At 71.9% G+C, this 57671-nt stretch carries 46 protein-coding genes and 1 riboswitch (1 of these 47 running past the window's edge); of the genes, 18 read left to right on the top strand and 28 right to left on the bottom strand.

Annotated features, from left to right (window positions below; all coding sequences use genetic code 11):
• From AERO9AM_RS14085 to AERO9AM_RS14060, 6 genes are all read left to right on the top strand, one after another.
• Nucleotides 1–751 carry the final stretch of a dipeptide ABC transporter ATP-binding protein gene (locus AERO9AM_RS14085; protein ID WP_201298650.1) on the top strand. Its footprint begins 1304 nt before the window's first position, so the window shows 751 of its 2055 coding nt (coding positions 1305–2055); the start codon falls outside the window, past its left edge; its stop codon occupies nt 749–751.
• On the top strand, nt 748–1698 hold the full coding sequence (locus tag AERO9AM_RS14080) for an ABC transporter permease (protein WP_159576707.1): 951 nt from the start codon (nt 748–750) through the stop codon (nt 1696–1698). The genes AERO9AM_RS14085 and AERO9AM_RS14080 overlap by 4 nt, the downstream gene beginning before the upstream one ends.
• Nucleotides 1695–2600, top strand: coding sequence for an ABC transporter permease (locus AERO9AM_RS14075; protein ID WP_159576706.1), 906 nt, complete (start codon nt 1695–1697; stop codon nt 2598–2600). The genes AERO9AM_RS14080 and AERO9AM_RS14075 overlap by 4 nt, the downstream gene beginning before the upstream one ends.
• A gap of 190 nt (nt 2601–2790) precedes the next feature.
• Nucleotides 2791–4647 carry an ABC transporter substrate-binding protein gene (locus AERO9AM_RS14070; RefSeq protein WP_159576705.1) on the top strand — a complete coding sequence of 619 codons (1857 nt, stop codon included), beginning with the start codon at nt 2791–2793 and terminating at the stop codon, nt 4645–4647.
• Nucleotides 4648–4711: 64 nt separating this feature from the next.
• Entirely contained in the window at nt 4712–5980 is a 1269-nt protein-coding gene (locus AERO9AM_RS14065; RefSeq protein WP_159576704.1) for an erythromycin esterase family protein, read from the top strand.
• Nucleotides 5977–8031, top strand: coding sequence for a prolyl oligopeptidase family serine peptidase (locus AERO9AM_RS14060; RefSeq protein WP_159576703.1), 2055 nt, complete (start codon nt 5977–5979; stop codon nt 8029–8031). Before AERO9AM_RS14065 ends, AERO9AM_RS14060 begins: the two co-directional genes overlap by 4 nt.
• Before the next feature lie 34 nt (nt 8032–8065).
• Here the strand turns inward: AERO9AM_RS14060 and AERO9AM_RS14055 are convergent, their stop codons facing one another.
• From AERO9AM_RS14055 to AERO9AM_RS14040, 4 genes are all read right to left on the bottom strand, one after another.
• Nucleotides 8066–9676: a PucR family transcriptional regulator gene (locus AERO9AM_RS14055; RefSeq protein ID WP_159576702.1), complete on the bottom strand. Its 1611-nt coding sequence runs from the start codon at nt 9674–9676 to the stop codon at nt 8066–8068.
• Nucleotides 9677–9761: 85 nt separating this feature from the next.
• Nucleotides 9762–10871, bottom strand: a complete 1110-nt coding sequence (gene menC, locus AERO9AM_RS14050; protein WP_159576701.1) for an o-succinylbenzoate synthase — start codon at nt 10869–10871, stop codon at nt 9762–9764.
• Complete coding sequence (locus AERO9AM_RS14045) at nt 10868–11764, bottom strand: GNAT family N-acetyltransferase (protein ID WP_159576700.1); 897 nt, start codon at nt 11762–11764, stop codon at nt 10868–10870. The genes menC and AERO9AM_RS14045 overlap by 4 nt, the downstream gene beginning before the upstream one ends.
• Nucleotides 11761–12921, bottom strand: a complete 1161-nt coding sequence (locus AERO9AM_RS14040) for a M20 family metallopeptidase (RefSeq protein WP_201298649.1) — start codon at nt 12919–12921, stop codon at nt 11761–11763. The genes AERO9AM_RS14045 and AERO9AM_RS14040 overlap by 4 nt, the downstream gene beginning before the upstream one ends.
• Before the next feature lie 458 nt (nt 12922–13379).
• On the opposite strand from AERO9AM_RS14040, the gene AERO9AM_RS14035 reads away from it, so the two are divergent.
• The 3 genes from AERO9AM_RS14035 (at nt 13380) to AERO9AM_RS14025 (ending at nt 18022) form a co-directional block, all read left to right on the top strand.
• Complete coding sequence (locus AERO9AM_RS14035) at nt 13380–15287, top strand: ABC transporter ATP-binding protein (RefSeq protein WP_159576699.1); 1908 nt, start codon at nt 13380–13382, stop codon at nt 15285–15287.
• Entirely contained in the window at nt 15284–17092 is a 1809-nt protein-coding gene (locus tag AERO9AM_RS14030) for an ABC transporter ATP-binding protein (RefSeq protein WP_159576698.1), read from the top strand. The genes AERO9AM_RS14035 and AERO9AM_RS14030 overlap by 4 nt, the downstream gene beginning before the upstream one ends.
• 87 nt (nt 17093–17179) lie before the next feature.
• Nucleotides 17180–18022 carry a hypothetical protein gene (locus AERO9AM_RS14025; protein ID WP_159576697.1) on the top strand — a complete coding sequence of 281 codons (843 nt, stop codon included), beginning with the start codon at nt 17180–17182 and terminating at the stop codon, nt 18020–18022.
• Between the two features lie 168 nt (nt 18023–18190).
• Here the strand turns inward: AERO9AM_RS14025 and AERO9AM_RS14020 are convergent, their stop codons facing one another.
• Nucleotides 18191–18643, bottom strand: coding sequence for a GNAT family N-acetyltransferase (locus AERO9AM_RS14020; protein WP_159576696.1), 453 nt, complete (start codon nt 18641–18643; stop codon nt 18191–18193).
• Nucleotides 18644–18853: 210 nt separating this feature from the next.
• On the opposite strand from AERO9AM_RS14020, the gene AERO9AM_RS14015 reads away from it, so the two are divergent.
• Nucleotides 18854–21073: an NADP-dependent isocitrate dehydrogenase gene (locus AERO9AM_RS14015; RefSeq protein ID WP_159576695.1), complete on the top strand. Its 2220-nt coding sequence runs from the start codon at nt 18854–18856 to the stop codon at nt 21071–21073.
• A gap of 67 nt (nt 21074–21140) precedes the next feature.
• Here AERO9AM_RS14015 and AERO9AM_RS14010 read toward each other — a convergent pair whose 3' ends face one another.
• A complete protein-coding gene (locus tag AERO9AM_RS14010) occupies nt 21141–22625 on the bottom strand; it encodes a L,D-transpeptidase (protein WP_159576694.1) in 1485 nt (494 codons plus the stop codon).
• A 290-nt stretch (nt 22626–22915) separates the two neighbouring features.
• Between AERO9AM_RS14010 and AERO9AM_RS14005 the strand changes: the two genes are divergently transcribed.
• The 3 genes from AERO9AM_RS14005 to AERO9AM_RS13995 are packed head-to-tail and all read left to right on the top strand — an operon-like array spanning nt 22916 to nt 25948.
• A complete protein-coding gene (locus tag AERO9AM_RS14005; RefSeq protein ID WP_236602627.1) occupies nt 22916–24067 on the top strand; it encodes an ROK family transcriptional regulator in 1152 nt (383 codons plus the stop codon).
• Nucleotides 24064–25176, top strand: a complete 1113-nt coding sequence (locus tag AERO9AM_RS14000) for an ROK family protein (protein WP_328821160.1) — start codon at nt 24064–24066, stop codon at nt 25174–25176. Before AERO9AM_RS14005 ends, AERO9AM_RS14000 begins: the two co-directional genes overlap by 4 nt.
• Entirely contained in the window at nt 25169–25948 is a 780-nt protein-coding gene (locus AERO9AM_RS13995) for a glucosamine-6-phosphate deaminase (RefSeq protein ID WP_159576693.1), read from the top strand. Before AERO9AM_RS14000 ends, AERO9AM_RS13995 begins: the two co-directional genes overlap by 8 nt.
• Before the next feature lie 39 nt (nt 25949–25987).
• Here the strand turns inward: AERO9AM_RS13995 and AERO9AM_RS13990 are convergent, their stop codons facing one another.
• The 5 genes from AERO9AM_RS13990 to nagA all read right to left on the bottom strand — a co-directional run bounded on the left by AERO9AM_RS13990 (nt 25988) and on the right by nagA (nt 32029).
• On the bottom strand, nt 25988–26392 hold the full coding sequence (locus AERO9AM_RS13990; RefSeq protein ID WP_159576692.1) for an NUDIX hydrolase: 405 nt from the start codon (nt 26390–26392) through the stop codon (nt 25988–25990).
• The gene (locus tag AERO9AM_RS13985) at nt 26385–27812 is read right to left on the bottom strand and encodes an FAD-binding oxidoreductase (protein ID WP_159576691.1); all 1428 of its coding nucleotides are present in this window, start codon (nt 27810–27812) and stop codon (nt 26385–26387) included. The genes AERO9AM_RS13990 and AERO9AM_RS13985 overlap by 8 nt, the downstream gene beginning before the upstream one ends.
• A 6-nt stretch (nt 27813–27818) precedes the next feature.
• A complete protein-coding gene (locus tag AERO9AM_RS13980) occupies nt 27819–28253 on the bottom strand; it encodes a YrdB family protein (RefSeq protein ID WP_236602626.1) in 435 nt (144 codons plus the stop codon).
• 58 nt (nt 28254–28311) lie between these two features.
• The gene (locus AERO9AM_RS17595; protein ID WP_159576690.1) at nt 28312–30357 is read right to left on the bottom strand and encodes a sigma-70 family RNA polymerase sigma factor; all 2046 of its coding nucleotides are present in this window, start codon (nt 30355–30357) and stop codon (nt 28312–28314) included.
• Between the two features lie 496 nt (nt 30358–30853).
• Nucleotides 30854–32029, bottom strand: coding sequence for an N-acetylglucosamine-6-phosphate deacetylase (nagA, locus tag AERO9AM_RS13970; protein ID WP_159576689.1), 1176 nt, complete (start codon nt 32027–32029; stop codon nt 30854–30856).
• A 241-nt stretch (nt 32030–32270) separates the two neighbouring features.
• Nucleotides 32271–32353: riboswitch (ZMP/ZTP riboswitch) on the top strand.
• Between the two features lie 34 nt (nt 32354–32387).
• On the opposite strand from nagA, the gene glyA reads away from it, so the two are divergent.
• Nucleotides 32388–33662, top strand: a complete 1275-nt coding sequence (gene glyA, locus AERO9AM_RS13965; protein WP_159576688.1) for a serine hydroxymethyltransferase — start codon at nt 32388–32390, stop codon at nt 33660–33662.
• Entirely contained in the window at nt 33659–34549 is an 891-nt protein-coding gene (locus AERO9AM_RS13960; protein WP_159576687.1) for a bifunctional methylenetetrahydrofolate dehydrogenase/methenyltetrahydrofolate cyclohydrolase, read from the top strand. The genes glyA and AERO9AM_RS13960 overlap by 4 nt, the downstream gene beginning before the upstream one ends.
• An 84-nt stretch (nt 34550–34633) precedes the next feature.
• On the opposite strand, the gene AERO9AM_RS13955 is transcribed toward AERO9AM_RS13960, so the two are convergent.
• The 11 genes from AERO9AM_RS13955 to AERO9AM_RS13905 all read right to left on the bottom strand — a co-directional run bounded on the left by AERO9AM_RS13955 (nt 34634) and on the right by AERO9AM_RS13905 (nt 46463).
• A complete protein-coding gene (locus tag AERO9AM_RS13955; protein WP_159576686.1) occupies nt 34634–35173 on the bottom strand; it encodes a hypothetical protein in 540 nt (179 codons plus the stop codon).
• 47 nt (nt 35174–35220) lie between these two features.
• Entirely contained in the window at nt 35221–36423 is a 1203-nt protein-coding gene (locus AERO9AM_RS13950) for a HupE/UreJ family protein (RefSeq protein ID WP_159576685.1), read from the bottom strand.
• 18 nt (nt 36424–36441) lie between these two features.
• Complete coding sequence (locus tag AERO9AM_RS13945; protein WP_159576684.1) at nt 36442–37173, bottom strand: DUF6882 domain-containing protein; 732 nt, start codon at nt 37171–37173, stop codon at nt 36442–36444.
• Nucleotides 37174–37269: 96 nt separating this feature from the next.
• A complete protein-coding gene (locus tag AERO9AM_RS13940; RefSeq protein WP_442923259.1) occupies nt 37270–38511 on the bottom strand; it encodes an MFS transporter in 1242 nt (413 codons plus the stop codon).
• Between the two features lie 105 nt (nt 38512–38616).
• A complete protein-coding gene (locus tag AERO9AM_RS13935) occupies nt 38617–39591 on the bottom strand; it encodes a hypothetical protein (RefSeq protein ID WP_159576682.1) in 975 nt (324 codons plus the stop codon).
• Nucleotides 39592–39731: 140 nt separating this feature from the next.
• Entirely contained in the window at nt 39732–40535 is an 804-nt protein-coding gene (locus tag AERO9AM_RS13930; RefSeq protein ID WP_159576681.1) for an HpcH/HpaI aldolase family protein, read from the bottom strand.
• Nucleotides 40520–41308, bottom strand: coding sequence for a 2-keto-4-pentenoate hydratase (locus AERO9AM_RS13925; RefSeq protein ID WP_159576680.1), 789 nt, complete (start codon nt 41306–41308; stop codon nt 40520–40522). Before AERO9AM_RS13925 ends, AERO9AM_RS13930 begins: the two co-directional genes overlap by 16 nt.
• Complete coding sequence (hpaD, locus tag AERO9AM_RS13920; protein WP_159576679.1) at nt 41305–42471, bottom strand: 3,4-dihydroxyphenylacetate 2,3-dioxygenase; 1167 nt, start codon at nt 42469–42471, stop codon at nt 41305–41307. Before hpaD ends, AERO9AM_RS13925 begins: the two co-directional genes overlap by 4 nt.
• A 106-nt stretch (nt 42472–42577) precedes the next feature.
• A complete protein-coding gene (hpaE, locus tag AERO9AM_RS13915) occupies nt 42578–44128 on the bottom strand; it encodes a 5-carboxymethyl-2-hydroxymuconate semialdehyde dehydrogenase (RefSeq protein ID WP_159576678.1) in 1551 nt (516 codons plus the stop codon).
• A 77-nt stretch (nt 44129–44205) separates the two neighbouring features.
• Complete coding sequence (locus AERO9AM_RS13910; RefSeq protein WP_159576677.1) at nt 44206–44943, bottom strand: GntR family transcriptional regulator; 738 nt, start codon at nt 44941–44943, stop codon at nt 44206–44208.
• Entirely contained in the window at nt 44940–46463 is a 1524-nt protein-coding gene (locus AERO9AM_RS13905) for a fumarylacetoacetate hydrolase family protein (RefSeq protein ID WP_159576676.1), read from the bottom strand. The genes AERO9AM_RS13910 and AERO9AM_RS13905 overlap by 4 nt, the downstream gene beginning before the upstream one ends.
• A gap of 167 nt (nt 46464–46630) precedes the next feature.
• Here AERO9AM_RS13905 and AERO9AM_RS13900 point away from each other — a divergent pair, with 167 nt between their 5' ends.
• Nucleotides 46631–48028, top strand: coding sequence for an MFS transporter (locus AERO9AM_RS13900; RefSeq protein WP_159576675.1), 1398 nt, complete (start codon nt 46631–46633; stop codon nt 48026–48028).
• 25 nt (nt 48029–48053) lie between these two features.
• Here the strand turns inward: AERO9AM_RS13900 and AERO9AM_RS13895 are convergent, their stop codons facing one another.
• Entirely contained in the window at nt 48054–48764 is a 711-nt protein-coding gene (locus AERO9AM_RS13895) for a TetR/AcrR family transcriptional regulator C-terminal domain-containing protein (protein WP_159576674.1), read from the bottom strand.
• A gap of 92 nt (nt 48765–48856) precedes the next feature.
• Between AERO9AM_RS13895 and AERO9AM_RS13890 the strand changes: the two genes are divergently transcribed.
• Entirely contained in the window at nt 48857–50038 is a 1182-nt protein-coding gene (locus AERO9AM_RS13890) for an FAD-dependent monooxygenase (RefSeq protein WP_159576673.1), read from the top strand.
• Between the two features lie 15 nt (nt 50039–50053).
• Here AERO9AM_RS13890 and AERO9AM_RS13885 read toward each other — a convergent pair whose 3' ends face one another.
• Entirely contained in the window at nt 50054–50779 is a 726-nt protein-coding gene (locus tag AERO9AM_RS13885; RefSeq protein WP_159576672.1) for an IclR family transcriptional regulator, read from the bottom strand.
• Between the two features lie 154 nt (nt 50780–50933).
• Here AERO9AM_RS13885 and AERO9AM_RS13880 point away from each other — a divergent pair, with 154 nt between their 5' ends.
• Nucleotides 50934–52802, top strand: coding sequence for an FAD-dependent monooxygenase (locus tag AERO9AM_RS13880; protein ID WP_159576671.1), 1869 nt, complete (start codon nt 50934–50936; stop codon nt 52800–52802).
• 204 nt (nt 52803–53006) lie between these two features.
• On the opposite strand, the gene AERO9AM_RS13875 is transcribed toward AERO9AM_RS13880, so the two are convergent.
• From AERO9AM_RS13875 to AERO9AM_RS13860, 4 genes are all read right to left on the bottom strand, one after another.
• Nucleotides 53007–54653, bottom strand: a complete 1647-nt coding sequence (locus AERO9AM_RS13875; RefSeq protein WP_159576670.1) for a thiamine pyrophosphate-binding protein — start codon at nt 54651–54653, stop codon at nt 53007–53009.
• A 215-nt stretch (nt 54654–54868) separates the two neighbouring features.
• Nucleotides 54869–56392 carry an ATP-dependent DNA ligase gene (locus tag AERO9AM_RS13870; protein ID WP_159576669.1) on the bottom strand — a complete coding sequence of 508 codons (1524 nt, stop codon included), beginning with the start codon at nt 56390–56392 and terminating at the stop codon, nt 54869–54871.
• Between the two features lie 60 nt (nt 56393–56452).
• Nucleotides 56453–56872: a pilus assembly protein CpaE gene (locus tag AERO9AM_RS13865; RefSeq protein ID WP_159576668.1), complete on the bottom strand. Its 420-nt coding sequence runs from the start codon at nt 56870–56872 to the stop codon at nt 56453–56455.
• Between the two features lie 52 nt (nt 56873–56924).
• A partial coding sequence (locus tag AERO9AM_RS13860; RefSeq protein ID WP_201298648.1) for a dihydrolipoamide acetyltransferase family protein occupies nt 56925–57671 on the bottom strand: 747 nt, incomplete at its 5' end.

Here is a 57671-nt window from a genome sequence, read left to right as displayed (position 1 = left end):
GTTCCAGGACTCGGGCGCCGCGCTCGACCCGAAGATGACGATCGGCACGATCCTGCGCGAGCCGCTCGCGATCCAGGGGATCGGCACGGCCGCCGAGCGCACCGAGCGGGCGATCGCGCTGCTGGATGCGGTCGGGCTCGGCCCGTCGATCCTGGAGCGGTACCCGCACGAGCTCTCCGGCGGCCAGCGGCAGCGCATCGGTCTCGCCCGCGCGCTCGCGCTGGACCCCGACGTCCTCGTCGCCGACGAGCCGGTCAGCGCGCTGGACGTCTCGATCCGCTCCCAGGTACTCAACCTCATGCGCACTCAGCAGCGCGAGCGCGGGCTCAGCAGCGTCGTGATCTCGCACGACCTCGCCGTCGTCCGCTACCTCTCCGACCGCGTCGGCGTGATGTACCTCGGCAAGATCGTCGAGATCGGCGCGACCGACGAGGTCTACGAGCGGCCCGCGCACCCGTACACCGCAGGGCTCCTCGCGGCGGTGCCCGTCGCGGATCCGGACGCACCGGCGCCGGATCAGGCCGAGCGCGTGCGCGGCGAGCTGCCCAGCCCCCTGGATCCCCCGAGCGGCTGCCGGTTTCGCACGCGGTGCCCGCTCGCGACCGAGCTGTGCGCCGCGGTCGAGCCGGTGCTGGAGGCGGTCGGCGCGGCCCACGAGGTCGCCTGCCACTTCCCCCTGCAGCCGAAGACGGGCGATGCGACGGGCGCCTCGGAGCCCACGCCGCGGCCCGCGACGGAGGAGGCGGCATGATCTCGTACCTGCTGCGGCGGATCCTGATCTCGCTGCTCGTGCTGATCGGCATCTCGATCGTGATCTTCGTGATGCTGCACCTCATCTCCGACAGCCCGGGGCGGGTGGTGCTGGGCCCGCAGGCGTCGGCGGCCGCGGTCGAGGCGTTCAACCGCGAGAACGGCTTCGACCGGCCCCTGTTCGTCCAGTACGTCGACTACGTCGTGCAGCTGCTGCACGGCGACCTCGGACGCTCGTACAAGCTGAACGAGGAGGTCTCGGTGCTGTTCGCGCAGAACGCCGGACGCAGCGCCGTGCTCTCCCTCGCCGGCCTGGTGCTCGCCCTGGCCATCGCGATCCCGCTCGGCATCCTCCAAGCGGTCCGGCGCAACACGGTCGTCGACCGCGCCGCCACCGGCATCGCCTATCTGCTCTACGCGACGCCGTCGTTCCTGGTCGCGCTCCTGCTGATCGCGCTGCTCAGCCAGCTCGTGCCGCTCTTCCCGGCCGAGGCCTCGCAGTCCCCCTCGCCGTGGGTCGTGTTCACGGATCCCCGCGCGATGGCGCTGCCGCTGATCACTCTCGCCCTCACCAACGTCGTGGTGTTCTCGCAGTACCAGCGCTCGGCCGCGCTCGAGCAGCTCGGCATGGACTACATCACCGTCGCGCGCGCTAAGGGCGCCCCGGAGCGGATCGTGCTGATGCGCCATTTGCTGCGGAACGCCTGCATCCCGCTCATCACCCTCGTCGGCGTCATGATCCCGACGCTGCTGGCGGGCAACCTCATCGTCGAGTCGGTGTTCAACTACCCCGGTCTCGGCCTCCTGTTCCTGAACAGCCTGCACCGCGAGGACTATCCGGTGCTGTTGGCCTACACCCTCATCGGTGGCGCCCTCACCGTGTTGGGAAACCTCCTCGCCGACCTCGTGGTCGCAAGCGCGGACCGAAGGATCGAGCTGAGCAGATGACGACCGCACACCCCGAGCTGTCCGAGAAGACCGACGTGATCGTCGCGACCGCGACGGCGGCGCGCCCCTTGCCGGTCCGCGCCGTGCTGCGCGCGCTGCGGCGGAACCCGATGGCGGTGACGGGCGCCTCGCTGCTCCTGCTCCTCGCGCTGTTCAGCTTCGCAGGACCGCTGCTGTACCCCACGAACCAGACGGACGTGAACCTGCTCGACGCGCTGCTGCCGCCCGGCGAGGGGTACCCGCTCGGAACGGATCCGAACGGCTTCGACGTGCTCGGACGGCTCATGCTGGGCGGTCAGGTCTCGCTCGAGATCGGCCTGCTCGCGGCGGTCTTCGCGACGACCCTGGGCACGGTCTACGGCGCCGTCGCGGGCCTCGCCGGCGGTGTGGTGGACGCGATCATGATGCGGTTCGTGGACGTGCTCCTGGCGATCCCGTTCCTGTTCTTCGTGCTCATCATCGCTGCACGGTTCACTGCGACGCCGCTCACGCTCAGCCTCGTGATCGGCGGCTTCTCCTGGCTCGTCTCGGCGCGGCTCATCCGCGGCGAGGTGCTCTCGCTGCGAGTGCGGGAGTTCGTGCAGGCCGCGCGGCTCATGGGCGCGGGAGACCAGCGGATCATCTTCACGCACCTCATCCCGAACACCTTCGGTGTAATCATCGTGAACCTCACCTTCCAGGTCGCCGACGCGATCCTCGTGATCGCCGCGCTCGGATTCCTCGGTTTCGGGCTGAGCTATCCCGTCACCGACTGGGGCAGCCAGCTCTCCAGCGGCGTCGCTTACATCACCGCGGGGAACTGGTGGCTCATCTACCCGGCGGGCCTGTGCATCGTGCTCGTGGTGCTCGGCCTGAACCTGCTCGGAGACGCGCTGCGCGACGTGCTGGACCGCCGCCGATGAGCGAGCGGCGGGGTGTGTCCGCCCCGACAGCCGCGGCGCGCGGAATCTGTCCGGATCTCTGAACGGGCGGGTTCCGGGCTCCTGCACTCTCGAAGCACCGGGATCCGAGACGCAGCGGGCCCCCTCGGATCCCGGACACCCGATCCGCCCGCTCGACGAAGCCCCGACGAACCCGAAGAAGGAGCACAGCATGAACCCGCAGGTTCCCCGGAGGCGACGGCGCCTCCTGATCGCGCTCACGGTCGCCGCCGCCCTGATCACCACCGGCTGCACCGCCGGGGCCTCGAAGGTCGACCCGTCCCAGTACCACACGATCCCGGCCGCGAGCGGCAAGGCCGTGGACGGCGGCGTGGTCACGATCGCGATGACGCCCGGCCTCGCGCCGAACTACATCTTCCCCTACCCGCCGGCCGCGGCGAACGGCGCGGTGATCGGCAACGACCTCATGTGGCGCACCCTGTACCGCGCCGACGCGGACGGCAAGAGCAACGCGGACACGAGCCTCGCCTCGGCGCCCGCGTACAGCGACGAGGGTCGCACCGTGACGATCGCGATGAAGAAGAACAGCTGGTCCAACGGCAAGCCCGTCACCGCCGGCGACGTCGTCTTCTCGCTCGCGATCCTCAAGGCCGCCGTCGCGCAGAGCGCGGCAAACTGGGCGTTCTATACGCCGGGACAGTTCCCCGACGGCGTCACGGCGACAGCGCAGGGAACCGACACCGTGGTGCTCACGCTCGAGAAGGCCTACAACCCCGCCTACCTCGAGTCGCTCCTGCAGCAGCTCGTCGTGATCCCGTCGGCCGACTGGAGCATCGCGGCCAGCGGCGGGCCCGTGCTCGACTACACCGACCCCGCGAACGCGAGCGCGATCTACACGTTCCTCACCGGGCAGTCCTCGGACCAGTCCACGTTCGCGACGAACCCGCTGTGGCAGGTCGTGAACGGGCCGTTCTCCCTGAAGAGCTTCGAGCCGACGACCGGATCCTTCTCGCTCACGCCCAACAAGGCGTACACCGGCCCGGGCAAGCACGCGCTGGAGCGGGTGGACTTCAAGGCCTTCACCTCGGCCGCCGCGATCTACAACCAGTACCAGGCGGGCACCATCACGGTGGGGCGCCTCGACTCCAGCTACTCCTCGAAGATCGAGGAGCTGCGCGCGAAGGGCTACAACGTCTACGCCGCGCCCGCGCCGGCGCGTTCCGACCCGCTCGTGATCAACTTCGCGAACACCGCGGGCGGCTTCGACAAGATCATCGCCCAGCCCTACGTGCGTCAGGCGCTGCAGCACCTCGTCGACCAGCCCGGCTACATCAAGAGCCGCGGCGTCTACAACGGCGCCGCGAGCGAGAACTACGCCACGGTCGGACTGGGCTCCGTCTTCCCGCCCGACTTCGGCGACAAGGCGCTGTACCCGTTCGACCCGAAGGCGGCCGAGAAGCTGCTGACCGCACACGGCTGGAAGGTCGACAAGGCCGGCACGATCTGTGAAAAGCCGGGTGCGGGATCCGACCGCTGCGGCGAGGGGATCGCGCAGGGGCAGAAGATCGCCTTCACACTGGCCTCCGCGAGCTCTCCGAGCTATGTCGGGGCGCGGGACCTCGCGTTCTCCTCGGAGGCGAAGAAGCTCGGTATCGACGTCAAGGTCGTCTCGAAGTCGCTTAACTACATGTACGAGAACTACACGAACCCCGGCGCTCCGGCGAACACGAACGAGTGGGCCATGCAGGACAGCGGCCCGCTGGTCATGGCGTCGTACCCGACCGCGAATGGCGTCTTCAACACCGACGGCAGCTTCAACCTCGGCAGCTACAGCAACCCCGAGGCGGACAAGGCCATCGAAGCGAGCGTGTTCGGATCGGATCCGAAGGCGCTGAGCGCGGAGACCACCCTGCTCTCGAAGGACCTGCCCGTGCTGTTCCTGCCGACCCCCGACAACCTGATCGTGTGGAGGAGCACGCTCTCGGGCCCGCCGGACACGTTCGAAGGACTGCTGAAGTTCATCTATTCCCCGGAGCAGTGGTACTTCACCGAGAAGCAGAAGCAGTGACGGATCCGCGGAGGGGACCGGTCGGCAGCGACCGACCCCGTCCGCGGTGAGAGGATCAACCCCGATGCACGACACCGAGCCGACCTACGCCCGCCCCTTGGCGGCCTCCGGCGAGCCGTGGGACACCGCGACGGTGCGGGCGCTGATCGGCGACGCCCGCGTGGTGCTCCTCGGCGAGGGCGCGCACGGCGTCGACGACTTCGCGCGGCTCGGAGACGGGCTGTTCCGCACCCTCGCGACCGAGCTCGGCTTCACCGCCTTCGTGCGCGAGTCGGGCTTCGCCGAGGGCCTGACCGTCGACGCGTGGATCCAGGGCGGCCCGGGCGAGGCGGAGGACGTCGCCCGCGCCGGGATCACCTACGGCTTCGGCGAGTCCGACGCCGTGCGGCGTCAGCTCGCCTGGATGCGTGCGGAGAACGCCCGGCGCCGGGCGGATCGAGCGGGCTCGCCGGATGCCGGCGCGCGCGTTCCGCTGCGATTCTGGGGCATGGATCTCCCGGGATCCTCCACCTCGCCGGGCGCCGCCGTGCGGGTCTGCCTCGACCGCATCCCCGCGCAGGACGGAGACGACGCGCTGCGACGGATCACCGACCTCGGCGGACGCACCGCGGCCGCGATCGCGTGGGACGGGCTGGACGACGCGGCGCGAGACCGGATCCGCGACCGCATCGCCGGGCTGATCGCGCGCGTCGACCGCGACGGCGACGAGATCGCCCGGCGCAGCGCCGCGACGCTGGACGCGTTCCTCGCCGAGCTCGCCTGGGACGGCGAGCCCGGGCCGTACCCCCGCGAGCGGCTCATGGCCGATACGGTCGCCTGGATCGCCGAGCGCGAGGAGCGGATCCTCGTGCTCGCGCACAACGCGCACGTGCGCCGGGAGCCCCTGCACGGCAGGCCGACGCTCGGCACGCTGCTGCACGCCCGACTCGGCGACGCGCTGCGGGTCATCGCCATGACCCACGGGCACGGCCCCGTCGTCTCGTTCACGGAGCGCTCGCCGCGGCCGTTCGACTGGGAGGTCGCGGTCTCCGAACGGATACCCGCGCCGGGCACCCTCGAACACGCGCTGGACCCCCTCGGCGACGTGCTCGTCGACCTCCGGGCGGCGGGCCCTGGGCTCTGGGCCGGGATCACCGGCACCGGCGCGGGCGCGGGGATCGATCCGATCGCCGACGTCGCGACGGCGTTCGACGCGGTCGCGCACCGGCACCGGGTCTCGCTCGTGCCGGGGCACCTCGACCGGCTGCAGGCGGAGTTCGGACCCGCTGACGCCGGGACGGCTCCGGCGCCGCGGGACGCCGGGACCACGTCGGCGGGCGAGGCCGTCCGATGAGCGCCGCACCGCGCACCCGCACCGAGGACGTCGTCGAGATCGTCGCCGGCATCGCGGTGCCGGATCCCTATCGCTGGCTCGAGGGCGACGCCTCGGTGCCCGGCGAGGTGGCGGACTGGCAGCGCGCCCAGGCCGCCCATGCCGAGGAGACCCTCTGGTCCGGCCACGACCGCGACGCGATCCGGGCCCTGGTGGAGCACAGCCACGAGGGCGCCTGGCCGGAGCTCCCGCGCAGCGGGGGCGGCCTGTGGTTCCGCGCGGAGGGCGGCCGGCTCCTCGTCTCGGACGAGCCCTACGGCGCGGGCCGTGTCCTCCTCGACCTCCGCCGCTTCGACGAGCCCGGCGGCACGGCGGTGCTCAGCTGGTTCGCCCCGTCGCCCGACGGCGCCGTGCTCGCGGTGGGCGTCTGCACCGACGGCAGCGAGCACAACCGCGTCGTACTGGTCGACGTCGTGACCGGCTCGCTGCGCGACGACGCGCCGCCGGAGCCGCTGCACAGCGCGTGGGGCGGCGGGATCTCATGGTTCCCCGACAGCACGGGCTTCGCGTTCCTGGGGCTGCGCAGCCCCGCCCAGGACTTTCGGCAGGTCGTGTACCGGAGAGAGCTCGGCACGCGCGGGCCCTCCGCGATCGAGGACGTGCCGATCCCGGACGGCTCCCGCGAATACACCCGGATCCAGTTCTCGCCGGACGGGCGCTGGGCGGTCGCCGTCCACCGGGTCGGCACGCCGTTCCCGGTCGCGGTGCGCGACCTGTCCCGCCCCGGGAACGGCTGGCGGCCGTTCCTCTCGCCGCGGCCGGAGACCGCCGTGGGGCACATCGTGGGGGATCGCTACGTCGCCGTGACCGACCTCGACGCACCGCGGCGACGGCTCGTCGCGATCCCGCTCGACGCCGAGGATCCGGCGGATCCTGCGTGCTGGACCGAGCTCGTGCCCGAGGGGGAGGCGGTGCTGCGCTCCGTGCTCCCGGTCGGGGATGCGCTGTACCTGAGCGAGTTCCACCGCACCGCGGCGCGCGTGCGGATCCTCGACCGCGACGGCGCGGAACGGGGCGTCGTGCCGCTGCCGGGCGAGGGCGCGCTCGCCGCCCCCTTCTTCCCGCTCACGGGCCTCGCCGCGGAGAGCCGGGACGGATCCTTCGTCTTCGCCTTCTCGACGCTCACCACGTCGTGGGGCGTCTACCGGCATCGTCCCGAGGGTGCGCTCGAGGTGCTGCAGGAGCCCCGGATCGCGATCGACGCGACCGCCGAGCTGCGCGAGGCGATCGCCGCCGACGGCTCCGCGATCCCGTACCATGTCGTGCGCCCGCGGGGCGCTGCGGCCCCGGCACCGGTGCTGATCTCCGCCTACGGCGCCGCCGGCATCCCCACGCTCCCGCAGTACCGGCCGGATCTCGCGGCGGTGCTCTCCGCCGGGGGCACGGTCGTGCAGGCGTATCTGCGCGGGGGCGGCGAGTTCGGCAGCGCCTGGTTCCGCGCTGCCGATCGCGAGCGGCGCGGCACGCGCGACGGCGACCTCCTCGCGGTGGCCGAGGACGTGCTCGCCGCGGGGATCGCCGCGCGGGGCCGCCTCGCGCTCTCCGGGGGATCCGACGGCGGACTCATGTGCGGCAACGCGATCACCGCGCGTCCCGACCTGTGGTGCGCCGTGCTGCCGCGCGCCCCTCTGCTCGACCTCGTCGGCGGCTTCCGCAACCCGTACCTGGAGTTCGTGATCCGCAAGGCCTGGGGCGACCCCGAGGACCCGGTCGACGTCGCCCGCATGATCGCGCTGTCGCCGTACGAGCGGGTGCGTCCGGCGGAGTATCCGCTGCTCTACGTCGAGGCCGGAGCGAACGATCCGCGCTGCCCGCCGTGGCAGGCGCGCAAGTTCGTCGCGCGCATGCAGGCCGCGCAGCGCGGGTCGGCGCCGATCCTGCTGCACGTGTACGAGAACGCCGGGCACGGATCCGGCACCGGTCAAGACGTGATCGTCGCGCAGGACGCGGCGTGGCTGGCGTGCCTGCTGGGCGCGCTGGGCCTGCCGGATCCGGTGGCGCCGCAGCGCTGACGGGGACCCGGGCGCGGGCCTCGGCCGGCCCGGGTCAGCGCTCCGGGGCGATGGCCCGCAGGCGCAGCTGCATCATCGCGCCGAACCGCGCGTTCGGGTCGTCGAGGTCGATGCGGCCGACCTCGGCGACGCGGCGCAGGCGGTAGCGGAACGTGTTGGGGTGCACGAACTTCGCCGCCGCGGCGACGCCGACATCCCCGAACGCGTCGAGCCACGCTTCGAGCGTCTCGGTCAGGCTGCTCCCGTGCGTCTCGTCGTAGGCGATGAGGCGCGCGAGCGGCCCGGACGGGATGTCGCGGGCGGATCCGGTGAGCTCGAGCAGCAGCGCCTCGGCGTGCACCTCGTCAAGCCGCGCGACCTGCCGGTCCACGATCCCAGCGCGCAGCACGCGCAGGGCGCGGTCTGCGCTCGCCCGGGAGCGGGGGAGCAGCCCGGTCTCGGAGACCACGGCCCCGACCCCGATAAGCGGGCGCAGCGCGGAGCGCATCCGGGCGAGGAACTCAGTCGCCACGCGCACCGCGCTGTCGCCCTCGTCGTCGGCGTCGATCGCGGACGCGAGCGGCAGCACCCCGTAGGCGACGTCGCCGACGAGGCCGGAGACCGAGCGCGGGTGCGCGAACGACAGATGCACAGCGAAGGCGTCGGCGACGCGCTTGCGCTCCGCGGCGAGGTGCGCGTGCGAGAGCTGCTCGGCGGCGGGATCGTGCAGGGTGAGGGCGAGCACGACGCAGGACTCTTCGCGCAGGCCGAGCCGATGCACGGCCTCGCCCGCGGAGGGACCGCCCCCGAGCGCCGTGCGCAGCAGCTCGGCGCGCAGCCGGCGCTCGACGTCGGCGTCGGTGCGCTGCCAGACCATGTGCATCGCGACGAGCTTCGCGGCGTCGTGCAGGGAGGCGCTGCGCTCGGCGGTGAGCGTGCCCGCGGTCCAGATCGTGCCGAGCACCTCGTCCCCGGCGCGCACCGCGATCGCCGTGCGCACCTCGTCGCCGGTGGACCCGGTGGCGACCTCGACGGGCCACTCGCTCCGGGTGATCTGCGCGAGGGCGCCGCTCTCCTCGAGCGCCCGCACGTCCTGCGACGGCAGCGGCCGGGCGCGGATGCCGGGGGCGCGCTGCTGCTCGGGACCGTTCGAGAAGGCCAGCAGCTGGGCGTTGCGGTCCTCGATCGTGACGGGGGACTCCAGCAGTGCCGCGATCGCGTCCGCGACGGCGAACAGGTCGCCGGCGAGGATACCGCCGAAGGTGACCGGGCGTGCCTCGTCCGGGTCCCCGGGCGTCATGAGCGAGCGCAGCATGCCGGCCAGGTGCGCCCAGGTCGTGCCGGGGTTCAGCGCGAGCACCACGACCCCCGTCGCCTCGGCCTCGGCGCGCAGCGCCTCGTCGGAGACGAACGGCGCGCGCACCACGAGGGCCGTGACACCGGCCTGGGCGAGCAGCGGGAGCAGGCGCCGTACGAGCTCCGGCTCCTCCACGCCGACGCCCATCACGAGCGAGTTGCGGGGGGCGTCCGGCTCGTCACGGGGATCGTGGATCACGATCGCCTCGATCGTGCGCTCGGGCGCGACCGTTCCGCAGACGACCGTGAGCAGCGTGGTGTCCAGCGCCTCGAGCACGCGCACGAGGGTGACCTGCGGGCGGTGGTTCATCGGGGGCACCTTCGCGACGCTAGCACGGGGCGTCGGCGGCTCTCCGGGCGCTCCTGCAGGGCGCCGTGGCCGCGCGTTCGGACGATCATGGCGCGAGCGGAATCCAGGCGCCGGAGACCGTCACCGCGTCGAGCACATCCGGATCCGGCGTCACGCCGATGCCCGGCCCCGAGGGCACGGCCATGTGGCCGTCCTCGAGCCGGAACGGCTCGGTCAGATCCGTCGCGTAGTAGCGCTCAGACGCGGAGGTGTCTCCGGGCAGCGTGAACCCGGGGAGGGCGGCGAGCGCGAGGTTCGCCGCGCGGCCGATCCCCGTCTCCAGCATCCCGCCGCACCACACAGGCACGCCGTGCGCGGTGCAGAGGTCGTGGATCCGGCGCGACTCCAGGTAGCCGCCCACGCGTCCAGGCTTGATGTTCACGATGCGGCAGGCGCCCAGCTCGATCGCCTGCGCGGCATGGGCGGCGGAGAGGATCGACTCGTCCAGGCAGATCGGCGTGCCGATCCGTCGTGCAAGCATCGCGTGCCCGGCGAGGTCGTCGGCGGCGAGCGGCTGCTCGAGCAGCGACAGGTCGAACGCGTCCAGCTTCGCGAGGTGCTCGATGTCTGCCCGGCCGTAGGCGGCGTTCGCGTCGACCTGCAGCAGGATGTCGCCGAAGCGCTCGCGGACGGCGCGGACGGGATCCAGATCCCAGCCGTGCTCGATCTTGAGCTTGATCCGCACGTACCCGTCGGCGAGGTAGCCCTCGACGACGTCCAGGAGCGCGGGGATCGTCCGGGTAATGCCCACCGAGACGCCGCAGGCGACCCGCTCCTTCACCGCGCCGAGGTGGTACGCGAGCGGCACGCCACGCTGGCGGAGGTCGGCGTCCAGGATCGCTGTCTCGAGCGCGGCCTTGGCCTGGCGGTGGCCCTTGAAGGGCGACAGGATCCCCGCGATCCGGTGCGGATCCAGGTCGCCGCGGGCGTCGAGGGCGGGCACGAGCACGTCGGCCAGCACGGCGGCGGCTCCCGGCGTGTACTCCGAGCTGTACAGCGGCAGCGCGCTCGCGCCGCACTCACCCCATCCCTCGGCGTCGGCGCCGACCGCCCGCACGAGCACCGCCTCGCGCACCGTCTCGGTGCCGAAGGAGGTGCGGAACGGCGACACCAGCGGCATCCGGATCGTCCGGATCTCCACGCCCTCGAGCCTCATGACCTCTCCTGTCTGTCGACGATGTACCACCCGGCGCGGTCGAAGCCGCGCACGGTCGCCCCGTCGGCGAGCAGCGCCCCCAGGACGTCGCGCACGGCGAGGCGCCAGTCGGCGGCCCGCCGGGGGTCAGTCTCGCGCAGGCGCTCGATGTCGGCGGGCACCCCGACGAGCACCGTGTCGGCGTCGAAGTCCGTGACTTGCGGGGCGTCCGAGGCGTCCGGCTGTACGGCGACGACGGCGCCCGCGGCGCGGGCCGCGGCGGCGTCGATCAGTCGCGGACGGCGCTCGGCGGCCTCGAGCACCTGCGGCGCGCGCAGCTCCCAGCGCACCAGGATCCGGTCGGTCTCGTCGTCGCGGTTGATGCTGTCGTCGAGGGCTCCGTAGAGGCACGGGAGGTAGGCGGCGGCCGAGGCGGCGAGCCGGCCGAGGTTGAAGTGCGCGTTGCGCCGAATCAGCGGATCGTAGGTCCAGGTGATCGTGTCGGCACCGTGGCGCAGCGCCCAGGCGCGCTGGTGCAGCTTGAGGGCGAACCCGAGCCGCCGGCCGCGCACGTGCGGGAGCGTGCCCGCGATGTGGCTGTGCAGGTTCCGGGACGCGGGCGGTCCGAAGAAGCCGAAGCAGGCGCCGACGAGCTCCGGCCCGTCGTCGCGGTGGTCGAAGGCGCCCGCGACGTAGTTGCCCGCCTGCACGAGCGCGCGCAGCAGGTCGGCGGTGACGGGAGGGTTCGTCGCACCCGTGTGCCAGATGCCCTCGTACAGGGCGCGCACGGCGGCGAGATCCCGCACGTCATCGAGCAGGCGGATGCCCACCCCGGACGCGGCCGCGGCGGACGCGGCGGTGCGCCCGGCGTCGATGGCCGTGTCGTCGCGTGCGTCCACGGCGAGGCCGCTCATGGTGACGGAACCCTGATCGGGGCGGACGCCGTCGGGGTCTGCGCGGCGGGTGGCGCGGGCGGCGTGGCCTGGAGGTCCTCGATCAGGCCGGCCAGCAGGCGGACCCGCGGCTCGAGCTCGGCAATCAGCACGTGCTCGTGGGCGGCGTGCGCGCCGCCGCCCACGGCACCGAGTCCGTCGAGCGTGGGCGTGCCGACCCCGGCGGTGAAGTTGCCGTCCGAGGCGCCGCCGACACTGATCCCGGCGAGGGGCGGCAGCGCGAGACGGGCGGCGACCACCTGCGCCCGCCGGAACAGTTCGGACGAGGAGTCCGCGGCGAGAGGGGAGCGGTTGATGCCGCCGTCGACGGCGACGCGCGCTCCGGGGATCCGCGGTCGGAGGGCGAGCATCCCGGCGTGGACGCGCTCCTGCTCCGCGGAAGTGAGGGCGCGGACGTCCACGGAGAACGATGCCTGGGCCGGCACGGTGTTCGTCGTCGTGCCGGAGCTCGTCCGCGTCGGGGTGACGGTCGTCCCGGCGTCGCAATCGCCGAGCAGCGCCACGGCCTGCACCTGATGCGCGAGCTCGAGCGTCGCGTTCACGCCCTGCTCCGGGTCGAGCCCGGCGTGTGAGGCGCGGCCGAGCACGGCGACCTCGTAGCGGGACACGCCCTTGCGGGCCACTTTGAGCGCGCCGCCGGGGCCCGCAGCCTCCAGCACGAGGGCGGCGGCCGAGACGCGGGCTTCGTCCTCGATGAGCGTCCGCGAGGTGGGCGATCCAGGCTCCTCGTCCCCGGTGACGAGCACGGTGATCCCGGTGAGATCCGAAAGCAGGCCGAGCGCGTGGAACGCGATCACGAGCCCGGCCTTCATGTCAAAGGATCCGGGCCCCACCACGGTCTCCTCGTCGGCGCGGGCCGGCAGCTCCGCGAGGGACCCCACGGGCCAGACGGTGTCGTGATGGCCGAGCACGAGGATGCGGGGCTCGCCAGAGAAGCGCCAACGCAGGTGCGTGCATCCGTCGATCACGATCCGTTCCGGCGCCGCGCCGAGGCGGGTCGTGCCCAGCTCCGCGACGGCGTCGGCGCTGCGAGCGACGGCGGCGAGGTCGTCGGACGGCGACTCGCAGCGGACGAGGCGCAGGATCTCCGCGACCATCGTCTCGACGGGTTCCGGCATGGCGGCTCCTTCGATTCGGATCGTGCTCCCATCCTGCTGACGGCCCCGGCGGGCGCGGCTGTCCGCTTGACCGAAACCGAACGCTCCGGTTGATCCGATCCGACGACGAGCGCCCGGATCGCCGCCGCCATCCGGGCGCGGTCATGATGGACGTGAGATCGGTTTCGGGAAAACGCTTGCGCACAGACGGCTCACAAACATAGGCTGGACGGCTGTCGCGTCAACCGACCCGGCGGCCGTCGAACCGAGGAGGACACAATGCCCACGATCACCACTGCGTCGTCGATCAGCGCTGTCGCCGGTTCGCCCCTCGCGCCGGCCGAGGACTGAACCGCTCCGGTTCCTCCTCCGGCCCCGGTGCCGTCGAAAGACACCGGCCGCTCATCGCACGGATGCATCGCATCCGCTCCTTCTCGTCCCCTGCCATCCCCTGATGCGATACGTCACTGCTGAGAACCATGTCTGAAGAATCCTCGTCCTCCTCCGCCTCCACCTTGTCCACGCCCCGCGCGCTCGCGCGCCTCGCGCCGTTCGTCAAGCCGGTCGCCTGGCGCCTCGTCGGCGGCGGCGTCTCCGCGCTCGCTGCGGCCGTGATCGCCCTCTGCGTCCCCCTGCTGCTGCAGGTGGTGCTCGAGGGCCCCATCGCCACCGGCGAGATCGGCGCCATCATCTGGGGTGCGGTCGCCGTCACGGTGCTCGCCCTCGGCGAGGCGCTCATGGTGTGGCTGCGCCGGCAGTTCGTGCTCAACCCGGCCACCCAGGTCGAGTACCGCATGCGCACGCAGCTCTACTCGAACCTGCAGCGACTGCCGGTCGCCTTCCACGACCGCTGGCAGTCGGGTCAGCTGCTCAGCCGCATGATGCAGGACATCGGCCTGATCCGCCGCTGGCTGGCCTTCGGCCTCGTGCTGCTGGTGGTCAACCTGCTCACCATGCTCATCGGCGCGGTGCTGCTGTTCCGCTGGCACTGGCTGCTCGGCACGATCTTCCTGCTCACCGCGGTGCCGCTGTGGATCTCCGGCTTCCTGTTCGAGAAGCGCTACGGCGTGCTCACGCGCCGCAGCCAGGATCAGGCCGGCGACCTCGCGACGAGCGTCGAGGAGAGCGTGCACGGCATCCGCGTGCTCAAGGCGTTCGGCCGGGGCAAGCACGCCCTGGTGAAGTTCGCGCGCCAGGCGGAGTCCCTGCGCGAGACCGAGCTCAGCAAGGCCCGGTCGGTCGGGTGGATCTGGTTCTGGCTCGTGCTCATGCCGGAGATCGCGTTCGCGCTGAACCTGGTCGCCGGTATCTGGCTGATCGCGCAGGGCGCGCTGACGGCGCCCGAGCTGTTCGCGTACTTCGCGATGGCGACCGTGCTGCGCTGGCCGATCGAGTCGATCGGCTTCCTGTTCTCCTTCATGCTGGACGCGCGCACGGCCACCGACCGCGTGTTCGAGATCTACGACGAGCAGAACACGATCACGGATCCGGAGAAGCCGGTCACGATCACCGAGCCGCGCGGCGAGCTCGCGTTCGAGGGCGCGCGGTTCCGCTACCAGGACGCCCGCCCGCACGAGCGCGACCTGCTCGACGGCATCGACCTGGTCCTCCGCCCGGGCGAGACCATGGCGCTCGTCGGCGTCACCGGATCCGGCAAGACCACGCTCACGACCCTGCCCACGCGCCTGTACGACGTGACCGGCGGGCGCGTGACGCTCGACGGGGTCGACGTGCGCGATCTCAGCCTGGCCGAGCTGCGCACCCACATCGCCATGGCGTTCGAGGATGCGACCCTGTTCTCGGCCACCGTGCGCGAGAACGTGCTGCTGGGCCGGGCGGATCTCGACATCCACAGCCCCGAGGCCGAGCGGGTGCTCCGCGAGGCCCTCGAGGTCGCGCAGGCCGGATTCGTGGACACGCTCCCCGAGGGCGTCGAGACGATGATCGGCGAGGAGGGCCTGAGCCTGTCCGGCGGGCAGCGCCAGCGGCTGGCTCTGGCGCGCGCCGTCGCGGCGAAGCCGAAGGTGCTGGTGCTCGACGACCCGCTGTCGGCACTCGACGTCGACACCGAGGCCCTCGTCGAAGAGGCGCTGCGGCACGTGCTCGCCGAGACGACCGCGCTCATCGTGGCGCACCGGCCCTCGACCGTGGCGCTCGCGGACCGCGTGGCGCTGCTGCAGAACGGCAAGGTGACGGCGGTCGGCACGCACTCGGAGCTGCTGCGCACGAGCGCGCACTACCGCCACGTGATCTCGAGTCTCGAGGCGGAGGAGGCGGCGCGCACCGGGGCCATCCCGGTCGTCGCCGCGCCGGCCCCTGAGCAGGACGAAGGGACGCCATCCCCCACGGACGAGAACCGCATCGAAGCAGAGGAGGTGCAGGCATGAGTGTCGTCGGAACACAGGACGAGGACCGCTCCGATCTGACGCGCGAGGAGAGCAGGGCGATCCGTCGCCGTTCGCTGCGGCTGTTCGGGTCGCTGATCGCGCCGCTCAAGGTGCAGATCACCTTCACCGCGCTGGTGCTGGTGATCTCGACGGCCGCGCAGGTGGCGGGCCCGGCGCTCGTCGCCTACGGCCTGAACACCGCCCTTCCTGCCGTGCTGAAGCACGCGGACTGGATCCCGACCGTCGCGGTCGGCGTCGTGTACCTCGTCGTCGGCACGCTCGGATCCGCGCTCATCGGCTGGTACGCGGTGCTCACCGCGCGCATCACGCAGGCGGTGCTGCTGGACCTGCGCAAGCGGATGTTCCTGCACACGCAGCGGCTCAGCCTCGAGTTCCACGAGAGCTACACGTCGGGGCGGATCATCTCCCGGCAGACGAGCGACCTCGACTCGATCCGCGAGCTCCTCGACGGCGGGCTCAACCAGCTCGTCTCGGGTCTGCTCTACGGGGTGTTCACGTTCATCGCGCTGGTGCTCGTGGACTGGCAGTCGGGTGTGGTGCTCGTGCTCGCCGGGATCCCACTGGTGTACCTGATGCGCTGGTTCTACCAGCGCTCGCAGCTCGTGTACCGCGAGTCGCGGGTGATCAGCGCGAAGGTGATCGTGCAGTTCGTCGAGACCATGACCGGGATCCGCGCCGTCAAGGCGTTCCGCAAGGAGCCCCGCAACGACGTCTCCTTCCAGGAGGTCGCCGGCGACTACCGCGACGTGAACCGGCGCTCGATGCTGCTGTTCGGCACGTTCGAACCCGGCCTCATGGCGGTCGCCGCGCTCACCCTGGGCGTGGTCGTGGTCTGGGGCGGCGTCCGCATGGCGGAGGGCCAGATCCAGGTCGGCATCCTGCTCGCCGCCGTCCTGTACGTGCGCAACTTCTTCGCACCCATGCAGGAGATCGCGATGTTCCTGAACTCGTTCCAGTCCGCCACGGCGGCGCTGGAGAAGGTCTCCGGCGTGCTGGAGGAGGTGCCCACGGTTCCGGATCCGGCCGCACCGGTCGATCTGTGGGAGGCCAAGGGACACGTGCGCTTCGACGGGGTCCGGTTCGGCTACGCGGCTGATCGGGTGATCCTGCCCGACTTCACGCTGGACATCCCGGCGGGGCAGACGATCGCGCTCGTGGGGACCACGGGGGCCGGGAAGTCCACCCTGGCCAAGCTGGTGTCGCGCTTCTACGACCCCACCGCCGGTTCCGTGACGCTGGACGGCGTGGATCTGCGCGATCTGCACCCGAAGGATCTGCGTCGCGCGATCGTCATGGTCACGCAGGAGGCGTACCTGTTCAGCGGCACGGTGGCCGACAACATCGCGCTCGGCAAGCCCGACGCGACGATGGACGAGGTCCGCGCGGCGGCGCGTGCGGTGGGCGCGGACGCGTTCATCGAGTCGCTCCCCGACGGATACGAGACCGATGTGAACAAGCGCGGCGGCCGCGTCTCGGCGGGGCAGCGGCAGCTGATCTCGTTCGCGCGCGCCTTCCTGGCGGACCCCGCCGTGCTGATCCTCGACGAGGCGACCGCCTCGCTGGACATCCCGTCGGAGCGGCTGATCCAGGACGCGCTGCAGACGCTGCTCGCCGACCGCACCGCGATCATCATCGCGCATCGCCTCTCCACGGTGGCGATCGCCGACCGGGTGCTGGTGATGGAGCACGGCCGCATCATCGAGGACGACGCCCCCGCCGCGCTCATCGCCGGCACCGGCAAGTTCGCGCAGCTGCATGCCGCCTGGCAGCAGACCCTCGTCTGACGAGGAGGGCCGGACTCGTTCCCCCGGACCGGGGGTGCGGCGTGATGGGGGAGCGAGGGGCATGAGGTCGATCGGTAGGCTCGAGGAGTGGATCCGTTCTGGGCCGCGGCCGCGGAGTTCTGGTGGGTCGCGCCGGTCGTCGCCGGCGGGGCGGTCGTGAGCGTGTCCGGCGTGCGGCGCAGGCTCTCATCGGGCGGGCGACGTCTCGGATACGACGCGGCGCGGCTCGATCTGCAGAACGCCCTGCGCCAGGCGAACGAGGCGCGGGTCGCCGTCCGCGTCGCCCGGGCCGACCTCGCCGGGCTGCTGGCGGGCAGGGCGGCGGGAGCGACCGGCGCCGCGGCGGTCGCCGAAGCCCGCCGCAGGGCCCGCGAGGCCGAGCAGGCGTCGAGGGCGGCCGCGGCCGCGGTGCGCGCCCGCCGCGCCCGCCTCGAGGCCGCGCGTGCCGAGCTGGCACTCGGGGCGGACCCGCAGCGTCGACCGCTGCCGCGCACGATGGCCGCCCACGACGCCGTGCTCACCCGATGGATGGCGTACGAGACCGACCCCGGTCTGCTGCTCGCGTACCCGGCGATGGGCGACGCGCGGGATCCCTCGACCAGCGCGTTCCTGACGGCGATGGCGGAGGCCCGCGACGCCCGGCCGGCCTCGACCTCGCGGATCAGCCCTGCGGAGTTCGGCGTCTACCGTGACGCGGTGGAGCGGCTGCAGCGAGCGTTCGAGGTCGCCGAGGCGGACGCGCGGGCGCGAGCCGAGGGGCGGGACCCGGTGCGTGAGCGCGAGCGGGCGGCACGGGCCGGCGGATGGCAGGACGCCGCTCAGCAGGCGATCGCCCTGTCGGCCGACGCCCTGGACCGGGCGACGGACGCGGCGGTGTCGTGGGTGGCGGCCTGGAACTCCCGCGACCGGGGCCCGAAGCGCCGAGGGTGAGGGCGGGCGGCGGAGGACCGTCGACAGTCGGCTGCCGGGGCGGTGCCGATGTGCGGGCGACACCGGGTGATGCGCGACGATACTGAAGACGACGGGGCTTCGATGGGGGAGGGGATTCGAAACCCCGCCGCCGATCTCAGCGTACTGTGCAACCCGCCTCAGCAGGTGTCAGAAACGGATCTCCGCGATCACTTCGCCGTATTCGGTCTCGCCGACCGGAGTGAAGCCCACGCGCTGGAAGAAGGCCTCGGGACCTTCATCTCCGGCCTCGTAGATCACGTTCACATGCTCGAAGCCGCGCTTGCGCGCCTCCTCGACCAGGCTCTCGACGGCGAAGCGGCCGATGCCGCGTCCCTGATCGTCCGCGTCGACGTTGATGCGCCACAGCACGGAGCGGAAATGCTCCTCGAGGGCATCGTGGTCGAAGTTGGCGCTGACGAAGCCGACGACCTCGTCGCCGTCCAGCACGACGCGCTGCCAGCTTGTCTGCGGGTTCATGACGGTCGCGGCGATCCCGTAGGACACCGGCGCGAGGTACTGCTCCTGCCCGGGCTTGAGGGAGAGGTTGTTGACGGCGACGATCGTCGCCGCGGACAGTTCGACCAGTCGCAGTTCCGTCATGGACCAAGGCTAAACCACGGACGGCCCGCGCGCGGGGTGTCGTCGAAACGTGGGCAGAAGTTCACCTGCGGTGATCGAGGGTCCGCAGGATCCACGCGCGAGAGCCGCGGCAGGTATCTTGGTCTCGAGACAAATCCTGTGCGTTTCCCCGCGTGATCATCGGCGCGGGGCCGCTGTCTGAAACCCTTCCTGCGTGAAACGGAGACCCCGGTGACCGACGACGCCATCATCTACACCTACACGGACGAGGCGCCGGCGCTGGCCACGGCGTCGCTGCTGCCGATCGTCCAGGCCTTCGCCCACCAGGCGGGCGTCGACATCGAGACCCGCGACATCTCGCTCGCCGGTCGCATCCTGGCCGCGTTCCCCGAGCGCCTGAGCGCCGGTCAGGCCGTGGGCGATGCGCTCGCCGAGCTCGGCGGTCTCGCGACCACGCCCGAGGCGAACATCATCAAGCTGCCGAACATCTCTGCGTCCATCCCGCAGCTGAAGGCGGCCATCGCCGAGCTGCAGCAGAAGGGCTTCGACGTCCCCGACTACCCGGACGACGCGACCACGGTCGAGGAGAAGGACATCCGCGCCCGGTACGACCGCATCAAAGGCTCTGCCGTGAACCCCGTGCTGCGCGAGGGCAACAGCGACCGCCGCGCCCCGCTCGCCGTGAAGAACTACGCGAAGAAGCACCCGCACCGCAACAAGGCGTTCGGCGAGGGATCCAAGACGCACGTCGCGACCCTCGGCCACGACGACTTCAAGGCGAACGAGAAGAGCTGGGTCTCGCCCGCAGACGACGTGCTGACGATCCAGCACGTGTCTGCGGACGGACAGGTCGCCGTGCTCAAGGAGAACCTCAAGGTGCTCCCCGGCGAGATCGTCGACGCGACGTTCCTGAACGCCGCGGCGCTCGACGCGTTCCTCGCCGAGACGCTCGCCGAGGCGAAGGCGGAGGACGTGCTGTACTCCGTGCACCTCAAGGCGACGATGATGAAGGTCTCCGACCCGATCATCTTCGGTCACGTCGTGCGCGCCTACTTCAAGGACGTCTTCGACCAGTACGGCGAGCAGCTCGCCGCCGCGGGCCTCACCGCGAACGACGGGCTCGGATCCATCCTGGCGGGCCTTTCCGGTCTCGAAGGCGGCGAGGAGATCGCCGAGGCCTTCACCCGCGCGATCGAGAACGGACCGCGCCTGAGCTACGTGAACTCCGACAAGGGGATCACCAATCTGCACGTGCCCAGCGACGTCATCGTCGACGCGTCGATGCCCGCGCTGATCCGCAACGGCGGCAAGCTCTGGGGCAAGGACGGCGGCGAGGACGACACCCTCGCGGTCATCCCGGACTCGTCGTACGCCGGCGTGTACCAGGCGACCATCGAAGACGTGATCGCGAACGGTCCGCTCGACCCGGCCACGATCGGCACCGTCCCCAACGTCGGGCTCATGGCGCAGGCCGCCGAGGAGTACGGCAGCCACGACAAGACGTTCGAGATCACCGCGGACGGCACCGTCCAGGTCGTGACGTCGTCCGGCGAGGTCGTGCTCGAGCACCAGGTGCACAAGGGCGACATCTGGCGTGCCACGCAGACGAAGGACGTCCCGGTGCGCGACTGGGTCAAGCTCGCCGTGAGCCGTGCGCGCGCCACGGGCGCTCCCGCCGTGTTCTGGCTGAACCCCGCCCGCTCGCACGACGCCGCGCTCATCGCGAAGGTGACCGAGTATCTCAAGGACTACGACACGACGGGTCTCACGATCGAGATCCTCACCCCCGAGGAGGCGACGCGCTACTCGCTCGCCCGGATGCGCAAGGGCGAGGACACCATCTCGGTCACGGGCAACGTGCTGCGCGACTACCTCACCGACCTCTTCCCGATCCTCGAGGTCGGCACCAGCGCGAAGATGCTGAGCATCGTCCCGCTGCTCGCCGGCGGCGGACTGTTCGAGACCGGCGCGGGCGGATCCGCGCCCAAGCACGTGCAGCAGCTCGTCGAGGAGAACTACCTGCGCTGGGACTCGTTGGGCGAGTTCTTCGCCCTCGCCGCGTCGCTCGAGCACTACGCCGACCGCACCGGCAACGCCAAGGCGGCGGTCCTCGCGAAGACGCTCGATACCGCGACCGGCACGTTCCTCGAGAACGACCGCTCGCCGGGCCGTGCCCTGGGCACGATCGACAACCGCGGCAGCCACTTCTACCTGGCGCTGTACTGGGCGCAGGAGCTGGCGAAGCAGACGGAGGACGCCGAGCTCGCCGCCGCCTTCGCGCCGGTGGCGGCGGCGCTCGCGGCGGACGAGGAGCGCATCGTCTCGGAGCTGCTCGCGGTGCAGGGCAAGCCCGCGGAGATCGGTGGCTACTACCGTCCGGACGGGGCGCTCGTGGCCAAGGTCATGCGGCCTTCCGCCACGCTCAACGCGGTCATCGACGGCCTGGTCTGACCGGGACGACGAAGGGGGCGGGTGCCGCGGCACCCGCCCCCTTCGTCATGACCGGATCGGATCCGGATCAGTAGTGCACGTTCACCTCGGTGCCCTGCGGGCTCCAGTCGAACAGCCACTCCGCGCGCCACTCCGGCATGCCGACGCAGCCGTGGCTCATCGGGCTGCCCCAGTTGTCGTGCCAGTAGACGCCGTGCAGGGCCTCGTCGCCGTTGAAGTACATGATCCACTTCACGTCCGGCTGGTAGTAGTACGGCGCCTTCGTGAGGTCGGTGTTGCCCATGTTCTGGGTCTCGAGCTTCCAATTCACGGTGAACGACCCCGTGTGCGTCGCGAAGTCGCCACGGCCCGAGGAGATCAGCCAGGAGTCGACGACGTTGCCGTTCTCCGTGACGGTCAGCGTCTCTGTGCTGAGGTTGACGTCGATCTTGCGCAGCAGGGTGGTGGAGCTGAACGGGGTGTCCTTGACCGGGAGCGCGAAGCTGCCGTTCCCTTCGGCGAGCTGCGACGCGAACGCGGCGGCGGCACCCGAGACGTCGCCCAGCTGGCGTCCGGTGACGCCGGGGGTGAGGTCGTCGAGCACCTCGCCCGAGGAGTCGACGATGCTGGTCGCGTTGACGGGAGCGCGGTTGACGAGCCCGGGAAGTGCGTCGACGGACTTCTGGATCGCCGCCTGGTCGGCGTGGATCGTGAGCTTGCCGTCCTCGGGGACGACCTTGAGCCACTTCGAGGCGGTCGCCGCGTCGATCGGGACGGTGCGCTCGTTGCCGACATAGAAGCCGATGGTGGACAGCAGCGTGTTGAGCTTGCCGGCCGTCGCGGCGGCGTCTTCGTCGCTGATCGCCGGGGCGGTGGTCGCCGGCTCCGCGGCGAACGAGACCGAGTTCCTGCCCTTCTCGGCCGCGCCGGTGATCGCGGCGGCGAGCGCCTTCAGATCGATCCCCGAGCCGTTCTTGGCGGGAGTGGTGACATAGCCGGTGCCGTTGAACGTCACGCCGGCGTCGGCGGCGTCCTGATAGACCGTCGGCACCTGCGCGCGCAGCGCGTGATCGGCGGCGCGGTCGTCGAGGGTGACCGGCGCGGTGATCGGTGCGCCCATCCAGCTGGTGAGGTTCCACATCGGACGCTCGGCGAACGCCTTGTCGGCGAGTTTGGTCGCGTCGATGCGCGCGCCGAGGTCGGATCCGGTGACGTGCTTGCCGTCGCCTTCGCCGGTGAGCGTGACGTGCATGCTGTTGAGGTGATTGCTCACGGCCTCGGCCGCGGCTCCCGGGGTCATCCCGCCGACCTGCACGCCGGCGATGGCGGTGCCCGGGGCGATCAGGATCGTGGAGGCGGCGCCGAGCGCCAGCGCGAGCGCGCCGAGGCCGATGCCGACCCAGCGCCCGATGTGGCGCTTCTTCCTCGGCGGCTCGTCGGTCGGAGCCCACTCGACAGGGCGGTCGCCCGTGCCGTCATCGCCCACGGTCTCCGCGACCGTGTTCGCGTCCGTGCCGTCGACGATGGCGTTCTCCTCGGTCGGAGCCCCCGCTGCCGTTGCCAGATCCGTCACGTGCACACCCCCCTTGCTTCAGCCCTGCTTCAGAACGTTGTCAGTCTTTCAAGGATAGGGGATGCCATATCACAAAACGGCAACGGAAGCACCTCGGGCGCTCGGGGTGGCGGATCGGCGGCCTCGGATCCGCGTTGGCGCGGCGCGGCGCGGGCGGAAGGCGGCGAAGCGCCCGGATCGGGTAACGTTTGCAGAGCCCCGACTCGCGGACCGCGTGAAAGGGCTTGATTTTCACCCCGTTCGTAAGGTCTACTAACAAACATGGTGTCAGGGATGAGCAGGGTCGTCCGGTGAGCACGGAGAACGGCGGCGCAAGCCCGCACCGGTTCGGCGCCGCGCGCAAGCTGCGCACGAGCACCAAGGTGCTCCCCGAGCACGCGCGCGGGCACAACCGCGCGCTCGTGCTGCAGACGCTCTACCACGCCGGTGCGATGAGCCGCGCCGACCTGTCCCGCGAGACCGGCCTCACCCGCGTCACGATCTCCGACCTCGTGGGAGAGTTCATCCACGACGGCATCGTCGTGGAGCGGGGGATCCGCGAGACGACCGGGCCGGGAAAGCCGCCCATCCTCATCGACATCGATCGCGAGGGGCACCGCATCGTCGGCCTCGACCTGTCCGGCACCGGCGTCTTCGAGGGGGCGCTGATGAGCCTCGACGGCGTCGTGCTCGAGCGCCGGGAGGTTCCACGGCCGGAGGGCGGGACCGCCGCCTATGAGGCGGTCCGCGCCCTCGCCGAGGAGCTGATCGGGCTGTCCACTGTTCCCGTGCTCGGCGTCGGCGTCGGCGCGCCGGGCATCGTCCGCCCCGACGGCATGGTGCTCAACTCGCCGAATCTGGGGTGGAGCGACTTCCCCCTCGAGCGCCTGCTGAGCGCCGCGCTCGACCTGCCGGTGCTCGTGCGCAACGACGCGAATGCCGCGGTGCTGGCCGAGTACACGTTCGGCCAGGGCCGCCCCGACATGCTGCTGATCAAGATCGGTCGGGGCGTCGGGGCGGGCCTCATCTCGGACAGCCAGCCGCTCGTCGGAAGCCGTTTCGCGGCGGGCGAGATCGGTCACGTCGTCGTCGGAACCGACGGCGGTCCGCGGTGCGCGTGCGGCAAGGACGGCTGCCTGGAGGCGTGGCTGAACGCGGCCGGCCTGCGCGCCCGCATCGCCGAGGACCCCGCGTCCGAGGAGGACCTGCTGCGCGAGTCAGGCGTCCGGCTGGGCGTGGCCATCGCCCCGATCGTCGCCGCCCTCGACCTCTCCGAGATCGTGCTCTCCGGCCCGGCCGACCTGCTCGCGGGCACCCTCATCGACGCCGCCCGCCGCACGCTGACCGCCCGCACGCTGGAGGGCGTCTTCGACGATCTCGTGATCCGTCTCACTGCGCAGGACGACATCGTGCTGCGCGGAACCGCCGTCATGGTCCTTTCGGGGCAGTTGGGAGTCTCATGAGCGCGATCAGGGTCGGCCTCGACGTCGGCGGGACGAAGATCGAGGCGCTGGCGCTCAGCGAGGACGACACAATCCTGGGCCGCACGCGGATCCCCACGGGATGGGGCGATGACGCCGTCATCGCGGCGGCGCTCGCCGCGATCGATGCGCTCGCCGAGGAGGCGGGCTTCGCCGTCGCGGACGTGATCTCCATCGGGATCGGCATCCCCGGTCTCGTCGACGCCGCGAACGGCCGGGTGCTCCATGCGGTGAACCTCGGGGTGGAGGAGCTCGACCTCGCCGCCGCGATCCGCGCGCGCATCCCGGTGCCGGTCGCCGTCGAGAACGACGTGAAGGCCGCGGCCGTGGGAGCGGGCTCCCTCCGCGGCGACGCGCACTCCATGGCCTATCTGAACCTCGGCACCGGGGTCGCCGCGGGCATCCTGATCGAGGGCTCGCTCTGGCGCGGGGCGCGCGGCACCGCCGGCGAGGTCGGGCACCTGTCGGTGGATCCTGCCGGACGGGTGTGCGGCTGCGGGCAGCGCGGCTGCATCGAGACCTTCTGCGGCGGCGGCGCCGTGATGAAGGCCTGGGGGCGCGGCGGGGAGCTGCCCATCCGCGACATCTTCGACCTGGCCGAGACCGGGGATCCGCTCGCGGCGGAGCTGCGCGAGGGCATCGCGTTCGGTGCGGCCTCGGCCGTCCGCGCTCTCGTGCTCAGCGCCGACGTGGAGACCGTCGTGATCGGCGGCGGCGTCACAGCACTCGGCGACCGCCTGCTCGGCGACCTCGTCGGGCGCCTGCGCCGCGAGAACGCGGCGTCGCCGTTCATCGCGTCGCTGCGCCTGGACGAGCGGATCGAGCTCCTGCCTGCGGGGTCGCCGGCCGCCTCGCTGGGCGCCGCGCTGGTGGGCGCCGCGCTGCTGCACGGCGAGGAACCGCACACGGGGCGGGTCGTCGTGGCGTCCGACGGGGCGCAGGGCAATTCCGCGGAGCCCTCCACCGTCGAACCCGCAACCGCCGAACCCGCCACCGCCGCGCCCGCGACCGCCGTGCCCGCGACCGCCGAACCCGCGACCGCCAAACCCGCAACGCCCCTGATCGAATCAGAAGGAGCCCTTCATGGCTGAAGTCGTCATCGTCGAGGATCCGGCCGCCGCCGGCGCCCTGGTCGCCGCGGAGATCGGGCGGCTCATCGCCCGTCGCTCCGACGCCGTGCTGGGCCTTGCGACCGGATCCACGCCGCTGCCGGTCTACTCCGCCCTGCGCACGCAGCTCGAGGGCGTCGACGTGTCGCGGGTGCGCGGCTTCGCGCTGGACGAGTACGTCGGCATCGACCCGGGGCACCCGGAGAGCTACCGCTCCGTGATCACTCGCGAGGTCGTCGAGCCTCTGGGCCTGACCCCGTCACTGGTGCACGTGCCGGACGGGTCGCTGGACGGCATCGAGCACGCGGGCGCCGAGTACGACGCGAAGATCCGCGCCGCGGGCGGGGTCGACCTGCAGCTGCTCGGCATCGGCACCGACGGCCACATCGGCTTCAACGAGCCGGGCAGCTCGTTCTCCTCGCGCACGCGCGTGAAGACCCTCACCGAGCAGACCCGCAAGGACAACGCCCGGTTCTTCGACTCCCTCGACCAGGTGCCGATGCACTGCATCACGCAGGGCCTCGGCACGATCCTGGAGGCGCGGCATCTGGTGCTGCTCGCCTACGGCGAGGGCAAGGCGCAGGCGGTCGCCGACGCCGTCGAGGGCCCGCTCTCTGCCTTCGTCCCCGGCTCCGCGATCCAGCTGCACCCGCACACCACAGTGGTCGTCGACGAAGCCGCCGCATCGCGGCTCAAGCTCGCCGACTACTACCGTTACACGTTCGCCAACAAGCCGGCCTGGCAGGGGATCTGACCGGATCCGACTCCCCAGCGCTCAGGCCCGGCGCAGCGCTCAGCGCGGGGTCGGCCAGGCCAGCGGGAGCAGGTGCTCCACGCTGAGCGGCGCCAGCGGCAGCGTGTCCGCATCGGCGGGCGTGATCCAGCGCAGTTCGGCGAGTTCGGCCTGCACCTGCACGTCCGCGGCCTCGGCCGTCGTGGCGAACGCGGTCGCGACGACCCGGTGTCCCGGCTCGTTGGCGGCGGCGGAGACGAACACGCCGAGAGGGCGCAGGTCGTGCTCCGCGATGCGCAGGCCGAGCTCCTCGTGCAGCTCCCGTGCGAGCGTCTGAGCGGCGGTCTCTCCGGGCTCGGGCTTCCCGCCCGGCTGCATGAAGCGCTCGGTGCCGTGCTTGCGCACGACGAGCACGCGCCCCGCACTGTCGGTGATGATCGCGGCGGAGACGTGGATGTCAGGCATGGGGCTCCTCGGCGGGGTGCGGGTCGGCGTCGTGCGGATCGGACGGGGCGGACGGACGCTGTGCGAAGACCCGACCCGGTGCGAGGATGCCGCGGGGATCGAAGACCCGGACGATCTCGCGCTGCAGCGTCCACTGATCCTCGCCGAGCTCGTCGGCGAGCCAGCGGCTCTTGAGGGTGCCGATGCCGTGCTCACCGGTGAGCGTGCCGCCCAGGCACAGGGCGGCACGGAACAGCTCATCCGCCGCCTGCCAGATCCGCTCCGGGATCTCCGCGGTCTGCACGATGAAGTTCGGGTGCAGATTGCCGTCGCCGGCGTGCGCGACGGTCGGGATCTCGATGCCGTACGCCCGCTCGATGCGGGCGATCTCGTCGAACATCGCAGGCAGGGCGCTGCGCGGCACGGACACGTCCTCGATGAGCGTGGTGCCCAGGCGCGCCATCGCCGCGTGCATCGACCGGCGGATCCGCAGCAGCTCCTCGCCCTCGGCGGGGTCGTCGGTCACCGCGACGGCGCCACCCGCCTGCCGCAGCACGGCGGCGATCTGCTCGGCCTCGACGGCGGCGGACAGGCCGTCCGTCTGGATCGTCAGCTGGGCGATGCCCTCGGCCGGGGGATCCAGCTCGAGCAGGGCGTGAACGGCGGCGAGGCAGCGCGCATCCATGAGCTCCATGATCGCCGGCTGCGCGCCGGAGGCGGTGACGGCCGCGGAACCACGGGCGGCGTCGCGGACGGTGGGGAACGTCGCCACGATCGTGCACGGTGTGCCGGGTTCGATCCGGCGCAGCTTGAGGGTGGCGCCGACGATCACGCCGAGCCGCCCCTCGGATCCGATCACGAGGGAGGTGAGGTCGAGGCCCGTCACCCCCTTGACACTGCGGTGCCCGAGATGCAGCAGCCTCCCGTCGGCGAGCACGAGGTCGACCGCAAGCACGGCGTCCCGGACCACGCCGTACTTCGCGCAGAGCAGGCCGCCCGCGCCGGTCGCGATGTTGCCGCCGACCGTGGAGATGTCGCGGCTCGCGGGGTCCGGCGGCCACCACAGCCCGTACGGGGCGAGCACCTCGTCGAGCTCGGCATTGAGGATCCCGGGCTCCACGACCGCGAGCAGGTCGTCGGGACGAACCTCGAGCACCCGCCGCATGCGCAGGGTGGAGAGCACGATCTCCCCGGCGCCTGCGATCGAGGCGCCCGCGAGCCCCGTTCCGGCTCCCCGCACGACGACCGGCGTCGCGGTCTCGTGTGCGATGCGCAGGGCGGCCTGCACATCGGCGACCGACTCCGCGTGCACCACGGCGAGCGGGGGCTCCGCAGCGCCGTGGCCGGAGCGATCGGCCCGGGCGGCGTCCAGCGTCGCGGCGGCGGTGTCGACGCGGTCGCCCAGCGCGGCGCGCAGCTGGTCCAGCACGGGGGTGCCCACGGGGCCTCAGGACAGAGCGCGCCGGCCGGCCATGAGCCCCGTCGCGACGGCGACGACGGCGAAACCGAGGCCGATCCAGGCCTGCCCCATCGTCCACCAGGCGACGGTCACGCCGGCGTACACCACGAGCTCGACGGCGGCGCGCAGGAACGGGTGCACCACGAGCACGGGGCGCGGGGAGAGGAAGAGCGCCCAGAGCAGCAGCGTGATCACGGGTGCGCCGATCGCGGCGACGAGATTCCACGGCAGGGTCCACACGACGAGGCCCCACAGCGCGAGCGACGCCAGCGCGGCGATCAGCACCACCACGCGCACGATGTCCAGCGCGGTGGCACGGGGCAGCAGGCCCTGCGGCTCGGCGGGTCGTGCGGGCGTCTCCCGAGGGTCGGAGAGGGACGCGGTCGCCCGGGGAGTCTCGGCAGCAGGCATGTCGGCGGGCATGAAGACGATTCTACGCGCCGCGCATCGGCCCCCTCCCGGGAGAGGGGGCGTTCGCGGCTCAGTGCGTCGGGAGGGGCGGCGTGACGGCGGCGGGCGCCACCGGATCGACCGAGAGGGGCGCGGACGGCGCGGCCGCGGGATCCGCCGGTGCCGGAGCCGGATCGGCCGGCGTCGGCTCGGTCGTCGCCGGTGCCGACCCCGCAGGCTCGGTGGATGCCGGCGCCTCCGTAGGTGCGGGCACGTCGGCCGGTGCCGGCGCGTCCGTCGGCGCCGGGGTCTGCAGCGCGGGGTCCGGGTCCGTCACGGGCGCGTCGGCCGGCGGCGTCGTGGCGGGCTGGTCGGCGATCAGGCAGGTGTGCCAGTGCACGGGGCCGAGCGTTCCGAGATCGAAGACCGTCGAGCCTCCCACCAGGTCGCCGAGGACGTAGGCGATGGTCACCGTCGTGCCGCCGTTCACCTGTCCGAGCGTGGGCGCGAGCTCGAGCGTGCCGGTGCCTGCGTCGTTGAGAACCGCGGTCGCGTTGAGATTCGCGCCCGTGTCCGACGTGGCACGAACGGTGGCCCCGGGAACGCCGCTGACGGGGATGGTGACGCGGACGCCGTTGAAGAGGGAGAGCACACCGCACTCGAGGGTGGCCGTGCCGAGAACCGGTGCCGTGGCCGGCGGGGTGGACGGATCCGTGCCGGGGTCGGTGCCCGGGTCCGTGCCGGGATCGGTCCCCGGGTCCGTGCCGGGATCGGTGCCCGGGTCCGTGCCGGGGTCGGTGCCCGGATCGGTCGTGGGTGGCGGCTGCTCCGCGGGCGGCGGAGGAGCAACGGCCGGCGCGGTGTCGGCGGCCGGCGCCGGCGGCGCCGGGTTCACGATCGGCGCAGGCACGGCGGGCTTCGGTGCGTCGACGTGCGGCGCGGGGTCCGCCGGCGGGTCCGCCGGTGCCGGTGGCGCGGCGGGTGTCGTCTTCGGAGGCGACACCTGCGCGACGATGCCGGATTCGCCCTGGTCCGAGGCGGACGGCGCCGAGGTCGATGCGGGGTTCGCCGAGAGCCCGGGCACGACGGCCGCAGCCACGATCGCACCGGCGATCACCAGGGCCGCAGAGCCGGCGCCCACCAGCGCACCGAATCCGCCCACGGAGCCGCCGGACGAGCCGCCTGCGCCGCCGGAGGCCGATCCGGCAGCCGCTGCACCGTGTGCGACGCCCGCGCCCGCCGTGGCGCCACCGGCGGTGCCCGCGACGACCGCGCCCTCCACGACGCTCGAAGGCATCGCGGCGAGGGCGACGGCCGGGAGCGTGCCGCTCTGCAGCATGGCGAGATAGGCGCCCGAGCCGCTGACGCCGATGACGAGGGGCAGGAGCACGAAGGCGAGGCGGTGCGAGACCTCCTTGGCCTCCGCGGCGACGATCAGGCAGCGCGCGCACTCGGAGAGGTGAGCCTCCAGCTTCGCGCGATCACGGGATCCCAGGTTGCCGCGCGCGTACGCACCGAGACGGGCGATCGTCCATTCGCAGACCGAGCCGGGCTCGGCCGTGCTCAAGTGCGCCTGGATCCAGGCCTCGCGCAGACCCTCCCGGGCCCGGAAGGCGAGCTGCGCCGTCGCCCCGGGGGTCATGCCGAGCAGCGGCGCGATCTCGGCCGGCTTCATCTGCTCGATCTCGGAGTACCAGAGCACCTCCTGCCAGCGGGAGGGCAGGCTGCGGAACGCCTGTGCGGAGAGGCTGCGGTCGAGGGCGTCGTTCGTGGCCTGCTCGGTCGAGGACGGGTCGGCGACGGTGTCGAGCTCGTCGATCGGCGCTTCGCGACGTGCACGGCCCCAACCTGCGGCCGTGTTGCGGATGCTCGTGAACAGGTAGGCGCGGAAGGAGCCTGTCGGACCGCCGCCCTTCTGGATCGCCTGATAGATCCGCGCGTACGCCTCCTGCACCAGATCGTCGGCGTCGAACGCGCTCGTGATCGACCGTGCCACAGCGATTCCCGATGCATAGTGGCGGCGCCACAGCTGCGCGAAGGCGTCGGGGTCGCCGGAGCGCGTGCGCAGCACCAGATCGGCGTCGCTGCGCGCCGATGCCGCCGCGGCATCGTGCGATTGTTCGATGTGGTCGGTCATCTCTCGGTTCTCGGGTCGGAAATGGTCTCACAGGAGGAGACGCGGACCCAGGCTTTCCATCACGCGGACTATCCATTCTTCACCCTCGGGAGGCGAACGCGCCAGGGTGCGAACGAAATCGCCGCGACCTTCGGGAGGAGAGCGGCGCTGGACTCGGTTCCGGGATCCGTGACACAGGGTCTCAGAACTTTTCTGAAGAAATCTTGCGAAGTCGCGTAATGGATCCCCTCCGACCCCATCTCTCCTGTCAGAGACAGTCTGAGCGAGCCACCGGGGGGCGGCGAACACGGACTCCGGCGGATGGGGATCCGCCGGCGGGGTCGGCCCGGCGCCTCGGGGGAGGAGTTCCGGGCCGCCCCGCTCTGAACACGGGGGGATCCTGCGCAGTCGGGTTGCGAGGATCTGGGGAAAGGCCGAGGGCACGGAGGCCGCCGCTGGGGAGATGGCGGCCTCCGGCCCCGGGTCGGATCCCGGGCTCAGGCCGAATCGGGGACGTTCAGCGGCGCAGGGCCGCACCCGTCCAGACGGTCGCGACGTCCAGGTCGGCCGTGAGCAGCACCGCATCGGCCAGCCGACCGGGCGTGAGCTGGCCCAGCTGCGCATCGACGCCGATCGCCCGCGCGGGCGTGCGGGTGAGGGCGTCGACCGCGTCCTGCAGCGGCACTCCGGCCTCGACGGCGCGGCGCAGCGCGACGTCCTGCGTGAGCGTGGAGCCGGCGATGGAGCCGCTGTCCACGCGTGCGACCCCGTCCCGCACCGTGACGTGCAGCGATCCCAGCATGTAGTCGCCGTCTGCGGCGCCTGCGGCAGCCATCGCGTCGGTGACCAGCGCGACCCGCCCCGGCGCCTCGTCGAACAGGAGCTTGATCACGTGCGGGTGCAGGTGGATGTTGTCCGCGATCGCCTCGAGCGTGACGCGTTCGTCGTGCGCCGCCGTGAGCACCGGTCCGGGGTTGCGGTGGTGCAACGGGCGCATCGCGTTGAAGGCGTGCGTGAGGATCGTCGCCCCCGCGTCGAAGGCGGCGCGCAGCGTGTCGTCGTCCGCGTCGGTGTGCCCGACCGCGGCCGCAGCGCCCGCGGCGACGACGAGCCGGATCGCCGCCATACCGCCGGCGAGCTCCGGCGCCAGCGTGACCTGGCGCACCGTGCCGCGGCCGGCGTCGAGCAGGCGCTGGACGTCGGCCGGCTCCGGCAGTCGCAGCAGCTCCGGGTCGTGCGCGCCCTTGTGGCCCGGGTCGAGGAAGGGGCCCTCCAGGTGAGAGCCGAGGAGGTCGTGCTCGGTGTCCATCAGGTCGGCGACCATGCCGACGCGCGCGGCGAGCTGATCCAGGGGCGCCGTGATCAGGGAGACGACCGCGCGCGTGGTGCCGTGCGTGCGGTGCATGGCGCGGGCTGTGCGGATCGCGTCGGCGCCGTCGTCGAAGGCGGCGTTCGCGCCGCCGTGGCCGTGGATGTCGACGAAGCCGGGAGTGAGGATCGCGCCTTCTCCCGCCGCCTCGCGCGCGTCGATCACGGTGTCGGCAGGCGCCCAGTCGGATCCGGTTCCGCGCGCGACGATCGTTCCGTCCTCTGCGCGGATCCAGCCGTCCTCGACGTCGGTTGCACCTGAGACGATCCGGGCGGAGTGGATGACGAGGGAGCCCCGGGCGGAGCTCTCGGCGCGGGCGGTCATGCGATCTCCTCGGAACGGATGGTCGTGGCCGGTCGGTGCGAGGATGCGGCGAGCGCCGTCGCATCATGCAGGACCATGAACAAAACTTACCGCGCCGCCGCGCCTCTGCGGGAACGGGCCGGGAACGGGTTCTGCGGCGGGCGCACTGCTCGAGGCCTGTCTATCCGGTGAATCCTGGAGCGCGGGTCCCGCTGCCCCGTCACGTCATCACCCTCGGGATCCGCATCCCGATCGGGTAGGCTCGTGATGTCGCGACTGGCGTCTGGGTGGGTCACCACCGGGGAGCGACCGTCATGGATTCGACCGCGCGCCTGGGCCGATGAGCACCCTTCTCTCGCAACCGTCAAAGGAGCACGCCATGACCGACCGTTTCTTCAACGCGCCTCTCGCCGAGGTGGATCCTGAGATCGCCCAGGTCCTCGACCGGGAGCTCGCCCGCCAGCAGACCTTCCTCGAGATGATCGCATCCGAGAACTTCGTCCCCGTCTCCGTGCTGCAGGCGCAGGGCTCGGTGCTGACCAACAAGTACGCCGAGGGCTACCCCGGCCGCCGCTACTACGGCGGCTGTGAGGAGGTCGACGTCGCCGAGGAGCTCGCGATCTCCCGTGCCAAGGAGCTGTTCGGCGCCGAGTTCGCGAACGTCCAGCCGCACTCGGGCGCGACCGCGAACGCCGCCGTGCTGCACGCCATCGCCCGCCCCGGCGACACCCTGCTCGGCCTCTCCCTCGACCAGGGCGGCCACCTCACGCACGGCATGAAGATCAACTTCTCCGGCCGGCTCTACGACATCGTCGCGTACGGCGTGAACCCGGAGACCTCGACCATCGACATGGACGAGGTGCGCCGCCTCGCCCTCGAGCACAAGCCGAAGGTCATCATCGCGGGCTGGTCGGCCTACCCGCGCACCCTCGACTTCGCCGCGTTCCGCGAGATCGCCGACGAGGTCGGCGCCCTCCTGTGGGTCGACATGGCGCACTTCGCGGGTCTCGTGGCCGCGGGCCTGCACCCGAACCCGGTGCCGCACGCACACGTGGTCTCCTCGACCGTGCACAAGACCATCGGCGGCCCCCGCTCCGGCTTCATCCTCACGAACGACCCCGAGATCGCGAAGAAGATCAACTCCGCCGTCTTCCCGGGCCAGCAGGGCGGTCCGCTCATGCACGTGATCGCCGCCAAGGCCACGGCGTTCAAGATCGCCGGCACCCCCGAGTTCAAGGAGCGCCAGGAGCGCGTGCTGCGGGGTGCAGCCATCATCGCGGACCGGCTCTCGCAGCAGGACGTGAAGGACGCCGGCATCGCGGTGCGCTCCGGCGGCACCGACGTGCACCTCGTGCTCGTCGACCTGCGCGACGCGGCGATCGACGGCAAGCAGGCCGAGGACCTGCTGCACGACATCCACATCACGGTGAACCGCAACGCGGTCCCGAACGACCCGCGCCCGCCGATGGTCACCTCGGGTCTGCGCATCGGCACCCCGGCCCTGGCCACCCGCGGCTTCGGCGACGCCGAGTTCACCGAGGTCGCCGACGTGATCGCGCTGGCGCTGCAGCCGGGCGCCGACGTCGAGGCCCTGCGCGCCCGCGTGGACGCGCTCGCCGCCGCCTTCCCGCTCTACCCGGACCTCGTGCAGTGACGGCTCGGATCCTCGACGGCAGGGCCGCTGCGGCGGAGATCAAGGCCGAGCTCACCGAGCGGGTCGCCGCGCTGAAGGAGAAGGGCGTGGTGCCCGGCATCGCGACCGTGCTCGTCGGCGCCGACCCGGCCTCGCAGCTGTACGTCGGCATGAAGCACAAGCAGTCCGAGGCGATCGGGATGAACTCGATCCAGCGCGAGCTGCCGGCGGACGCCTCGCAGGCGGACGTGGAGGCGCTGATCGACGAGCTCAACGCGGACCCGGCGTGCCACGGCTACATCGTGCAGCTGCCCCTGCCGAAGCACCTCGACACCGATGCGATCCTGGAGCGGATCGACCCGGCCAAGGACGCGGACGGGCTGCACCCGACCAACCTCGGCCGGCTCGTGCTCAACGTGAACGCGCCGATCCGCACCCCGCTGCCGTGCACGCCGCGGGGCGTGATCGAGCTGCTGCTTCGCAACGACTACGACCTCAAGGGCAAGCACGTCGTGGTCGTCGGGCGGGGTGTCACGATCGGCCGCCCCATGGGCCTGCTGCTGACGCGCCGTGACATCAATGCCACCGTCACCCAGGTGCACACCGGAACCCCGGACATGTCGCCGTACCTGCGCGAGGCCGACGTCATCGTCGCGGGAGCGGGCGTGAAGCACCTCATCCGCGCGGAGGACGTCAAGCCGGGCGCAGCCGTGCTCGACGTGGGCGTGACGCGGGAGACGGATCCGGAGACCGGCAAGAACAAGGTCTACGGCGATGTGGAACCGGCGGTCGCCGAGGTCGCCGGCTGGCTCTCGCCGAACCCGGGAGGCGTGGGCCCGATGACGGTCGCGCTGCTGATGACCAACGTGGTCGAGGCCGCCGAGCGCGCCGCGGGCATCACCCGCTGACCTCTTGCCGAACGGGCGGATCCGACACCTCGTCGGATCCGCCCGTTCGGCGTGCGGGGGCCGGTCGCCGGCCGAGCTGGTGCGTCAGCCGAGCTCGTCGAACATCCGCCGCTGCTCCGGCGTGAGCCCGTCGTAGAGTTCCTTGCGGGCGTCGGACGTCGCCGCGGAGGACGCGGCGGACGGCGCGGGCGAACCCGCTCCCGGGCGGCCCGAGCGGGATCCGGAGATCCGCGCCTCGGCGGCGTCGTAGAGCGCGCCCGCCCTGCGGGCCAGCGCATCGTCGATCTGGTCGTAGACGACCCAGCCGATCAGCAGGATGACGGGCGGGAGGATCCAGCCCCAGACGTTGCCGGCGCGCACCCCGCTCAACGACACCGTGAGGATCCACACGACCAGCTCGACCGCGAACACCGCGAGATACTGCACGAGCTTGGTGCCGCCGGCCGACATCGAGGTCGCCACCCGCGACAGCACCGGCTTGAGGAACAGGGTCGCGACCGTGAGGATCACCGCGGCCCAGAGCGCGTGCAGGCCGACCCGCGCGGGAGTGAGCCAGCCGATCACGAGCAGCACCACGACGTTGAACACGTAGAGCGACGCGAACCGCACGATGAGATTCTTCATGCCTCCACCCTGTCACGCGGGGGAACGGGCGGGTAGGCGGCGACCGCTCAGGGCGTGCCGGGGATCCCGAGCATGCGCATCCCGAACCAGAGCACGCCCAGCAGCAGCACCGCCGCGGTGACCACGACGCCCAGCGCCGTCGCGGTGCGCGGCATCCGGCGGCGCAGCAGCGCCAGCGGAGGGAAGACGACGAGGATGACCGCCAGCTGGACGGCCTCGATGCCGAGGTTGAACACGAGCAGCGACCACAGCAGGGTCCACGACCAGGGCTCGGTGATGTTCAGCGCGCTGGCGAATCCGAGCCCGTGGATGAGCCCGAAGCCGAACACGATCCCGAGCCGCAGCAGCGACGCCCCGCGGGAGGGCGCGGGGGACGGCATCCCGCGGCGCACCGCGGCCCGGCGCAGCCGCTCCTCCCAGAGGTGCCAGGCGGCGACCGCGGCGATCGACAGGGCGATCGCGGGCTCCACCACGTTGGCGCCGACGTGCACGGCACCGAGGGCCGCGAGCAGGAACGTGATCGTGTGCGCCACCGTGAAGCAGGTGGCCGCGAGAACCAGGTCGCGCAGCCGCCGGGAGCTGATGATGAGTGCGACCAGGAAGAAGATGTGGTCGACACCGGTGAGCAGATGCTCCGCGCCGAGGAGGAAGAACTCGGCGAAGCGCTCCGTCCAGGGCTGCGCGGTGGAGAACCGCGGATGGGTGCGGTCCAGGACGGCGCTGCCGCTGCGGCCGTCCAGGGCGTAGGTCACGATGGTCTTGGTGTCCTTGACCATGCCCTCCGAGTCGGGGAACAGCGTGCTGCGCACCACGACCGCGCCGCGGTGCGCGACGGCGCAGGTGTAGCGGACCGTGAACCGGGCGTAGTCGGTGGCATCCCGGCTGTGGAACTGGGCGGGACCGTCCGCCCGCGGAAGGCACGCGCCGCCGCCGTCCACGGCGACGGTGAAGCGCGCCGTCGTGTAGGCGAGGATCGCCGATGCGTGCCCCGCCAGCACCTGGTTCTCCGTGCCCGGCCGAGCGTGCTCGATCGCGTCGGTGAACAGCCCGGGATCCTTCTCCGCCCGAGCGGCGGAGGCGCTGAGCAGCGGGTACTGCAGGTCGAACCGCACCCGCACGTCAGTGCCGCTCGTCGCGGACAGGTCGGCGTACGCCACGGTCGTCACATGTGCGTCAGCCGGGCGGGGCAGCAGCAGCACCGCCGCAGCGAGGAGCGCGAGAAGGAGCGCGCCGCGCGATACGGTGCGCATCCGGGCGCCGGATCCGGATCAGCCCTGCGCAGTTTGGCCGAGCGTGGACTCGACCCCGGCGATGCGCGCGAACTCGTCGAAGCGGAAGGTCGCGCTGCCGCTCGCGTCGCTCACGACGGCGCCCGAGTAGGCCTCGTCGGACCACTGCATGCTCCAGCCGGCCAGGCGTGCCAGATCCCAGACCGAGGAGCGCGCATCGGACAGCGACAGCTCCGGCAGGATCCGGGGCAGGGCGGTCACGGCGTCGGCCACGGTGAGGGCGGGCAGCGGCGCGTCCAGCAGGAACACGGCACGGGTGCCGCTGCCGACCGGCGCCGAGTAGTACGGCGACCGCCCGGTGATCTCCTCGGCGATCGCGCCGACCTGGTGCGCGGCAGCCGAGATCCAGCCGTCCAGGTCCGCGTCGGCCTCGGCCGGGAACGGCAGCTCGGGCTGCGACAGCTCGGCGATCGAGTAGGTGGTGCCGTACTCGCGCAGGCCGGCGATCTGCGGGTCGGATCCACCCTGGGGATGCGCCCAGGCCCACATCAGGGAGCGGGGACCGGGGGCGATCGTCGCGACGAGCGAGGCGCGCGCGACGATCCGGCGGCTCGGATCCGCCTCGGATGTGAAGGTGAGGGTGCCGGCAGCGAGATCGACGTCCCAGCGGTGCTCGCCCAGCGCGTCGGTCGCGGCGACCAGCTGGTCCTGGCGGAGGGCGGCGAACAATGCCGCGCGGTCGGCGAGAGGCGCGAGAGCGGGGAAAGTCATGCGTTCATCCTGCCGTCCCCGCCTATGAATGCGCCAGTTCGGGCGGATGCGAATGCGCCGGTTCCTTCGTGTGGCGGAGGCGCGGCCGGGGCGCGGTCAGGCGACCGGTGCGTGCTCGGCGGGAGCGACGACCCGCCGCCCCATGCGCCAGATGCTCGGGACGGCCATCGTGCCGAGGGCGATGACGGCGTACACGAGGGCGGATCCGATCATGAGCGCCGTCACGTCGACGCGGGCGATCAGCCACCCGAACGCGAGCGTGCCGATCGGCATCGCGATGAAGCTCCCCAGCATGTCGTAGCTGGAGACCCGCGAGAGCTTCTCCTCGGGGATCTGCTCCATCATCGTGACGTTCCACCCGGTGCTGAATACCTCGACGCCGGCGCCCGCGACGAGCGCCGCCACGACCAGCAGCGGCACCGCCGGATGCAGGCCGAGGAGCGTGAGCGGGATCGCTACCGCGCTCATCCCGAGCATCCCCAGCCGCAGCGGCCGCCGCAGGGGCACCCAGAGCAGCAGCAGGGTCATCAGCAGCACTCCGGCGCCCTCGGCGCTGACGACCCAGCCCCAGCCGGCGATGCCGAGGAGCGGGTCGTTCTTGGCGATGTAGGGACCGGCCACGCCCCAGGCGCCGACGTGGATCGCGTTGAGCACCATGAACGCGAGGACGACGATCCACAGCCACGGGCGGGACCAGAACTCGCGCCACCCATCGTGGAGGTCGCGGAACAGACTCGTGCGCTCCCCGCGGACGGGCGGGGGCAGGCGCACCATCGCGAGGAACACGATCGCGACGGCCCAGCCCGCGGCCTGGAGCACCATGACCCAGGCGGGGCCGGCGAGGGCGACGATCCCGCCGGCGACGACCGGGCCCGCGATCGTCGTCGCGGACCGCGCGAACGACAGCAGCGCGTTGGCCTGCTGCAGGTGCCCCGGCGTGGTCAGCTGCGGGATGATGCCCTGCATGGCCGGCATCACGAACGCCGCGGAGGCGCCGTTCACCGCGGCGAGAGCGGCCAGCACCGGCACGGTCGCGGTGCCCGTGAACAGCAGCGCCGCGGTCGCGCCGATCGAGAGGATGTCGACGACGTAGCTGGTCTGGATCACGACGGCGCGCGGCAGCCGGTCGGCGACGACGCCGCCGAGCAGCAGGAACACGATGTTGGCGACCGTGAACGCGGTGAGCACGATCGAGAGGGCGCCCGCGTCGTTGTCGATCCCGAGTACCGCGAACGCGAGGGCGATCGACGACATCGAGCCCGTGATCAGCGTGACCGTGCGCGCCAGGAAGAACCAGCGGAATCCCCGATCCCGCAGTGCCGCGACGCCCACCCTCACTCTCCCCATCCTGCCAGCTCTCCGCCCCTCGGTTCGAAGCGCGCAAATGGCTGCATCTGAGGGCTCGATGCAGCCATTTGCGCGCTTTGAAACCGATCGCGCCCGTCACCGGGGCCGGCGGAGGGCGGTGGCGACGCGATGGATCAGCGTCTCGGGGCTTCTCAGCAGCGGTGCGGTCACCTCGATGACGACCCAGCCCGCTGCGCGCAGCGCTGCGATCCTCTCCACATCGGCGGCCCACGTCGCGCCGTGCGTCATGCCGAGGTACTCGATCGCCACCTTCTGGTCGGGGTACGCCATGTCGACGCAGCCGAGGAAGCGGCCGGTGTCGTCGCGCACGTCGACGTTGAGCCGCGGCTCGGGAAGTCCTGCGTCCACCAGAAGGCAGCGCACCAGGCTCTCCCGGGGCGACCACGAGTCCTCCCGGATCCGCGGCAGGGCCGCCCGCAGCCGGTCGGCTCCGAGGCGGCGCCCGACGCCGAGCATCGCCCGCAGGTCGGCTGTCGTCGCCAGCGGCGGCTTCCCGGGAGTCGGCCGACCGTACCCGTGCCGCCACTGTCGGCAGAAGTAGTCGCCGAGTGCGATCAGGTCGTACAGCGAGAGTGCCCCGAGCGATGCCCAGGTGGCAGCGGGGGAGGAGACGCGGAGCCGGTCGTGTTCGCTGATCTCGGTGAAGCTCGCACGAGTGCGGTGGCCGATGACTCCGGTAGTCCGCGGTTCGGCGAGCGGTCCGAGTGCGCTGACATGCGGGCGGAGGTCGTCTGCGATCCGCCCGTCCTCTGCGAACTCGAGAGGCAATGGTCCGCCCCAGATCGCCGCCGCGGTGTGGTGACTGAAGAAGTGCCCCGTATGCAAGCGCGGCGCGTACTCGCGGGCCCGTGCGATCCGTATCAGTTGTTGACGCCGATACGGATCCTCCGCGTCGGTATCGAAGGCTGCCTCGGCCGCGATCCGGACTCCGAAGAACGGCGCGCGAAGATCGGAGCCGCGCATCCGGGACCGGCTGACGCCGTGCCGGCGCGCGAGCGCGGTGGAGAACTCGCCGCCGAGCTCATCGGGAAGGTCCGTCGTGCGTCCCATTCGGCCACCCTGCCGCCTGATCGGTCCTCCTCGCCGAAGTTATCCCCAGCCCAGGTGCCCTCACCCGGTTCGAAGCGCGCAAATGGCTGCATTTGCGGCTCGGATGCAGCCAAGTGCGCGCTTTGAAACCGGGATCCGGGTCAGTAGCTGGCGGCGGGCCCGGAGTCGGGGGAAGGCAGGAACCGGGCCGCGAGGGCTTCGGAGGCTCGGGCGAGCAGGGCCACGTCCGCGCCCACGGCGACGAACGCCGCGCCGGCGGCGATGTACGCGTCGGCGGCTGCGGGATCGAACGCGTTCACGCCGACCGGCTTGCCTGCGGCGGTGACCGCGGCGAACACGCGCTCGACCGCGGCGACCACGTCGGGGTGCGTCTGCTGTCCGAGCAGCCCCATCGAAGCGGCGAGGTCGGACGGCCCGACGAACACGGCGTCCACGCCGTCGACCGCGGCGATCTCGGAGGCTGCGGCGGCGCCCGCCGTGGTCTCGATCTGCACCGTCAGCGACACGTGCTGCGCGGCGTCGCGGAGATAGCCGTCAACGCGGTTCCAGCGGGCGCTGCGTGCGAGGGCCGAGCCCACCCCGCGCACCCCCTCGGGCGGATACCTCGTGGCCGAGACAGCGGCGCGCGCCTCCTCGGCGGAGGACACCATCGGCACGATGAGGTTCTGCGCCCCGAGGTCGAGCACCTGCTTGATGACCACCGGGTCGTTCCACGGCACCCGCACCAGCGGCGCGATCGGGTACGCCGCCGCGACCTGCAGCTGCACCTGCAGCGTGTCCAGGGTGTTCGCGGAGTGCTCCCCGTCGATCAGCAGCCAGTCGAGACCGGATCCGGCCGCGATCTCGGTGACGAGCGGGCTGCCGGTGCACGCCCACATGCCGATCAAGGGGCGGTCGGCGCCGGCGAGGCGCTCTCGGAACGTCGGGCTCAGACGAAGCGGCATTCGATGACTCCCATGGGCCCATAGTCGCAGCGCACCTCGTCGCCGCGCGACACCCACATCGGCCGGGTGAAGGATCCGGCCAGGATGATCTCCCCGGCCTCGAGGCGCGCGCCGTGCTGGTGGAACTTGTTCGCGAGCCACGCGACGCCGGTCGCGGGGTGCCCGAGCACGCCCGCGGCGACGCCGGTCTCCTCGATCTCGCCGTTGCGGCTGAGCACGCCGGGCACCCAGCGCAGGTCGATCTCGTCGGGGCGCTTGTGCACGGTGCCGAGCACCATCGCCCCGTAGGCGGCGTTGTCGCTGATGGTGTCCACGATCGTGCGCCCCTCCAGCTCGATGTGCGAGTTCAGCACCTCGAGCGCGGGGACGGCGTAGTCGATCGCGGCCAGCGCGTCCTCGAGGGTGCAGTCGGGGCCGGAGAGCGGCTCCTTGAGCACGAACGCCAGCTCGACCTCGATGCGCACGTTCGAGAAGTTCTCGGTGGGGATCTCGGATCCGGACGGGTACACGGTGTCGTCGAACATGACGCCGTAGTCCGGCTCGGTGATGCCCGTCGCCTGCTGCATCGCCTTCGAGGTGAGGCCGATCTTGCGCCCCACCAGGGTGCGCCCGGCGGCGACCTGGGCATCGCGCCAGACACCCTGGATCGCATAGGAGTCCTCGACCGTCGCCTCGGGATGCCGCGCGGTGATCCGCGGGATCACACCGTGCGTGCGGTCGGCCTCGGCGAGCTCGGCGGCGAGCTCGGCGATCGTCTCCGGCGCGAGGCTCACAGCTGGTGCCCGAGCTTGTACTCGCCCTGCTTCCACTCCGGCATGGACTCCTCGCCCTCGTCGGCGCGGGTGTAGCTGAACCCGTCGGCGCCGATCGTGACGGCCATCTCGCTGGAGTCGGTGCGCGCGACGACCGGCTGCGGGTTGCCGTCCAGATCGAGCACGAGCGAGGCGTCGGTGTACCACGAGGGTACGACGGGGTTGCCCCACCAGTCGCGGCGCTGGTTGTCGTGCACGTCCCAGGTGACGACCGGGTTGTCGGGGTCGCCCGTGTAGTAGTCCTGGGTGTACACCTCGACGCGGTGGCCGTCGGGGTCGCGCAGGTACAGGTAGAACGCGTTGGAGACGCCGTGGCGGCCGGGGCCGCGCTCGATCGCGTCGGAGCGGCGCAGGGCTCCGAGTTTGTCGCAGATGGCGAGGATGTTGTGCTTCTCGTGGGTCGCGAAGCACACGTGGTGCATGCGCGGGCCGTCGCCGCCGGTCATGGCGGTGTCGTGCACGGTGGGCTTGCGTCGCATCCACGCGGCGTAGACGGTGCCTGCCTCGTCCTGGATGTCCTCCGTGACGCGGAAGCCGAGATCCTGCATGTACTTGACGGCGCGCGGCACGTCGGGAGTGACCTGGTTGAAGTGGTCAAGGCGCACGAGCTCGCCGGGGATGTGCAGGTCGTAGCGCCAGCTCATCCGCTCGACGTGGTCGGTCTGGTGGAAGAACTCGTACGGGAAGCCGAGCGGATCGGCGACCCGCACCGAGTCGCCGATGCCCTTCACGAAGCCGTCGGGGTTGCGGCGCACGTCGCAGCCCAGCTCCGTGTAGAACTCGACCGCGCGGTCGAGGTCTTCGGGGGTGCGCACCCGGTAGGAGAACGCGGCGACAGCCGCGACCGGGCCCTTGCGCAGCACGAGGTTGTGGTGGATGAACTCCTCCGTGGAGCGGAGGTAGATCGTGTTCTCGTCCTCCTCGGTCACGTACAGGCCGAGCACGTCGACGTAGAACACCCGCGAGGCGGCGAGGTCGGTGACGACGAGTTCCATGTAGGCGCAGCGGAGCACGTCCGGCGGGCTCGCCTGGGGCGTCGGGATGGGGTTGTCGGTGGCGATGGGCGCCTCCTGGCTGGTGTAGAAGCCCGAGGAGGTGAGCGTCATGTCGGCGCGGTTGGTCATGTCAGCGTCCTTGCTAGATGTTCGAGGGTGGAGGCGGTCCCTGAGCCGGTCGAAGGGATCCGGCGGCCGGATCGGGCGCCTCGACAGGCTCAGCGACCGAGCGGGCTCAGCGGGGATCCGGGTCGTCGATGTCGGTCTCGGTGTGCGCCTCCGAGTCCGGGTCCTGCTTGCCGAACGTCGGGTTGTGCGGTGCGCCGAGCGTGATGTGCACGCTCTGCTGGTCGGTGTAGAAGTCGATCGAGCGGTAGCCGCCCTCGTGGCCGAGACCGGACGCCTTCACGCCGCCGAACGGGGTGCGCAGGTCCCGCACGTTGTTCGAGTTGAGCCAGACCATGCCGGCCTCGACGGCCTGGGCGAAGTTGTGCGCGCGCTTGAGGTCGTTCGTCCAGATGTAGGCGGCCAGGCCGTACTTGGTGTTGTTGGCGAGCGCGAGCGCCTCCTCTTCGGTGTCGAAGGGCGTGATCGCGACGACCGGGCCGAAGATCTCCTCCTGGAAGATGCGCGCGTCGGGCGAGACGTCGGCGAACACCGTCGGGGCGACGTAGTTCCCCTCTGCGAAGCCCTCGGGGCGGCCGCCGCCGGCGACCAGGCGCCCCTCGGTCTTGCCGATCTCGACGTAGCTCATCACCTTCTCGTAGTGCTCGGGGTGCACCAGCGCGCCGACCTCGGTGGACGGGTCGTGCGGGTGGCCGACCTTGACGCGCTTCGCCTGCGCCGCGTACTTCTCCACGAACTCGTCGTACACCTCGCGCTGCACGAGGATCCGGGATCCGGCCGTGCAGCGCTCGCCGTTCAGCGAGAACACCCCGAAGATGCAGGCGTCGATCGCGGTGTCCAGATCCGCGTCGGCGAACACGACGGCCGGGCTCTTGCCGCCGAGCTCCATCGACAGGCCCTTGAGGAACGGCGCTGCGTTGCCGAAGATGATCTGGCCGGTGCGGCTCTCCCCGGTGAAGGAGATGAGCGGCACATCGGGGTGCTTGACGAGGGCGTCGCCCGCATCCTCGCCGAGGCCGTTGACGAGGTTGAAGACGCCCTTCGGCAGTCCCGCCTCCTCGAAGATGCCCGCCCACAGCGAGGCCGACAGCGGCGTGAACTCGGCGGGCTTGAGCACGACCGTGTTCCCGGTCGCGAGCGCGGGGCCGAGCTTCCACGACTCGAGCATGAAGGGCGTGTTCCACGGGGTGATGAGCCCGGCGACGCCGATCGGCTTGCGGTTGACGTAGTTCATCTGCTTGCCGGGCACCTTGAAGGCGTCGTCGGACTGGGCGACGATCAGGTCGGCGAAGAAGCGGAAGTTCTCGGCGGCGCGGCGGGCCTGGCCGAGCGCCTGGGTGATGGGGAGCCCGGAGTCGTAGGACTCGAGCTCGGCGAGGCGGGCGTCGCGCGACTCGACGATGTCGGCGATCCTGTGCAGCACACGCGAGCGCTCGCGGGGGAGCATGCGCGGCCACGGGCCCTCGTCGAAGGCGCGCTTGGCGGCGGCGACGGCCTTCTCGATGTCGGCCTTCTTGCCGGCCGCGGCGTGGGCGTAGGTCTCGTTCGTGACCGGGTTGAGCACCTCGAAGGTGTCGCCGTCGATCGAATCGACGAACTCGCCGTCGATGTAGTGCTGGATCCTCGTGGGGAGGTCGGCGGGGGTGTAGGCCTCGGTCATCATCGTCCTTCCGGGTGGTGCGGGTGGTCTGGTGGGTGTCGCGGGTCGCTTCGACAGGCTCAGCGATCGGCGGCGGGTCAGGAGAGGGGTTCGGCGGCCGACTCGGGGTGACGGGCGGCGAGGAAGGCGTCGAGTGTGCGCCACCGGTGGTTGCGGGCCGCCAGCTCGATCTCGAGCGGATCCGCACCGCTGCGGATCAGGTCCACGATCTGCGTGTGCTCCTCGACGGAGTGCTCCGCCCGTCCGGGTACGAACGCGAAGGTCGACTCCCGGATCCCGCTGAGCCGAGCCCAGCCGCGCTGCACGAGATCCAGGATGTGCGGGTTGGGGCAGGGTTCGTAGAGCACGGAGTGGAACTGGCGGTTCAGCTCGGTGAAGCGGTGCGCGTCGAAGCTGTCGAGCAGGCGCGCCATGCGGTCGTTGATCTCGAGCGCCGCGTCCAGCGCGGTCTCGTCGAGCAGCGGCGCCGACAGCGCCGTGGCCGCGCCCTCGACGAGCCCCAGGGTCTGCATCGTGTGCGCGTATTCGCTCTCGTCGACGAGCGTGACCCGGGCGCCGACGTTGCGCTCGAACGTGACCAGGCCCTCGGCCTCGAGCCGGCGGATCGCCTCGCGCACGGGGACCACGCTCATGCCCAGCTCGTCGGCGATCGTGCCCAGCACGAGCCGGAACCCCGGGCCGAAGGCGTGAGAGGCGATGCGCGCACGGATCCACGCGTACGCCTGCTCCGACTTGCTGCCGGCGCCCTGCGTCGGTTCCTGAGCGAGCGGAGCGAGACGAAGGGCGCTGTGCGCGCTCAGGAGCCGGTCGGTCATCGGGTGACCTCGCCGCCCATTCCGTGCGCGGCGTCGTACTTCGCGCGCCACTCCGCGTTCATCGGGAACAGACCGTCGACCGGATGACCGGCCTCGACCTGCTCGGCGATCCACGCGTCCTCCTCCTCCTGGGCGAGGGCCGCGTCGGCGACCTCCTCGGCCAGAGCAGGGGGGATGACGATCACGCCGTCGCCGTCGCCGACGATGATGTCGCCCGGCTGCACCGCGGCCCCTCCGCAGGCGACCGTGACGTCGACCTCCCACGGCACGTGCTTGCGCCCGAGCACCGAGGGGTGCGCGCCCTGCGAGAAGACCGGGAGGCCGATCTCTGCGACGGCGGCGAAGTCGCGCACGCCGCCGTCGGTCACCACGCCGGCCGCTCCGCGGGCCTTGGCGCGCAGGGCGAGGATGTCGCCGAGCGTCCCGGTGGTGGCATCGCCGCGGGCCTCGATCACGATGACCTCGCCCTCCTCGACGGCGTCGAAGGCGCGCTTCTGCGCGTTGTAGCCGCCGCCGTGGCTCGCGAAGAGGTCTTCACGAGCGGGCACGAAGCGCAGCGTCTTCGCCGTGCCCACGATCTTCGCCCCGGGCAGGTTGGCAGAGACGCCGTCGATGAAGCACGCGTGCAATCCCCGCTTGCGCAGCTGCGCGCTGAGGCCCGCCGTCGGGGCCGCGAGGAGCTTGTCGCGCAGGGCGGCGTCGAGCTTTCCGGTCCCTGAGCTCGTCGAAGGGCCCTGGCGGGGAGTCGTCGCGTCGACGGGCTCAGCGAGCGGTTCGAGGCCCGCTTCCTCGCGCGAGCCCCAGGCCTCCGCGCGCTGCAGGTCGTCGACGGCGGGAAGGGATCCGAGTGCCCCGTCGAAGGGCACCTCGCCCTGCACGACGGTCGTGCGCAGCTCGCCCGAGGTGAACGTCTGCGGGGAGTGCGGTGCATCGACCTCGACCACGACGACATCGCCGGGGACGATCACGCTGGAGCCGGCCGGCGTGCCGGTGAGGATCACGTCTCCGGGCTCGAGGGTGAAGTGCTGGGAGAGGTCGGCGATGAGCTGCGGCAGCGGGAAGAGCAGGTCGCCGGTCTCGCCGTCCTGGCGCAGGTCGCCGTTCACCCAGGCGCGCACGCGCAGGGCGCCCGGGTCCACCTCGGCGGCGGGGATGAGGTCGGGGCCGAGCGGGGTGTAGCCGTCGCCGCCCTTGGAGCGCACGTTGGAGCCCTTGTCGTTCGCGCGCAGGTCGTAGAGCCCGAGGTCGTTCGCGGCGGTCACCCAGGCGACGTGCGACCACGCGTCCGTCACGCTCACGCGCCGCGCGGCGGTGCCGATGATCAGGGCGATCTCGCCCTCGAAGGCGAGCAGCTCCGTGCCGGCCGGGCGCTCCACGACGCCGTCGGTGCCGGCGATCGACGACGACGGCTTGAAGAAGTAGGACGGCGCCGCCGGAATGCGGCCGCGCTGCTCCGCACGGGAGCGGTAGTTGAGGTGGATCGCGATGATCTTGCCGGGCCGGTCGATCGGTGCGGGCATGGGCGCCTCCTCGCGCGGACGGGGCCAGGGCGGTGTCCCTTGGCGTCGTATCCGAAATCGTATATCATCATGCCGAGCCCGGCAAGCAATGGATCCGGATCCGCTTCAGGATCCCTCCGGCCGATCCGCCCGGGTCACGACGACGTCGTCACGACAAGGAGAACGCAATGTCCGCAGAATCCTCACAGCGCCCGCCGGCGGAGGGCTTCACGCCCACCGGCACCATCGCCTCGGCAGCCGACCGGCGCAGGGTGGTCTTCGCCACCGTCATCGGCACCACGGTCGAGTGGTACGACTTCTTCATCTACGCGTTCGCGGCCGGCGTCGTCTTCGCGAACCTGTTCTTCGAGCCGATGGGCAAGGAGTTCGCGCAGATCGTCTCCTTCTTCACCGTCGGCGTGAGCTTCCTGTTCCGTCCGCTCGGCGCCTTCCTCGCCGGACATTTCGGCGACAAGCTCGGCCGGCGTCCGATGCTCGTGATCACGCTGCTGCTCATGGGCGCGTCGACCACGCTCGTCGGCCTGCTCCCCACCCATGCCGTCATCGGCGTGTGGGCGCCCATCCTGCTGATCCTGCTGCGCGTGCTGCAGGGCATCTCCGCGGGCGGCGAGTGGGGCGGCGCGGTGCTCATGGCCGTCGAGCACGCGCCCAAGCGCAAGCGGGGCCTGTTCGGCGCGGCGCCCCAGATCGGCGTGCCGATCGGTCTGCTGCTGGCCTCGATGGTGCTCGCGCTCATGGCGCAGCTCGCGCACGGTGAGGCGTTCCTCGTGTGGGGCTGGCGCGTGCCGTTCCTGCTCTCGATCGTGCTCATCGGCGTCGGCTACTGGGTGCGCCGCCGGGTGTCGGAGAGCCCGGTGTTCACCGAGATCGCCGAGCGCAAGGAGGAGACGCGCATGCCGATCGTGCAACTGCTGCGTCATCACCTGCCGCTCGTGATCGTCGCCGCCCTCGTGTTCGCCGGCAACAACGCCGTCGGCTACATGACCACCGGCGGCTACGTGCAGCACTACGCGACCGACCCGGAGGGGCCGATCAAGCTCAACCCCGGCCCGGTGTTCTGGGTGGTGGCGCTCTCGGGCGTGAGCTGGCTGCTGTTCACCTGGTTCGGCGGGTGGATCTCCGACAAGCTCGGTCGTCGCACGACCTACATCATCGGCTGGATCCTGCAGCTGGTCGGCGTGGTGCTGCTCTTCCCGCTGACGAACCTCGGCACCGCGGCCTCGCTGGCCGCGGCCCTCGTGATCCTCTCGATCGGCCTCGGCTTCACGTACGGTCCGCAGGCGGCCCTGTATGCCGAGCTGTTCCCTGCCTCGATCCGCTTCTCCGGGGTGTCGATCTCCTACGCGCTCGGCGCGATCCTCGGCGGCGCCTTCGCTCCGCTCATCGCCCAGGCGATCTTCCAGAACACGCATTCCACGGTGGGGATCACCTGGTATCTCGCGGGGATGACCGTGATCGGCCTCCTCGCGACGCTGCTGCTGCGCGACCGCAGCGGCATGCCGCTGGGTCCTGAGGCGGAGGCGGAGCAGGCGGTCAGCCCGATCCGCGGCCTTTCCAAGGCCTGACGCAGCGCGGCGCCTGGGGTCCTCCTCAGGCGCCGCGCTCTGCGATCAGCGCGGCGACGCCGGCCAGGATCCGGCGCACGCCGAACAGGAGCGCGTCGTCCCGCTGCTGTGCGCGGCCGGCCTCGGCGAAGGCGGCCGCCGTGCGCGGGTAGCGCTCGGCGTGCGCGGCGAGCACCGGCTCGAGCCCCGCGGCGAGCTGCTCCTCCGCGGCCGGCGAACCGGCCTGCTGGCGGACCAGCGAGAGCGCATGGCCGGAGAGCAGGGCGAGCAGGTCGAGGCGTTCGCCCGCCGACATCGGCAAGCCCTCTGTGGCGGCGAGCCCCTGCTCGTACCAGGTGAGCTCCTGCGGGCCCGGTGTGTGCGGTCGCTGGGTGAGCTCGACCGACCAGGGCCTTGCGAGCGCCCGGGTGAACAGTTCCACGGTCCACGCCGTCAGCGCTTCCTCCCAGGGCGAGCGGGGGAGTGCGGGCGCCGATCCGAGGGCGCGGTCGAGCATCACGGCATCTAGGTCGGCGCGCGCGGGCACGTACCGGTACAGCGCCATCTTGGTGGTGCCCAGGCCCTCCGCAACGCGCTGCATGGTGACGGCGTCGAGTCCTTCGGCGTCGGCGATCGCGATGGCCGCGTCGGCGATGCCGTCCAGCGTGTGGCGCGGCTTGGGCCCGCGCCGGCCGCTCGCGACCGGGGTCCACAGCACGCCCGGCCGTGCGCCCGCTTCCGGTTCCGCAGCTTTCATGGAGGATCTCCTCGAAGTTATTGCGTCCATCGTACGCCGTTTATTATTGTGTCCTAAAGACGCAGTTACGACGTGGAACGAAGGGCCCTCTCATGGCGACAAGGAAGATCCTCATCTCGGGCGCGAGCATCGCCGGACCTGCACTGGCCGGCTGGCTCGGCCGCAACGGCTTCGACGTGACCGTCGTCGAGAAGGCCGCCGGCATGCGCCCGGGCGGGCAGGCGGTCGACTTCAAGGGGCGCACGCATTTCGAACTCCTGACGCGGATGGGGATCCTCGACGAGGTCCGCATGCATCAGACGGCGAAGACGGACTGGCGGATCGTCGATGAGGCCGACCGGGTCATGGCGGTCGTACCCGGCGAGTTCATCGGCGGCGATCTGGAGATCCTGCGCGGCGACCTGGCCGGGATCCTGCACCGGCACTCCGCAGCCGACGCCGACTTCGTGTTCGGCGACGAGATCACGGCGATGTCGGAGGCGCCGGGCGGGGTCGACGTCGCCTTCGCCGGCCGTTCCGCGGAGCGCTTCGATCTCGTCATCGGCGCGGACGGCGTGCACTCCGCCGTGCGCCGGCTCGCGTTCGGGCCGGAGTCGGAGTTCGTCGCGTCGCACGGGTACTACTACGCGGTCGCGAGCGGCCACGTGCCGCTGGACGGGCTGGAGACGGCGCTGCCGAGCGGGCGCGCCGTCGCCTACGGGCACAGCACGCCGGGTCGGCTGGTGCTGCTCGGCGGGCAGAAGGCGCCGGCCCTGTTCGTGTTCCGCAGCGACCGTGCCGACTACGACCGTCGCGACATCGACTCGCAGCGGGCGTTCCTGGCGGCGGCGTTCGCCGGCGGCGGGTGGCGCACCGCGGCGGCGATCGAGGCGGCGCGGACGGCGCCGGACTTCTACCTCGACGCCCTCACCCGCACGCGCATGTCGGCGTTCACGCGCGGCCGCACCGCCCTGGTCGGCGATGCGGGGTACGCGAACACGCTCGGCGGGTTCGGAACGGGGCTCGCCCTCCTCGGCGCGTACGTGCTGGCGGGAGAGCTCGTCCGCGCCGGAGGGGACCACGAGGCGGCGTTCGCCGCCTACGACCGTCGCATGCGCAAACCCACCCGGATCGCGCGCAGCGGCAACGCGGGGGCCTTCCTGGCGCCGCCGACCGAGCGCCGCATCCGTCTGCGGAACCGCACGTTCACGAACCCGGTCCTGCGGCGCACGATGCTGTGGCTGACCGACGCCTTCGCCACCGACGACAGTATCCCTGACTACCGACTGGCGTGACCGGCGCGGACCGCGTCAGCCGCCGAGCGCCTCGCGGATCGTCGTGGCCGAGCGCTGCAGCCGGCCCGCGATCTCGGTGTCGGTGCGGTCGGTCGCCACGTGCACCACGGCGATCGCGGCAGGGCGCTGCCCGCGCAGCGCGAGCGGCACCGCGACCGACTGCACGGTGGGGATGACCTCGTCGTGGCTCGTCGCGAATCCGGCCAGCCGGGAGCGCGCGACCGCGTCGTGCAGCGCGGAGGGCGCGTCGGCGGGCCACTCCGCCTCGGGCAGCTGCGCGAGGATCGCCTTGCCCGGAGCGCCGACCGTCACGGGGTGCCGTGCGCCGGGGCGCTGCGCCACGCTCGCGACGGTGTGGCGCGGCTCGACGCTGACCAGGGTGATGCACTCGGTGCCGTCCAGGACCGCGAGGAAGCACGTCATGCCGAGCTCGTTCGCGACGGCGGTGAGCTCGGGCAGGGCCTCCGCCTGCAGATCGTGCGCGACCCCGGCGGCGAGCGCGGCCATGCGCGGTCCCAGGGCGACGAGGCCTGCCGCGTCGCGCCCGACCAGGCGGTGGTCCTCGAGGGTGCGCAGGAGCCGGTATGCGATCGAGCGGTGCACGCCGAGGCGCGCCGCGATCTCGTCGATCGAGAGCGGGCCGTGCTCGTCGCCGAGGATCTCGAGGATCCTGATGCCGCGACTGAGGGTCTGCGAGGCGGCGGCGGGCTTGGTCGCCGGTGCGGCGGGGGCGTCGGCCATGGGTCTCCCGTCTTGATCGCCGTCGCGACCTCGGCTAGTCTGTGTTCAATAGTAGAACGTTGTGTTCGAATATAGAACGTGATCGTGGAGTCTGCAAGCATCTCCGCGAACCTGTGCCAAGCCCGACGGCGCCGTCAGGAAGGAATCGACGACGATGCAGTTCCACCACCACGGATACGTGTCCCACGACCCGCGGGTGCTCCCCGCCGCAGGTACCGGCGTCGACCGGCCCGACGAGCTCCCCGATGTCATGGACGTGCTCATCGTCGGCTCCGGCCCCGCCGGCATGCTGCTCGCCGCGCAGATGTCGCAGTACCCGGGTCTCACCACCCGCATCATCGAGAAGCGCGCCGGCCGGCTCGTGCTCGGACAGGCCGACGGGATCCAGCCGCGCAGCGTCGAGACCTTCCAGGCGTTCGGCTTCGCCGAGCGGATCATCGCCGAGGCCTACAACATCGGCTGGATGAACTTCTGGGGCCCGGATCCGGAGAACCCGCAGAACATCATCCGCACCGCCCGCACCGCCGACTACGCCTATGACATCTGCGAGTTCCCGCACCTCATCGTGAACCAGGCGCGCGTGCTCGACTACTTCGCCGAGGCCGCCGCGGACGGTCCGGGGCGCATCCGCCCCGACTACGGCGTCGAGTTCCTCGGGCTCACCGTGCATGACGACGGCGAGTACCCGGTGGAGGTGCGCGCGCGGTACTCGGCGGGGGAGCGGCTCGGCGAGGAGCGCACGATCCGAGCGAAGTACGTCGCCGGCTGCGACGGCGCCCGCAGCGGTGTGCGCGAGGCGATCGGCCGTACGCACGTGGGCGAGATGGCCGCGCACGCCTGGGGCGTCATGGACGTGCTCGTCAACACTGATTTCCCGGACTGGCGCACCAAGTGCGCGATCAACGCCGAGGCCGGGAACATCCTGCACATCCCGCGCGAGGGCGGGTACCTGAGCCGGATGTACATCGACCTGGGCGAGGTCGCCGCCGACGACAACCACGCGGTGCGGTCCACCCCGATCGAGGCGATCATCGCCAAGGCGAACGAGATCCTGCACCCCTATGCGATCGACGTGAAGCAGGTCGCCTGGCACAGCGTGTACGAGGTCGGGCACCGGATCACCGACGGCTTCGACGACACCGGGGAGGACGCCACGCGGCATCCGCGGGTGTTCCTCACCGGCGACGCCTGCCACACGCACAGCGCGAAGGCCGGGCAGGGCATGAACGTGTCGATGCAGGACGGCTTCAACCTGGGCTGGAAGCTCGGCTCGGTGCTGACCGGGCGCGCGCCGGCGGAGCTGTTGTCCACCTACGGCGCGGAGCGGCATCCGGTCGCGCAGCAGCTCATCGACTTCGACCGCGAGTGGTCCTCGCTCATGGCCCGCAAGCCGGAGGAGATCTCGGATCCGCAGGAGCTGGCGACCTTCTACCTGGGCACGGCCGAGTTCCCGTCCGGATTCATGACGCAGTACGGCTCGTCGATGATCGTCGGATCCGACGCGCACCAGGCGCTCGCCGCGGGCTTCCCGCTCGGCAAGCGGTTCAAGAGCGCCGAGGTCACCCGGGTCTCGGACGGCAACGTCATCCACCTCGGCCACCACGCGAGGGCCGACGGGCGCTGGCGTGTGTACGCGTTCGGCGACGCCTCCGGCCGGGGCCTGGACGCCTGGGCCGCAGCCGCCGCGCCCGTGTTCGCGCGCTTCACGCCCGCCGACGGCGACGTCGACGCGGTGTTCGACGTCAAGGCGGTCTACCAGCAGTCCTACGAGGACCTGGACGTCACGACGGCCCCGGAGCTGTTCCAGCCGAAGACCGGCCCGCTGGGTCTCACCGACTGGGAGAAGGTGTACGCCGGGGCGCCCTCGCACTGGTCCAAGAGCGACATCTTCGAGGAGCGCGAGCTCTCCCGCGACGGCGTCGTGGTGGTGGTCCGTCCCGACCAGTACGTCGCCGCGATCCTGCCGCTGGACGGCGTGGACGAGCTGGAGTCGTTCCTCGGGGGCGCCTTCCTCGAGGCCTGACGGGTTTCCCCGGGGAAGCGGACCTCGTCCCGCCGGCAACACCTGGGTGCTGCAGTACATGCCGTGGCGCCGCTGATCGGCTGACCTGTCGGAAAACGGAGGGAGGCGCGGCGTGTCGTCCGCGGAGCGGAGCGCGACACGCCGTGCCTCCCTCCGTTTTCCGACGATGGGCAGGGGTTCGGCTTCGACCCGAATCCCTGCCCGTCAGGAGTTCACGCGGATGATCTCCTGCTGGTACGGCGCGATCACGTCACCCGAGATCCGCAGATCGAGCACGAGGAACCGGCGGGTCGCAGGGTCCTCGGCGGTCCACGTGGCGAGCCGGTCCAGGTCGGCCAGGGTGCGCACGACGACGCCCTCGGCGCCGACGGCCGCGGCGAACGCGGCGAAGTCGACCTCGGGGATGAGCATGGGCTCGCGGGCGAGGCCCTTGAGCCCGTAAAGGTTCACCTCGGCGCCATAGGCGGCGTCGTTCCAGATCACCGCCATGCCACGTCCGGCAGCGGAGCGGACCGCCGATTCCAGGTCGGCGATGGCCATCAGGCCGCCGCCGTCGCCGGAGGTCAGGACCACGGTCGCCTCGGGGCGGGCGCGGGTGGCGCCCACGACGCTGGGCCAGCCCTGGCCGATGGCCTGGAACGCGGTGCCGATCATCATCATCCGGTCGGGCGACGCGACCGGCCAGTACATGTTGGCCCAGCCGATGAAGTGCCCCCCGTCGGACACCACGACGCGGTCCTCGGGCAGCAGCTCGGCGATGCGGCGGGCGGCGGAGCGCGGGTCGAGCCGGCCGTCGGGCGCGGTCTCGTCGCCGGGCTCGTACGCGCGGGCGGCGGCGACGTCGACGCTCTCGCGCCACCCGGAGCCGGCGGCGCCCTCGAGCCGGGCCACCAGCGCCTCGGCCGCGAGCCGTGCGTCGGCGCGGACGAAGCCGCCGACGTGCGCGTGGGTCGCCGCCGGGGCGACGTCGACCTGGAACACCTGCGTGCCGGGGGCGAACAGCGCCCCGAAGCGCATCGTGAACTGGTTGAGCGACGCGCCGAACACGACGGCGACGTCCGCGGTGCGTACGAGCTCCATCGCGCCCTCGGCGCCGAACCCGCCGGTCACGCCGAGATCGAAGCGCTGGTCGGGGAAGACGCCGCGGCCGAGCGCCGAGGTGGCGGTCAGCGCACCGGTCGCCTCGGCGAGGGCGCCCAGGGCGTCGCCGGCGCCGGCGAGCCAGGCGCCGCGGCCGGCGAGCAGGAACGGTCGCTCGGCGGAGCGCAGCGCCTGGGCGATCCGGTCGAGCATGCCCTCGGCGTACTCGCCCTTCGGGGCCGGCGCCGCCGGCACCTGCGGCTGGGGCGCGGCGGGCACCTCTCCGGCCTCCAGGGCCGCGACGTCGTAGGGGATCGCCAGGACCACCGGCACCCGGTAGGTGAGGGCGTGCTCGATCGCGATGACCGTGGTGGCCGCGGCATCGGCCCGGCCCACGGTGTAGGTGCGGGCGCCGACGCCCGAGGCGAGGGCGATCTGGTCCACGTCCCAGGGGCGGGGGCCGCTCGTGGGCTCGTCGCCGACGACGAGCACGAGCGGGATGTGCGCCTGCACCGCCTCGGCGAGGGCGGTGATCGTGTTCGTGAAGCCGGCGCCGTAGGTGCTGGTGGCGGCGGCGATGCGGCCGGAGGCGCGGTAGTGCGCGTCGGCCGCGACGACGGCGCCCTGCTCGTGGCGGACGGCGGTGAAGCCGACCCCGGTCTGCTTCTCGATCGCGTCGAGGAAATAGGCGTTGCCGTTGCCCATCACGCCGAAGACGGCGTCGATGTGCTGGGCGAGGGTGAGGGCGACGTGGGCGGAGACGGTGGGCATGCGGAACGTCCTTTCGAGACGACAACGGAGACAGGATCCGTATGTGTCTCGCCGGAGCGGGTCCCGGCGTTCGTCGGCGGGTCGCTGCGGGCTTCGTGCCCCTTTTTCGAGCACCGGCGCGCCGAGGCGGATGACGCGCGGGCGCCGGACGATGAGATTCTATCGCGGCTGTGTGCGCCGGCCGCTTCCTGAGGTGCTCCGTGTGCGCGCGCGACTCACTCGCGGAGCAGGGCGCGCAGCGTCTGGATCGTGTCGGCGTCTGCGGCCGTCTTGTCGGGGCGGTAACCCTTGACCCGGGCGAAGCGCAACGCGATGCCGCCGGGGTAGCGCGGGGAGTGCTGCACGCCGTCGATGGCGATCTCGACGACGATCTCCGGCCGCAGCAGGACGGCGTGCGCGGTGCGGCGGTCCTCGAAGGCGGGGAAGGTCTCGGTCTGCCAGCGCAGCAGCTCGTCGGTGAGCCCCTTGAAGGTCTTGCCCACCATGACGAAGCCGCCGGGCTCGCCGAACTCGCCCTCCGGATCGCGCGCGCCGAGGTGCAGGTTGGAGAGCCAGCCGCGGCGGCGGCCGGATCCCCATTCCGCGCCGAGCACGACGAGGTCGTAGGTGAGCACGGGCTTGACCTTCACCCAGCTCTTGCCGCGGCGGCCGGCGGTGTAGGCGGATCCGATCGCCTTGACGACGACCCCCTCGTGCCCGGCCGCGAGGGCCTCGCGGGACAGCTGCTCCGCGGCGGCCGGGTCGGCGGTGACCACCCCGGGCATCCGCCAGTCGCCGGCGATGCGGTCGAGCTCGGCGAGGCGCACCGAGAGGGGCTCGTCGATGAGGTCGCGGCCGTCGACGTGCAGCACGTCGAAGAACCACGGCCGCAGCACGAGTTCGCGCGAGACCTCCGCGCCGAAGCGGGACATGGTCTGCTGGAACGGGCGGGGGCCGCCGTCCTCGTCGAGGGAGAGCGTCTCCCCGTCGAGGATGAGGTCGTGCGCCGGCAGCGCACGCACGATGTCGACGATCTCCGGGAGCCGGTGCGTGACGTCCGCGAGGCTGCGCGTGTAGATGCCGACGTCGTCGCCGCGCCGGTGCACCTGGATCCGGGCGCCGTCGAGCTTGTACTCGACCGACGCTTCGCCGGTGATCTCCAGCGCCGCGGTCGGCGTCGCGGCGGTCGCGGCGAGCATCGGCAGCACCGGGCGCCCCACCGCCAGCCCGACCGCCTCGAGGTCCTCCTCCGTGCCGGTGAGGGCGACCACGGCGGTCGTTCCGAGGTCGCCGGAGAGCATCGCCGCCCGCCGCACCGCGGCGACAGGGCGCTCCGACGCCTTCGCGACCGCGTCGAGCAGCACGCCGGCGAGCGCTCCCGTGCGCAGCTCGCCGAGCATCGCCCGGGCGAGGAGGTCCCACTCCTCGGTCGTCGCGTGGGCGGCGAGGCGGCCGAGCAGCGCTGCGCGCGCCGCGGCCGACCCGGATCCGGAGACCGCGGCCAGCTCGTCCAGCGTGCGATCGACCTCTGCGATGGAGAGCGTCGGCTCAGCGGCATGCGCCACATCGACGGCCATGAGACCGCGCCAGCCGACGCCGAGGCGACCCTGTCGCGGGGACGCCAGGAGCAGCCCCATGACCGGGACGATGTCGTCCGTGTCGGCGCGCCGCAGCAGCCGCGCCAGCGTGTCGATCTTCGCCAGGCGGGACGACGTCGCCGCCACCTCGTCGGTCGCGGCGACCAGCTCTGCGAGCTTCATGTCGGCATTCTCGCACCGGCCTCCGACATCGGCCCGGCACCTGGTTCGCCGCAGGCCCTCTCAGCGCGAACGCGCGATGAGCTCCAGGAGGGCGCGGCCGTACGCCTCGGACGGATCCGGATGCTCGAACGGGAGCAGCTCGCCGGCGATCTCGATCTCGACGCGGAAGGTGTCCTCCTCCCGGACGAGGTGGCGGAACGTCCCGCGCAGCAGCTCGCGCAGCTGGTCCTCGCGCGGCAGCCACACTGCTCCGGAGAGCGGGACCGCATCCAGCGCCCACTCGGTCGTGCCGTTGAAGGCGAGATCGACGCCGCTCGGGGTGCGCCGCGCGTCGATCGTCATCCCGCTCACGGTGTAGACGTCGGCCTCCGCTTCCAGCTCCACCTCGTCGGGGAGGTCGAGTTGGAAGCGGTCGCCCTCGGCCGGATGCCAGACGAGACCGGCGGCGCGCAGCTCCAGCGCCAGTTCGCGCGTGATCACGGCCGCATCCTCGGGAAGCTCATCGACTGAGCGTATCGAGGAGTCGCACCGCTCAGCGCACCCGGCCGAAGGCGCGCGCCGGATGCTCCAGCAGCTCCATCACGCGACGCAGGAACGCGGCCGCGTAGCCGCCGTCGCACACACGGTGGTCGAACACGAGGGAGAGCTGCGCGATGCGGCGGGCGACGATCGCCCCGTCGACGACCCACGGCCGCTCGATCATCCGGCCGATGCCGAGGATCGCGACGTCGGGGTGATTGATGATCGCGGCGGATCCGTCCACGCCCAGGCCGCCGTAGTTGTTGAGGGTGAACGTGGATCCGCGCAGCCGCTCCGGCGGCATGGATCCGGCCCGGGCGGTCGCGGCGAGCTCGCGCAGCGCCGCGTCGAGCTCGTCGACGCTGAGCTCGTGCGCCCGCGGGATCACCGGCACCAGGAGGCCGCGGTCGGTGTCGGCCGCGACGCCGAGGTTCACGCCGTCGAAGGACACGATCTCGGTCGCGTCGTCGCTGAGCCGCGACGCCAGCAGCGGGTGCTCGGCGAGCGCGATGAGCACGAAGCGCGCGACGAGCGCCGTGATGGACGGCGCTCGCCCTCCCTCGGGCGCCATCGCGGCGCGCAGGTTCCAGAGCTCGGTGACGTCGACGTCGACCCACACCGTCGCCTCGGGGATCTCGGCCCGGCTGCGCGTGAGCTTGGCGCTCACCGCCTTGCGCAGCGGCGACATGCGCTCCCGCGATGTGACGGAGAGTCCGTCGACCGTCCCAGCGGGCGCGGGCGCGGGTGCGGGGGCGGGGGC

This window comes from Microbacterium sp. 8M (assembly GCF_902506375.1).
In the GTDB taxonomy this organism is placed as follows: domain Bacteria; phylum Actinomycetota; class Actinomycetes; order Actinomycetales; family Microbacteriaceae; genus Microbacterium.
This window is presented reverse-complemented; position numbering and strand designations above follow the sequence as displayed.

Coding starts and splice junctions, on each gene's coding strand:
- AERO9AM_RS14045 (WP_159576700.1), bottom strand. CDS start 11,764: ATGAGCGGCCTCGCCGTGGACGCACGCGACGACACGGCCATCGACGCC.
- AERO9AM_RS14030 (WP_159576698.1), top strand. CDS start 15,284: ATGAGTGTCGTCGGAACACAGGACGAGGACCGCTCCGATCTGACGCGC.
- AERO9AM_RS13980 (WP_236602626.1), bottom strand. CDS start 28,253: ATGCCCGCCGACATGCCTGCTGCCGAGACTCCCCGGGCGACCGCGTCC.
- AERO9AM_RS14070 (WP_159576705.1), top strand. CDS start 2,791: ATGAACCCGCAGGTTCCCCGGAGGCGACGGCGCCTCCTGATCGCGCTC.
- AERO9AM_RS17595 (WP_159576690.1), bottom strand. CDS start 30,357: ATGACCGACCACATCGAACAATCGCACGATGCCGCGGCGGCATCGGCG.
- AERO9AM_RS13950 (WP_159576685.1), bottom strand. CDS start 36,423: ATGCGCACCGTATCGCGCGGCGCGCTCCTTCTCGCGCTCCTCGCTGCG.
- AERO9AM_RS14055 (WP_159576702.1), bottom strand. CDS start 9,676: ATGAACCACCGCCCGCAGGTCACCCTCGTGCGCGTGCTCGAGGCGCTG.
- AERO9AM_RS14020 (WP_159576696.1), bottom strand. CDS start 18,643: ATGACGGAACTGCGACTGGTCGAACTGTCCGCGGCGACGATCGTCGCC.
- AERO9AM_RS14000 (WP_328821160.1), top strand. CDS start 24,064: ATGAGCGCGATCAGGGTCGGCCTCGACGTCGGCGGGACGAAGATCGAG.
- AERO9AM_RS13995 (WP_159576693.1), top strand. CDS start 25,169: ATGGCTGAAGTCGTCATCGTCGAGGATCCGGCCGCCGCCGGCGCCCTG.
- AERO9AM_RS14065 (WP_159576704.1), top strand. CDS start 4,712: ATGCACGACACCGAGCCGACCTACGCCCGCCCCTTGGCGGCCTCCGGC.
- menC (WP_159576701.1), bottom strand. CDS start 10,871: ATGAGGCTCGAGGGCGTGGAGATCCGGACGATCCGGATGCCGCTGGTG.
- glyA (WP_159576688.1), top strand. CDS start 32,388: ATGACCGACCGTTTCTTCAACGCGCCTCTCGCCGAGGTGGATCCTGAG.
- AERO9AM_RS13910 (WP_159576677.1), bottom strand. CDS start 44,943: ATGACCGACCGGCTCCTGAGCGCGCACAGCGCCCTTCGTCTCGCTCCG.
- AERO9AM_RS13890 (WP_159576673.1), top strand. CDS start 48,857: ATGGCGACAAGGAAGATCCTCATCTCGGGCGCGAGCATCGCCGGACCT.
- AERO9AM_RS13880 (WP_159576671.1), top strand. CDS start 50,934: ATGCAGTTCCACCACCACGGATACGTGTCCCACGACCCGCGGGTGCTC.
- AERO9AM_RS13935 (WP_159576682.1), bottom strand. CDS start 39,591: ATGGGACGCACGACGGACCTTCCCGATGAGCTCGGCGGCGAGTTCTCC.
- AERO9AM_RS14040 (WP_201298649.1), bottom strand. CDS start 12,921: ATGCCGGAACCCGTCGAGACGATGGTCGCGGAGATCCTGCGCCTCGTC.
- AERO9AM_RS13900 (WP_159576675.1), top strand. CDS start 46,631: ATGTCCGCAGAATCCTCACAGCGCCCGCCGGCGGAGGGCTTCACGCCC.
- AERO9AM_RS13905 (WP_159576676.1), bottom strand. CDS start 46,463: ATGCCCGCACCGATCGACCGGCCCGGCAAGATCATCGCGATCCACCTC.
- AERO9AM_RS14060 (WP_159576703.1), top strand. CDS start 5,977: ATGAGCGCCGCACCGCGCACCCGCACCGAGGACGTCGTCGAGATCGTC.
- AERO9AM_RS14080 (WP_159576707.1), top strand. CDS start 748: ATGATCTCGTACCTGCTGCGGCGGATCCTGATCTCGCTGCTCGTGCTG.
- hpaE (WP_159576678.1), bottom strand. CDS start 44,128: ATGACCGAGGCCTACACCCCCGCCGACCTCCCCACGAGGATCCAGCAC.
- AERO9AM_RS13990 (WP_159576692.1), bottom strand. CDS start 26,392: ATGCCTGACATCCACGTCTCCGCCGCGATCATCACCGACAGTGCGGGG.
- AERO9AM_RS13945 (WP_159576684.1), bottom strand. CDS start 37,173: ATGACTTTCCCCGCTCTCGCGCCTCTCGCCGACCGCGCGGCATTGTTC.
- AERO9AM_RS14035 (WP_159576699.1), top strand. CDS start 13,380: ATGTCTGAAGAATCCTCGTCCTCCTCCGCCTCCACCTTGTCCACGCCC.
- nagA (WP_159576689.1), bottom strand. CDS start 32,029: ATGACCGCCCGCGCCGAGAGCTCCGCCCGGGGCTCCCTCGTCATCCAC.
- hpaD (WP_159576679.1), bottom strand. CDS start 42,471: ATGACCAACCGCGCCGACATGACGCTCACCTCCTCGGGCTTCTACACC.
- AERO9AM_RS13955 (WP_159576686.1), bottom strand. CDS start 35,173: ATGAAGAATCTCATCGTGCGGTTCGCGTCGCTCTACGTGTTCAACGTC.
- AERO9AM_RS13885 (WP_159576672.1), bottom strand. CDS start 50,779: ATGGCCGACGCCCCCGCCGCACCGGCGACCAAGCCCGCCGCCGCCTCG.
- AERO9AM_RS13875 (WP_159576670.1), bottom strand. CDS start 54,653: ATGCCCACCGTCTCCGCCCACGTCGCCCTCACCCTCGCCCAGCACATC.
- AERO9AM_RS13895 (WP_159576674.1), bottom strand. CDS start 48,764: ATGAAAGCTGCGGAACCGGAAGCGGGCGCACGGCCGGGCGTGCTGTGG.
- AERO9AM_RS14075 (WP_159576706.1), top strand. CDS start 1,695: ATGACGACCGCACACCCCGAGCTGTCCGAGAAGACCGACGTGATCGTC.
- AERO9AM_RS13870 (WP_159576669.1), bottom strand. CDS start 56,392: ATGAAGCTCGCAGAGCTGGTCGCCGCGACCGACGAGGTGGCGGCGACG.
- AERO9AM_RS13930 (WP_159576681.1), bottom strand. CDS start 40,535: ATGCCGCTTCGTCTGAGCCCGACGTTCCGAGAGCGCCTCGCCGGCGCC.